We start from the raw sequence: 52,270 nt of genomic DNA, 5'->3' as shown, positions 1-52,270 counted from the left end.
GTAAAGATCCCCATAGTTCTGGAGAAGTATCACGGGTGAAAACAGTGGAAACTATTTCATAACCAGTAATAGCAATTTCCATATTATTGGCTTTGTTACCTAAAGGAAATTGCTGTATCAAATTACTAAACGCAACTACAGCGAAAGATTTTTTTACGTCTGGTTCTGCTTCCTCTAATGTATTTGTTGCCCAAACCTGTAATAATTGGGCAAAAGCCAAATTCAGTTTATCTGTATTCGCTTCCAGCAAGGGGTAAACTACCTGGGGATTACCTTGACTTTCTGCGGTTGCTTGTAATACTTTTGATAAAAATTGTAAATAGGTATTAATATCTGCTTCATTAATCTGATTGATCTGGGTATTCCCATGGGAATGATTGGGGGGTTGACGCTGTGGGGAAAATAACCCCATAAACCAGTTAATAACAAATCTAATTAGTGACATAGAAGTTTTGGGCTGGGTTAGGGTAGCATTTAGATGGTGCTTCAATAGTAGATGATGCTTCAATGGTATTTTGCATCAATTTTGACAATTTTATCCTGAAAATCATTAAATCCTGGACATCCTGATTCTGACAAAAAATCATCAGTCGGTGCGTCAGATGCGATTATTTAGTGATCATGAATAGATTTTCAATTCTGACGCACCCTACAAAATCCCTATCCTGTAAATCCTCAAATCCTGGACATCCTGATTCTGACAAAAAATCATCAGTCGGTGCGTCAGATGCGATTATTTAGTGATCATGAATAGATTTTCAATATCTGACGCACCCTACAAACTTAAATCCTGGAAATCCTGATTCAGACAATTATTCCCAAAAATCAACATTTAACATTGCTTCAATATCACAACTAAACGGCCACATATCAGGAAATTCAACATGAGGATAACCATTGCGGACAATTTTCAGAGCATCTGCATAAGCTTCATCAAATACTTGGCTAAAATAAGGTTTGAGACTAGGTGAATTTTTGAGTAACTTTCTGATTCCAATCCTTTGTTTAATGATTGATTCTACCCACCCACGATAACAATCAGGGATATGCACATAATTCCGCTTGAGAATATGTTCTAAAAGTTCTGCTAACCGATTTTCAAGTTCACGTTTATCTGAGCGCCCCAAGTCCTCTATCTCTTCTATCAAATTATCAATATCTAGTCCTTCTATATCTCTATTTCGTAATTTGTGGACAATATCTTCAATCCAGAGTAAATAGTCTTGCTCATACAAAGATACTGCAATTGGTGTCCGTGTCATTGCTGTAAATCCTGTAAATGTCCTAATTCCATTTTAAGTGAAATCATTTGTAATGTTAGACAATCAACCTGTAAACTAGCAAAATCAACACAATTTAAGCTGTTTTAACATTTTGCTTATTCAAAGCATATTCGCTGAGTGTAGCATATAGTGATAAATCAAATCCTGTTAATCCTCAAATCCTGTTAATCCTGATTCAGACAATTACATCCTGAAAATCATCACCTGAAATCCAGGGAATAAATTCCCTGTCTCAAAGCCAAAGTCGGTTCAAACCGACTAGAATCTAATCTAATTTACCGAGGGAATACTTAACAATTACATCCTGAAAATCCTCAAATCCTGGACATCCTGATTCAGACAATTGCTAGTTTATAATTATTCCAAGTGTAACTTTTCCATTTACCAAGGAGGAATAAGCGATGAAGGGATGGGAAAATTTAGATGCAATAGAAAGACAACCTGATAAAGTCAGTGGTGCATGGGTATTTATCGGAACAAGAGTTCCCGTTGCTGCATTATTTGAAAATCTGCGCGATGGTGCAACAGTAGATGAATTTTTGGAATGGTTTCCACCTGTTCAAAGATCGCAAGTTGAAGCTGTACTTAATTATGAGCTTGAAAAATTAGCTGCTTAGATATAATTAGATATGAAAATTCTTTTTGATCAGGGAACTCCTGTGCCACTACGAAAATATTTAATAGACCATTCTGTAACAACAGCTTATGAAGAAGGATGGTCTAATTTATTAAATGGAGATTTATTAAAAGCTGCTGAATCTCAAGGATATCGAATACTCATAACAACAGATCAAAATTTGCGTTATCAACAGAATTTGAGCGATCGCCAAATTGCAATTGTGGTTTTACTGTCGACTTCATGTCCAAAAATTAGGACACAACTTGATAAAATTTGCTCTATTATCAATACAACTGAATTTGGTGATTATCAAGAAATTTCTATCATCTAAAAATCCTCATCCTGTAAATCCTCAAATCCTGGACATCCTGATTCAGACAATTAAAAAGTCAAGTTTATTGATAAAATGATGACTTTACCACCACCATTACAAACAGAGTTCAACGATAAACTAGAACAACATGAAAAGGAGTTAAATATGCCTTTCCTAAGCACTATTGAAGAAATGGCAGAAGAACGAGGTGAAGCAAAAGGTGAAATCAAAGGTGCTAGAAAAACCTGCCGAAACAATATTATCAAAATTCTCGCTAATAGATTTGATTCTGTTCCAGAATTGATGAGTGATTCTCTCAAGAAAATTGATGATATGACGATTCTAGAAAATCTCCTGTTAGCAAGTATTAGTGTTCATTCATTGGCGGAATTGCAAAAGTTAATTGATGCGGAATTACAGCAAAATCAATAATATTATCTTCCCTGATTTCTTCTATGATGAGGAAGTCAGGGATTTATCATCCGCTTAACTAAACTTAGAGGATGTTTGAAAAGTGGTATCCCGTAATTTTCATCACATTCTTACCTCCCTTTCCCCTTGTAAAGGGGGTAAACAATAAAAATCCAGTTCCCTCCCCTTTACAAGGCTATCGTGTACACACAAGTTAAATTACCCCCCTTAATCCCCCCGATGCTTTGGAGGGAAACCGGAAAAATTAGTTCCCTCCCCAAAGCATCGGGGAGGGTTAGGGAGGGGTAAAATATTTGATACAGCAATCATGACTTTTCAAACACCATCTTACAGCACTTCTTGATGTTATGAGGTACAGTTTTTTATCGCCAAACCCGTAGGGGCGCAGGGCCTGCGCCCTCCATTCTATTTCATGAGAACGAGAATTGCTGTAATATTATTAGGCGATCGCTTACCTATAAAATCAAATATCATCAGGATAGATACTCAAAATCACCAATATAAGTAGGTGAACACAGTAAAACCAAACTGTGTAAAGAAATGTAAAATCGCCCAAACCCTCTTCACTCTTGCCTCTTGCCTCTTGCCTCTTGCCTTGCCATAACGACAATTTTCAACGCTCACCTACTTATCTATTTTGAACTGGGAACAGGAAAATGATTTGTGTTTTAAATTTAAACTCTAGCTATTGTAACAATCTCTAACTGATCTTGATATTTACCTCTGCGAGTTTCATAACTAACAGCACAGGGTTCACCCTCTAAAAATAGCAATTGCACCACACCTTCATTAGCATAAATACGACAGTCAGCGCTGGAAGAATTAGAAAATTCCAAAGTAAGATGTCCTCTCCATGCCGCTTCAGCAGGTGTTAAATTAGCTATTATGCCACATCTTGCATAAGTAGATTTACCAATGCAAATTACTGTAATATTGGCTGGAACTTCCAGCTTTTCCAGAGCCACACCTAAACCATAAGAATGAGCAGGTAAGATAAAATAGCTACCACTTTCATCTGTATGTAATTGGGTAGACTCTAGATTTTGGGGATTAAAGTTCTTAGGATCAATAACAGTACCGGGAATGTGGCGAAAAATGCGAAATTCAGAGCCAGAAAGCCGGATATCATAGCCGTAAGAAGAAAGTCCGTAACTAATTACAGGTTGCGGAAGCTGAGATGAATCAGGTTGCAATTTACGAATTAAACTCGATTCAAAAGGCGAAATCATGCCTTTTTGAGCCATTTCGGTAATCCAGATGTCGTTTTTAATCACAGGTTCTCAGATAATTCAACCAAGTTACTAGGATATCTTAATACTTAAGGTTGATGACTGCGACGAATTTCTGTAATTTGGTCTGCTACATCTAAAAGAGACTTTGGCATCTGAGAACCTGTGAGGATAATATCAACATGAGGAGGACGGTGAGAAAGAAACTCTAAAACCTCAGTTTCTGGAATTAAACCGAAATTAATCGCTAAACTCAACTCATCTAATACCAGTAAAGAATACTTACCTTCATTAACTACCTTTTGGGTATGTTGCCAAAGTTGTTGCAAAGCCTGACTTTCCGCTGCGTCCAAATCGGAATTATCAATATAACGGGGTAAATCACAGCGAATCCAATCTAAATGTTGTCCCATTTGGGTGGGTCGTTCATGTCCTTGGCGAATCCCACCTTTGAGGAATTGGACTATTAATACTGGTGTACCTTGTCCAGCAATTCTCAGTGCTTGTGCCATCACGCTGGTAAAAAAGCTACGCTGGGAATTAGTAAAAACTTGTATCAGTCCTTCTACGGAATATGGTACGCTGAGGGTTGAATTTAGACCTGGGGTTTCTAGTTGGGCAACCATAAGGCAAAGTTTAAAAACTCACTATAAATTTAATGACTTACATTTAAAGGTAAATCTTTGCTGATAGTAAAACATATAGTTATCATACAGCAGTATTTGCAAGTAAAACAGCCTTGATATTTGGCTTTAACTTTCGCACTGATTTGGAGATATTTTTTCTACAAATGATTTAGGATTGCCATAACAAAAGATACTTCAACAATAGTGAATTTTATATATGAGGATTACGTTGTGATGAGATTGGTAGTTTTGGGAGGTTCAGGGGCAGGGAAAAGCACTCAAGCACCAAGGCTGGGGAAGTTTTTTAATGTTCCTTTGGTTTCTACTGGTGAAACTTTACGAGAAGCGATATATGGAAACAGTCAGGATAATACCTATGGTGAGTTAAATAATTTAGTTATCGAAGCGAAACCTTATTTGGAACAGGGAGAATTAGTTCCAGATGAAATGATGATTGAATTTATTAAAGTCCGTCTTAAGCAGCCTGATGTAAATAATGGTTGGATTTTAGAGGGTTATCCACGCACTGCTTTTCAATGTGAAGAATTGGATTTTTTGTTGGAAGATTTAGGACAAAATCTCGATTGGGCAATTTACCTACAAGTTTCCTCAGCAGTTATGGTTAGTCGTTCTGTGGGGCGGTTACTTCCTGATGATCAACTGGAAATTGTCCAGCGTCGGGTAGAGTTATTTTACGATTCCTACGGAGCGCTTCGCTATCGCACTATCCCCATTTTAGAATACTACGATCACCGTCATCGCCTATTAACTATTAATGGCGATCAGTCCCCAGAACAAGTACAGCAAAATATTTTGACTTTATTAGGGTGATTGGTAATAGTTTTCTTGACTTTTAAATTCTTTTTTTCCCTATTCCCCAGTCATGCTGGGGTAATCTAAAGGCTGTAGGCAAAAATTTTGAGGTAATTTCAATGACTTGGCAACGTCCTGACGGCAGAACCCCTGGTGAACTCCGTCCCCATAGTTTTTATCCTAATTTCACTCGGTTTGCACCTGGTTCTGTTTTAGCGAAATCTGGTGATACTCAGGTTCTGTGTACGGTTAGTGTGACTGAAGGAGTGCCTAAATTTTTGACTGGTAGTGGGAAGGGTTGGTTAACTGCTGAATATAGAATGTTGCCTTCTGCTACCCAGAAACGCCAGGAACGGGAATTGATGAAACTGTCGGGCAGAACCCAGGAAATTCAACGTTTAATTGGGCGGAGTTTAAGGGCTGCGGTGGATTTTGAGGTGTTGGGAGAACGAACGCTGACTGTGGATACAGATGTGCTGCAAGCTGACGCAGGAACGAGGACAATGGCAATTACTGGGGGTTTTGTGGCTTTGGCTCATGCTATTTCTCAATTATTGCAGCAGGGGGTTTTAGTGCGATCGCCTTTATGTGGACAAATAGCAGCAGTTTCTGTAGGCTTGTTGCAGGGTGAACCATTTTTGGATCTTAACTATGTTGAAGATGTAGCCGCAGATGTGGATTTTAACGTAGTTATGAATCATCAAATGGACATTATTGAAGTTCAGGGAACAGCAGAATCGGGAAGTTTTAGTCGTCAGCAGTTAAATCAAATGCTAGATTTTTCTGAACGAGGTATACAGGAATTATTAACTGCTCAAAGAAATGCTATTAGTGATTGGAATACTCTATTTGTAGCAACTTAAATTTTCATAATTCCCTAGTAAAAAAATTTAATTAGTGGCCGTAAACTTGCAACCAAAAAGAAATTTAGAACAATCTTGGATAATTCGCTATTTGTCAGTATTCCTGTTGTTCGGTCAAATTTTACTGCATTTCCTGCGCGGAAAAACCTACTATCGCAAGATATTAGAACATACAGTGACAACAGGACCAGCTTCCCTCCCTCCGGTATTATTAGTCAACGGTTTTGCGGGGATGATTTTCACGATTCAAACCGCTAGAGAATTGGTCCGATTCGGGGCTGTAGATACCGTTGGCGGTGCATTTGCTTTAGCATTTTGTCGAGAACTAGCACCAATTTTAACTGCTAGTATTATCGCCGGACAAGTTGGTTCAGCTTTTGCAGCGGAATTAGGAGCAATGCGGGTGACAGAGCAAATTGACGCTTTATATATGCTCAGAACAGACCCTGTTGATTATCTTGTCTTACCCAGAGTCATTGCTTGCTGTTTAATGATGCCTGTAATGATGATTTTTGCTGTAGTTACAGGTGTTATGGGTGGTGCTTTTGCGGCTATGCAGTTTTATCAGGTTAGTCCTGAAACATTTTTAGAATCAGTGAGAAATTTTTTATTACCATCAGATATTTTAATTATTTTACTGAAGGGGTGGATTTTTGGGGCTATAGTATCGGTTAATGGTTGTAGTTGGGGACTGACAACTCAAGGAGGCGCAAAGGAAGTGGGAGAATCAGCTACAACTGCTGTGGTAACTACTTGGGTGGCGATTTTTATTATGGATTTTGTGTTGGCGTTGCTACTGTTTGAGAAACCCTTGCTTTGACACTCCCCGGTCTAAAGACATAAGTAGTTGTGGGATTTGTTCACCTATCACCTATTTGTAGGATGATGATATTAGCATTTGTATGGTGTTGTTGCCGTCGTCAATAGGAAAATAGCGTGTCAATTCAAGAACATAAAATTACGGTAGATTCTCTAGAATGGTTTTATCGAGAAGCTGAACCGATTGGGAGAACTGATTTAATCCCTGTGTTATTTTTACATGGGATAGTTGCTCAAAGTTATAGTTGGAGAAATATTATACCTAGTTTAGCAGCACAGGGAAATAAAGCGATCGCACCTGACTGGATTGGTTGTGGATTTTCCGGTACACCAGAAAAACAGGATTTTGCTTATACTCCCGACGCATTTATCACAGCTTTAGAAGGATTTATTCAAGCTTTAGAATTAGAAAAGTTTTCCCTAGTTGTCCAAGGTTTTTTAGGTTCAGTTGGCTTACAATACGCCCTCCGTCATCCTGAAAAAGTTGCTAATATTGCTATTTTAAATACCCCCATTTCTACAGCAGCAAAATTGCCTTGGAAAATCAAACAAATGGGTTTACCCTTTGCGGGTGATATGATTACCCAAGATCCTTTATTAGTTGATAGAACCCTAGAAGGTGGAAGTCGTTACCGCATTGAAGATGAAGATTTAGATGTTTATAGAAAACCCTTTTTGAAAAGTTCTGCCCCTGGAAGAAGTCTCCTAGCAACAATTCGCAATTTCCAACTAGAAAAAGCCATGCTAGAAATAGAAAATGGGTTTAAAGAATGGCAACAACCTATTTTAGTTCAATGGGGAATAATTGATCCTTGGTTATCTGTAGATATGGCGGAAACTTTTGTAAAATCTGTACCCAATGGGGAAATAATCAAACTTAATAATGTGGGACATTATGCCCAAGAACATTATCATGAAGTGATTTTACAAGATTTGCTCCCATTTTTCCGTCGTTCCCAATCGAATTAAATATCAACCAGTATTTCTTGTTCTCTGCTATTCTTCTTTTGTTTAAGTATTTTTAAGAAGAAGGATAGTAAAGTCAATATATTAGAGGATGTTTTAAAAATGGTATCCCGTAATTTTCATCACATTTTACCCCCCAATGCTTTGGGGGGAAACCAGAAAATCCCTAACCCTCCCCTTGCAAAGGGGAGGGTTAGGGAGGGGTAAAACATTTGATACAGCAATCATGAGTTTTCAAACAACCTCTTATTGTCTGAGTTTTTGATTTGCACAATCAAAATTTTGCTTACTTATTTAAAATGATGATTGAACAACATAAAAATCAACAACATACCATTTTTCACGGTGATGTGGTCAACATTTTATTAAATCATATTCCTGCCGAATCAGTAGATTTAATTTTTATTGATCCTCCTTATAATATAGGTAAGAAATTTGGTAACTTCCATGATAAATGGGAATCAGAAACAGAATATATAAATTGGTCATATCAATGGCTCGATGAATCTATTCGCATTCTTAAACCAAATGGTACAATTTATGTAATGACAAGTACCCAAGCAATGCCTTATTTTGATATTTATTTGAGACAAAAATTAACTATTCTCAGTCGGATAATGTGGCATTATGATAGTTCTGGGGTTCAAGCTACAAAATACTTCGGTTCAATGTATGAACCTATTCTTCATTGTGTCAAAGATAAAAACAATTATATTTTTAATGCAGATGATATTAAAGTTGAAGCAAAAACAGGCGCACAACGGAAATTAATTGATTACAGAAAATCAGTTCCTACCCCCTATAATACAGAAAAAGTACCTGGTAATGCTTGGTATTTTCCCCGTGTGAGATATCGCATGGAAGAATACGAAAATCATCCTTCACAAAAACCAGAGTCATTACTAGAAAGAATCATTTTAGCAAGTAGTCATAAAGGAAGTTTAATCCTTGATCCCTTTGCTGGAACTTTTACAACTGCTGCTGTAGCTAAACGTTTAGGTAGGAAATCTATCAGTATTGAACTGCAAGAAGAATATCTAAAAGTTGGATTGAGAAGGGTTTTAGAAATGGAAGAATATCAAGGAGAAAAACTCTTACCACCACAGAAAAACCATAATATCAAAAATAAAAATGGAAAAAAAGTAGATTTAGATTTTATCCAAGGGAGTATCTTTGATGAAAATACTACAGCATGATTTTACGCAAACAATAATTAATATTCTTAATAAATACTTTCCTAGATATGGAGATATTATTTTAAGGAATAGTCAATTATTACAGTATATTAATATTAAAACTAAAGCTGCAAATCGTGGTTCAAAATCAAGATCCAGCTTTGCTAATCATTATGCTATATATGTTTTGATTGAAGATTATTTACAAAAGGAATTTCATCTTAAAAATGGCTATGAAGATTATGAAGGCGCACAATATATAAATTTATTAATGCGACAAAGAGAGTTACCTTTTGGAAATAAACTTCAAAATCATGCTCTGAATCATCGTTTAAATGAAGAATTTAAAAAATATTTTCACACCTCAGATTATTTACCAATAATAAGAGATTCAACAACAAATAGATATTGGATTAATGAAAATCTTTTAAAAATTGAAATTGGTGAGCAAGTAATTAATATTTCTGAATCCATCAAAGATATTATTGATGCTTATATTCAAGCAAGAATGAATTCATTCAATGAATTTATGATTTATTGTCAAAAGATGATAGAAATTCAAAATCATTCATCTGAAGCAGCAATTGAATTCATGAGAAGTTTATTAAAACCAAATATAGATGCTAGAGTATTTGAGATTGTTAGTTATGCGATTTTAAAACATTATTATGCAGAACAAAAAATATATTGGGGTTGGTCGCAACATGAATTAAATATTGATCATTTAATTTTGTATAAAACTGGACGCACAAATGCAAATGATGGTGGGATAGATTTTGTCATGAAGCCTCTGGGAAGGTTTTTTCAAGTTACAGAAACCTTAGATACGGGAAAATATTTTTTAGATATTGATAAGGTACAAAAATATCCAGTTACTTTTGTAATCAAAACCGAGGAAGAAGTCGAATATTTACTCAATAAGATTGAGGAACAAGCAAAGACAAGATATCAAATCAAAGCTATTATTAAAAAGTATATGGAATGTATAGAGGAAGTGATAAATATTCCAGAACTAATACTTCGTTTTAATAAAGTTTTAGAATTTCAAAGGGGTATTCAAGTAATTGAAGAAATAGTTTTACAAAGTCGAGTTGAGTTTAATATGGAAGAAGAAGCTGTTGGGGATGAAGTATGATGATGCTAAATATACGGTTCACACTTCTTAACCTATCCACATCCTTGCTGCGAAATCATCTTAACCTGATAATGAGAGTAGATGCAATCATCTGTAAATTGATAAAGGTAGGTTACAATTCATGGCGTATTCTTGGTTTAAAGCATTTCATATTATTGGCTTTGTGGTTTGGTTTGCGGGGTTATTCTACCTAGTGCGGTTGTTTATCTACCATGTTGAAGCTAACCTTGAACCAGAACCAGCAAGAACGATACTGAAGAACCAGTATCAAATCATGGAAAAGCGTCTTTACGACATTATTACCACTCCGGGACTGTTTGTGACAGTAGCAATGGCTATTGGTATTTTATCTACCAACATGGAACTGTTAAAAGAACCCTGGCTACATTACAAGTTAGGATTTGTAGCGGTTTTAATTGGCTATCATGTTTACTGCGCTAAATTAATGAAGCAGTTAGCAGCGGATGAATGTAGATGGACTGGTCAAAGTTTACGCGCCTTAAACGAAGCACCGACGCTTTTATTAGTCGTAATTGTGATGTTGGCGACATTTAAGAATAACTTACCTACAGACCTCACCGCTTGGTTAATTTTTGGTTTGGTGATTTTCATGGCTGTGAGTATTCAACTCTACGCCAAAATCCGCAGACGCAATCAGGAAAAACTGACAGGACAATTAAAAGAGGAGTCAGGAGTAAAAGCTTTTTAACTAAGGAATGTGAATTAAATAAGGTGCAAAAGTAGGGTGTGTTAGCGACAGCGTAACGCACCATTCCAGGTTACATCAGAATTGCAGGTTATTAAATTTGCGTTCCTAAGTAGGTGGACGTGAAATAACCAAAATGTGTAACGATATGTAAATTCACCTCGATGGGTTATTGTCGTTGAGTTTTAGCCATTTCAAAAAACGAAATATATTTTGATTTTCCTCCGCCCACCTACTTATCGGTAGGGGTTTAGCACTGCTCATAGGTGTCAACTTAAGTTAGAAATGGCTTATCTGTTTGTTTTCACACCCGCCCAGAAATGAATTTCCGGGCTAATAGCTAAAGTTTACTAAAGTAAACTGAAGGTTTAGACAATTATTAGTCATCTTTAGATGACTTTCGCTATTAGACTGGGAATTAATTCCCAGATGGGCTATGGGTTTTACGTTAAGTTGACACCATTAAGCACTGCTAAAACCCTACATAGGGTTTGCTGATAGGGAAGCATGGTGTAGTCTATAGAAATTGTCTGTGAGGACAAAGAAATCTTAACTGGGAACAGTTTCAGCCATCTGGATATCCTCAATTTTCCAAATCCGACAAAGACAAATGCACCTATGTTGAGACACCATAAGCCAAAACCTTGCAAGACAGAGAGTATGGTGTCAGCTATACTCCTGTATTTTGTTAAACTGTAACTGGTTGACGAACTTCTACTGCTGCTCCTGTTAAACTAAAAGCACGAACTTCGGTAATTTTAACTTTGACGATTTGCCCTTTGAGGCGATTAATATCACCACTAAAGAATGTGAGACGATTTCCCCCAGTTCTTCCCATAACCTGGTTTGTGTCTTTGGTATTTTGAGCTTCTACTAATACTTCTTCAATCCGACCAAAGTAACGTTGCGATCGCTCTGCTGCTTTGATATTAACTAAATGGTTCAATCTTTGCAAGCGATCGCTTTTAACTTCCTCACTCAGTTGATGATCCCACAAAGCCGCAGGTGTGCCAGGACGAGGTGAATAAGCCGCAGTATTCACTAAATCAAACCCGATATCTGCCACCAATTGCAAAGTATTTTCAAACTGTGCTTCTGTCTCACCAGGAAAACCCACAATCGCATCAGCACTAATTGACGCATCCGGCATATACTCTCTAATAGTATCAATAATCCGGCGATATTTTTCCTGAGTATAGCCCCGTGACATAGCTTTTAAAAGCTCATTATCCCCCGACTGAAAAGGAATGTGAAAATGTTCGCAGACTTTGGGCAAATCTGCACAGGCTTTAATTAATCTTTCCGTAAAATAACGGGGGTGGCTGGTAGCAAATCTTATGCGTTCAATACCCGGTACATCATGGACATAATAAAGTAAATCTGTCAATGTGTGCAGGTGACGACCTTCGGCGGTAGAACCAGGTAAATCCCGTCCGTAAGCATCAATATTTTGACCCAGGAGAGTAATTTCTTTATATCCTTGTTTTGCTAACTGTTCAATTTCCGCCCGAACCGCTTCTGGTGTCCGAGACTGTTCCACACCGCGCACATTAGGAACAACGCAATAAGTACAACGTTCGTTACAACCATAAATAATATTTACCCAAGCAGTTACCTGACTATCCCGACGCGGCTGGGTGATATCTTCAAAAATATGAACTTCTTCCGTAGCGACAACTTGATTACCAGCAAAAACCGACTCTAGCAAATCTTTAAGACGGTTAGCGTGTTGGGGTCCCATCACCAAATCCAATTCTGGCACACGACGCAGCAAAGCTTCACCTTCTTGTTGGGCAACACAACCAGCAACAATCAAAGTTAAATCAGGTTGTTCCTGCTTCCGTTTGGCTTGTCTACCTAAATAAGAATATACTTTTTGTTCCGCATTATCCCGAATGGTACAGGTATTGTAAAGAATTACATCTGCTTGGTTTGGGTCATCTGACCATTCAAAGCCCATGTCTTCTAAGATACCAGCCATGCGTTCAGAGTCTGCCTTATTCATTTGGCAACCGAAGGTGATAATGTGGTAATGGCGGTTAGTGGTCATGGGAAATTACGCTTAGTTAGTAATGTATATCAAGTCTGTTTTCTATTCTATATAGGAATTTTATCTTATTTGGGTGACATTTTCAGGAGTGTGCGGTTGTTAATCCACTTAGACATCTTCAGAAATTACAGAAATATGCGTTTTCCAGAACTCTTGTAGAGACGTTCCATGGAACGTCTCTACATTCTTTTTCATCAGATGTCTAATGTATGCGGTTTGTAGTGGATAATGGAAATCTGTCGCTCAATACTTGGGGGAAAGACATCGCTAAAAGTGCTGGGTATTTAGTATAGTATATTTTCTAGTTGCGATCGCGCTCTAATTGATCAATGACTCTTTGTAAATACCAATCATCTGACATTCCCGGATAATGATATTCTTGTTGTTGAATCAAGCCTTTGGCGATTTCCCATTGTCCCCCCACTAACCGCAACAGTCGCTGACGTAAAACTTCATATTTTTGATTATTAATTACGGGTTGGGACATTTGAATTTTTTGTAACCTATTTAATACCTGTTGATAATTTTCCCAGTCTTCTTGTTCACAATAAATACTCGCTGCTTTTTGATAATCGGCTACAGCATTTTGTATTTCTTCTAACAATGTATAGGCAAGACCACGATTATAGTAAGCTGGAGCGTAATCATGATTTATGTGCAGTGCTTGATTATAATCTTGAATTGCATTCAAACAATTACCCATTTCTCGATAAATATTACCTCTAGCAACATAAACTAAAGGATCTTCAGGCTGCATTTTTAAGGCTTGGTTTAAATCCGATAATGCACCCTGATAATCACCAATTTGGCAACGGGCTTTTCCTCGGTTACGATAAACAATGGCATCTTGAAAATCCAGTTTTAGTGCTTGATTAAAGTCAGTAATTGCTTCTCGATAATTACCAAGTTTACACTGAACTACGCCGCGACAGCAATAGGCTTGAGCATCTTTAGGATCAACTTTTAATACCCAGTTTAAATCAGCAATAGCTTCTCTAGTTTCTCCCTGTTCTGCCTTTGTTAATAATTGCTGAAAATATTGATTGGTAGAGGTAATAGATACAGTTACAGACTTATTTATTTGTTGTTCTGGCTTTTGAGGTGGTTGTAATTGTTTAATTTTTTGCAAACAACTTTGACATTTTTCCTTATCTTTTTGTTCTAGATATAATTCGGCTGCTTTCTTGAAATTAGCGATCGCATCTTGAATATGTCCCTGTTTACGTCGGACAATCCCCCGTAAATCATAAGCAGCAGCATCATCAGAATCCAGCCAAATTGCCCTTTCTACATCCTCCAAAGCACCAGGAAGATTTTTTAATGCCAATCTAGCTAAAGCCCGAAAATAACAGGCTTCTCGACTATATTCATCCAGTTTTATAGCTTCAGTATAATCATAAACAGCTTGCAGAATTGCCCCTGAATCATAATATGCTAGACCCCGTTGAATATATGCTTTACTAAACCCAGGATTTTGTTGGATAGCAGCGGTAAATTCTCCTATCGCACCAGTATAATCTTGTTGTTTAGCTTTTTCTAATCCCTGTTTATAAAATTCGTCATTCATCCTGCTCATCCTTTAATCCTGGATATCCCGATTCTAACAGGTTTGGATTTTATCGCTTGTAGGGTGCGTCAGACCCGATAATTTCGCAAAAAGACAGATTTCCTGTATCTGACGCACCTAACTCAACAAGTGATTCCCCACGCCGAAAACGACGCAATTTCATTTATTTATATTATTTATATTACAGCGATTTCCAATCATATAAGGTACATCTTAGCCCCCTCATCGCAAGCGATGAGGGGGTTGGGGGTGGGGTTCTTGTTCTGCGTTTGATGACAATTTGCTGTATTTATATTATTTATCGAACAGAATTCAGGAGTCACCGAGTCAGAATTCAGAATGAATTCTGTGCGAGTGGCGGATGAATAACTGGGTTTAAGACCACCACCAAATCGTAGATTTGGTGGTCTTTAATCAGTCGCAGGTTTGAATCCTCGACTGATTGATTCTGACTCCTGGCTACTGACTCCTGACTCCTTCTTCAAATTATTTATCTTATTTATATAGCTGTTATCGGTTGGAGGCAATACAATTTAGGGCGCAGACCCTGCGCCCCTACAGGTTTTGTGATTAAAAGTCAGACATTATACTAGGATAATTGATCACAAATACATCCCTACTTCCCAATCCTGGAACTTGGGGTTTTATCGGCGTAGTAAAATGAAAAAATTGATCTTCATTCACCGAAATTATTTCTCCAGGTTGCAAAATCTTGTTAAAAACTGGCTTTTCTTTTTTAGCAGAATATAAATGAGTTTCTCCACCTTGAACATTGTCTCTTCCTGCGGAAAAAATGCCAATAAAATCACTACCATCTTTGTGAATGCCTTCCGGTGCAGGATTTCCTAAATTAGTGGGTGAACAGGTAGTTCTAATTTGATGAACATCAACTTCTGCTGACGAATACAATTTACAAGAATCACAAAATGCCAAAACCAGTTTCTTGAAAATATCCAATTCTATCAGGGCATCATCTAATTCTGCAAACTCCCTTTTCACTCCTCCCAATAAAGGATTATATTCTCTACTTTGTAATAGATATCCATGAGGTAGTTTAACCAATTTATCTCCAGAAACTTGAAATCTGGATAATCTGCGGGAACGATATTCACCCTTAACATAAGGATCAATTGGTAAATTCTCAAAAAATGGTTGAAAACCTGCTGTATTAATCGAGTTTACTTTTCTCAGAGTGAACAGAAAAGCATATTCTAATTCTGTATAGAGTGAGACTGTTTGCATAGGATATTTTTCCTTGCATTGGTAAATGCTACCATATTTATCTAAATGGTAAGCTGTGATATCTATTATATTTAATTCCTCTAAAAATATCGTAAATTTGACTACAAAAGTTACTGATTTATGATCTAAATTAGACTTTTTCGGTAAGATCCCCGACTTCTTTTGTTTATTATCAGAACTTACGCAACTGGCACATTAGTAGGGTGCGTCAGATATCAACAGTCTGTTCATTTGCAAGATTTATGCAGTCTGACGCACCCTACAACAGATTTTTAGTGTGACTGTTCATGGTATAATAAGATCCCCGACTTCTTTAGTTTATTATGTCCACAAACCATAAATTGATCTCAGAAGTCGAGGATCTGTTCTAAATCAATGCTCTACTTATTTTTGACTAATGATTGATTGGCTCTATAACTACCCCACACTCTATCCTGGCATTTTACTGAAACGCTACAAGCGGTTTTTTGCTGATATTCAACTAGATTCTGGAGAGGTAGTAACAGCACATTGTCCGAATACGGGACCAATGACGGGAGTTTCTACCATTGGTAGTGCTGTACAAGTTTCTAAAAGCGATAATCCTAACCGTAAGTTAGGTTATACATTAGAGTTAATTCAAGTTAATGATAATCAAAAAGCTTGGGTGGGTGTAAATACGGCTTTACCTAATCGGGTGATTAAATTAGCTTTAGAAAAACATTTATTCCCAGAGTTGGGTGAATACGAACAGGTGAAGGGTGAAGTTGTTTATGGAAAAGATCGCAAAAGTCGGATAGATTTTTATTTGACGGGTAGTGCTGAACAACGCCCAATTTATTTAGAAGTAAAAAATACAACTTGGTGTCAGGGAACTTTAGCCTTATTTCCCGATACAGAAACCACCAGAGGACAAAAGCATTTACGGGAATTAATGGAAGTTTTACCCGCAAGTCGGTCGGTAATGCTGTATTTTATTAATCGAGGTGATTGTGTAGAGTTTGCACCTGGAGATACAACAGATCCCGTATATGGTCAGTTGTTGCGGGAAGCGATTAAGCTGGGTTTAGAAGTTCTCCCATGTCGCTTTGATATATCTCCTGAAGGTATTCGTTATTTGGGTTTAGCAAAACTGAAAATTTAATCCACATTTTGTTACTTGACAGGATACTCACACACTGGTAAAGTAAAAAGTTAAATTTGAACCTTGAAAATTAAATAAGCAACTAAATATATCAGGCTTGTTTCCTGTCAGGGGTCAGTTATGCTCATTGAGCAGTAACCGAACAATAGAAAAATACCCGAAAGCCTGATAATTGTGTTTTGAACTTCGGTCGTTTACCCAGTCAGAGTTTCAGCTTTTGAGATCGGTTTTGATTGTCAATAATCTTCGGTTTGTTGATAATTAACCGTTGACATTACCTCTTCCCCGCAAGGGGATGGAAACGCTTGCATTCTTGTACCAGTTAAAGATGATGACGATGATAGTTGACATTACCTCTTCCCCGCAAGGGGATGGAAACTTGACTATTTTTAGCTAAAAGCAAGTTGTAAACAAACTAAAAGATATATGATACTTACAATAACCATAGAAAAATTCCAATTCATACCTACAACTCCACCTAAAAACATTACAACAGCAACCGCTAACGGTGCAAACAAGAATAATACTATACCCAATTTAATTAAAGTCATCATTCAATGTCTATTTCCAAAAATTGTATTGTGTAATTTCATATCTATCTTACTATTATTAATAAGTAAATTTTCATTTTCAAAAGTTGTGCTATTCCTAGATTTTGTTGACATTACCTTTTCCCCGCAAGGGGATGGAAACATCATAATAGCAGGAAACTTCATGTAAGCAGCGTAATCAGAAGTTGACATTACCTCTTCCCCTCACGGGGATGGAAACCAAAAGCGTGATTTTCAATGATTATTCTTTTAATGGGCGTTTCTGGTGCTGGTAAAACCACCATTGGTAAACTCTTAGCAGAAACACTAAACTGGGAATTTAGCGACGCTGACAACTTCCACACAGCAACAAACATCGAAAAAATGCGGCTGGGTATCCCTCTCAATGATGCTGATAGAAAGCTTTGGTTAGAAGATTTACAAACAGCCATCAAAAATTGGCTACAAGAAAATAAAAATGTAGTTTTGGCTTGTTCAGCACTCAAAACTACTTATCGTCAAATGCTGATAATTGATAGCTGCATTCAGCTAGTTTACCTGAAAGGGTCTTTTGATGTGATTGAAAACAGGCTAAAAGCACGACAAAATCACTTTATGACCGAAAAGCTCCTCAAAAGTCAGTTTCATGACCTTGAAGAGCCAGATAATTGTATTTGTGTTGATGTTTTTGAACCACCAGAAGTGATTCTCAAGAAGATTATAACTGCTTTGGCAATTTAGGCGAGTTGATGGGATGATTACCATAGTATATGTTTTCCGTTTTGATAAGTCATGTCAGATCCGTTTCCCATCATTGAAGTTCCCCTAGATGCCTCTCAGGATATTGAGGATTTGGGTACAAAAGAAAAATTTTGGTTTCGTCATCCATCTTTAGGTTGTTGTCTATTCAAGAAAGCTAGACTAAATACTGGAGAAGATTGGGCTGAGAAAATTGCTGCCCAATTGTGTAAATTACTTGGATTGCCCCATGCTGAACAGGAATTAGCTATATATAAGGGAGAAAAAGGTACTGTTTCACCCTCATTTTTACAAGGACAATGGAAAAACGGTACTCTCATTACTGGTAGGGAAATTCTCACTCAAAGATTACCTGACTATCCACAACATCCAAAAGATCATTCCCAACACACAATTGATAATGTCTTCAGTGCTATTGAGGCTACTTCGCTTAATTTGCCCATAGAATGGATACCACCAGAAGGAATTCATACAGCCATTGATACTTTTATTGGATACTTGCTTTTAGATACATGGATAGGTAATAGTGATCGACACCATGACAACTGGGCATTTATAAGTGTTAAACATCAAATTTACTTATCACCAACTTATGATCATGGTTCTAGCCTTGGCAGAAATGAGTCTGACTTCAAACGAAAACAAAGATTAACCACAAAAGATCAGGGTTTTACTGTTGAAGCCTATGCCAAAAAATGCTATTCTGTATTTTATTCTCCAGTTGATAATACACAACGCCTCAGAAACTTTGATGTTTTTTGTGAAGTGAAAAGTCGTTATCCAAATACTACAAAAATTTGGCTTGATAGATTGGCAAAGATTAGCAGTAATGATATTTTAAAAATTATGATGTGTATTCCAGATGATCGAATATCACCGACAGCCATCGAATTTGTACAAAAAATCCTGGAATTAAATCAAAATGAATTGCTAAATTTACAGTGAATTTGTTATCTATGAAAACTCTTTTTTTGGCTTGGCAAGATCCAACAAGTCGCCGTTGGTTTCCTGTAGGAAGATTAACATTTGATGGAAAAATGTATACTTTTGCATATACCCAAGGAGCTAAAGAAGCTCAAGATAAATATGATTTTAATTTAGTATATTCGTTTCCAGATTTGAACAAAGTTTACACATCAACTGAGTTATTTCCATTGTTTTATAACCGAGTGATGCAAAGTTCTCGACCAGACTACAAAGATTATATTAAATGGCTCAACATTCCTGAAAATGAAGATGATCCAATTGCTATTCTTTCTCGTTCTGGAGGACGTAAGGTAACAGATCATTATGAAGTTTTTCCCTGTCCAGAACCAGATGAAAATGGTTTATACTATATCCATTTTTTTGCTCATGGTTTGCGACATCTTCCCCCATCTGCAACCGAAAGAATTAATCAATTACAAAATCAAGAAATTTTGTATTTAGCAAATGAATTTCAAAATCCCTATGATGATCGTGCATTACTTTTATGTACAGAAGATCATTATATTGTTGGTTATTGTCCTCGGTATATTGTAGATGATGTTTTTAAACTAAATAATCATAAAAAACCGATAAAAGTACGAGTTGAGCGTGTCAACCCAGTTTCAGCACCACGTCAGTTACGATTACTGTGCAATATAACAGCGGAATGGGATGATGATTTTCATCCATTTTCTAGTCAGGAATATCAGCTAATTATCACTGATATTCCCGTTAAAGTTGCTATTGGTTAAAGTTGATGGGAAGCGAGAAAAGCATCAACTTCTGCCGCAGTGGGTTGGGAAGCGATCGCACCTGGTTTAATAGTAGTTAATGCTCCCACAGCACTGGCATAGGTGACAATCCTTTTGGCTGTATCTGCATCTTTGAGGCTGTGAATCCCCATTTGTTGCAATTGATGGATAAACCCAGCCAAGAAACTATCTCCAGCACCAGTTGTATCTACCACAGACATGGAAAACGCCGGCATTTTACCTTCATTTTCCCCTAAACAATAGGCACAACCATGTTCACCGTCTGTCACCAAAACCCCTTCCAAAGAATTAAGCCTATAAGTAATTGCCCCTGGGTCTGTAGTATTAAATAACCATTGAGCTTCTTCTTTGGTTAATTTGAGAAAATCAAATCGCTTTAGCAATGACAGAATTTTAGTCTTAGCTGTATTTTCATCTTGCCAAAATACTGGTCGCCAATTGACATCGAGAATAATTTTTAGGTCATATTGTTCTGCTAACTCTAAAGCCCGCAAAACCGCTTTTTCACTTTCAGGATAGGCTAGTTCTAAAGTTCCTACTACCAAAAAGTCGGCTTCATTAAAGAGCGCAGTTGGTAACTTTGCAGCTTCTAGGCGAGTATCAGCAAATTCTGAAGTATCATATTTACCAAAACCAGCAAAAGTGCGATCGCCTGCCAAATCCCTAACTACATATACTTGTCTCGTTGGCGCTGTAGAATAACGTTGCACACCAGTTGTATCTACACCAACATCTTCTAATAATTTTATCAGTGTACTCCCTGCTTCGTCCTCACCCACAGCACCCATAAAACCGGCTGAAGTTCCCAACTTTACCAAAGCACAAGCTACATTCGCCGGCGCACCTCCGGGATAGGGAGTCCATGATTTCACTTCTTCTAGCTTAAGTCCCAATTGATCAGCTAAACAGTCAAGTAAGACTTCACCAAGACATAAAATAGAGGGATTACTCATTTCACTTTTGATTTTCGATGGGGCATAATCTAAATCTAGTTTGACACTATCGCAGTATGCACTTGAATAAAGCTTTTTTATTTATCCTAGTTAAAATCAATACCTATTATTTGTAACAAGTAGGACTACAAACCTAAAATTAAAAGAAAATCTTGACATTAGTATTATTAGCAACATTTAAAACTATCTACCTCGGAAAGAATCTTCTAGAATGAGAAATAAGATTTGAGTACATATACCAAGGGAGGAATAGTAAGTCATGGCTACTAGTGAGTCTGGGACCCGTGTTAGTCTGTCAGACAGAGAACTGCAAATTATAGACTTAGTGGCTACCGGCTTAACTAACCAAGAAATTGCAGTCAAACTGGAAATTAGTAAACGCACAGTTGATAACCACATTAGCAACATTCTCACCAAGACGAAAACTGATAACCGTGTGGCTTTGGTACGTTGGGCTTTACAATGGGGTAAAGTTTGTTTGAATGATGTTAATTGCTGTCCTCTTTCTCCCCGGAATGATGAAAGTATCTCTTAGTCAAGAAGCTGATTAATCTAGCTTTTTTGCTATTTTATAGATTGCTGATTGAGAGTGGAGGTAGTTGATTTACGCTGTTGTGTACTACTTTGCATATTGAAAAATCAAGGTTAAAGCACAGGTATCTAAAGGCGTAAATCAATTATCCCACAAATATACTTTTAATGATCGTTGCAGGTAATATCACATTATGTACAAACAATTGATTAAACCAATTATCTTTGTCATTACCAGCATGGTGACAATATTGCCACAGGTCAGTATTGCTGCACCAAAGGGTTTTCAATCCCCTAGTGGTAATATGTTTTGTGAGCTAATGCCAGGAGAAATAAACAGTTTAAGATGTGAAATCAATTCTTCACTGAAACCCAAACCGCCTCAACCTTATCCTGGATATTGCGGGTTTGATTGGGGAAGGGGTTTTTTGTTACCTGCTGATGCTAGACCAGAAATTTTGTGTATTAGTGATACTGTCGCTGATAAGAATAAAACTGTTTTAGCTTATGGACAGACTTGGAACAATGGCGGTTTTAAGTGTGTTTCCCAAAAAACTGGTTTAACTTGTACCAATAAAAATGGCATTGGCTTTTTTCTCAGTCGGGAAAAATGGCGTGTCTTCGGACTTTCTCAATCTTAGTTAAGCCAGCCAGCCAGGGAATGAATTCCCTGTCTAAAAGCTAAAGTCGGTTAAAACCGACTATTTCAGTATAAATAGGGTTTGCTGAATAAAGCTAAAACCGTTTATTAATAAAGGTTTTACAGATTTTTATCTCAAAAAAAGTACAAGGTTTTGGCTGATGGTGTCTCAAAATAGGTGCATTTTTCCTTGTCGGATTTGGAAAATTGAGGATATCCATATATACTAAACACGGGTGAGATTTAAACTTTTGCCAAATGACAAAGAACCCAGATGTGTAGGGGTAAAGCAAGAGCTTTATTGGTGTCAACTTAACGTAAAACATCTATCCCGCAAAGAACTCAAGTCGTCTCGTTCCCAGTCTCTGACTGGGAATGAATTCTAGAAGGCTCTGCCTTCAATAATATTAGAGGCAGAGCCTCATCAACTGCATTCCTAGTCAGAGACTAGGAACGAGATGTGGTAGGGATTTGAGCTTAAGTTGACACCAATGAAGCTCTTGCTTTACCCCTACGTTTAGAATCAAACAATCAAGCCGTTTTGAGTATAAAGGGGTTAAAATAAAATAGAGAAAGAGCGATCGCCTACAATCACCCTTTATAAGTAGTCGGACAAAATTAAATTCACTCGTTGAGAGAGGGAACAGGGAACACTTCGACAAGCTCAGTGCATCGCAGGGAACAGGGAACAGAAAAATCAATTGTGTAATTAATTCTGTCCCATTACTTATAATAGGGCTGGCTACCTACTCAAATCCCATCGCCGCCGCCACAGCCTTAATATCAGCATCAATGCCCTGTTTGAATTGAGCATGACTGTGTTTAATAGCCGTATCTGGATCTTTTAACCCATTACCAGTTAAGACACAAACAACCGTTGCACCACTAGGAACTTCGTCTTTTACTTGTAACAAACCAGCCACAGAAGCCGCACTAGCCGGTTCACAGAAAATCCCTTCCGATGATGCTAAAAGTCGGTAAGCGTCGAGAATTTCCTCATCAGTCACAGACCGGAATCTTCCTTGACTGGCTGTTTGCGCTGCAATGGCTTTATCCCAACTGGCGGGATTCCCAATTCTAATGGCTGTGGCTATAGTTTCAGGATGTGCCACCCGTTGACCATTGACCAAAGGTGCAGCACCAGCGGCTTGAAAACCCATCATTTTCGGTAGGCGATCGCATTTACCATCTTGATGATATTGACAAAAACCCATCCAATATGCTGTAATATTGCCCGCATTCCCCACCGGAATACATAACCAATCGGGAGCATCACCCAAAGCATCAACAACCTCAAAAGCTCCGGTTTTTTGTCCTTCTAAGCGGTAGGGGTTGACAGAATTTACCAAAGTAATAGGATAACTATCTGCCACTTCCCGGACAATTTCCAGAGCGCGGTCAAAATTGCCTTTAATAGCTAACACCTCTGCGCCATACAGTAGCGCCTGTGCCAACTTACCTAAAGCCACATAGCCATCGGGAATCAGCACAAAGGGTTTCATTCCTCCTCGTCTAGCATAGGCAGCGGCAGCGGCAGAAGTATTACCAGTGCTGGCACAAATCACAGCCTTAGCACCTGCTTCTGCTGCTTTAGAAATTGCCATTGTCATCCCCCGGTCTTTGAAGCTACCAGTGGGATTAAGTCCATCATATTTAACATACACCTTCACCTGTCTGCCAATACGTTCGGCGATCGCTGGCACGGGAATCAAAGGTGTGTTACCCTCCAGCAAAGTCACCACAGGGGTTTTTTCACTGACAGGCAAGTATTGACGATAGGCTTCTATCAGCCCTGGCCACGGTTGGCAATGAGATTTAGCAGCAGACAGGCTCAAAGTCACAGGATTAAAAATTTCTTAATTAAGGATTTACGATTGGGAATGCTTTTGAATAAGTATCCCACTTTTCAAGTCTATATGTTAGTTGCGGAACACCGTAATAATGAAAAAATATTCAAGGCGGTTTTAACCGCCCGTGTCGCTTCCCTCTCAGGGCTAAAGCCACGCTTGTTTCCCACTTACCGGATAAGTAGTGAGACAGAATTAATTACACAATGTCATTGCGTAAGCGTTGCGTGGCGTTAGCCATATGGAACGAAGTGAAATCAAGCAATCGCAAGGGTTGTGATTGCTTCCCTTCGCTCGCAATGACTGTAAATATTTTTGTTCAATTACTTATCTTTATGATAAAAACTATATAATGTCTTAACGAAGATTAAGATAAGTATATTATACTATTTTTAGATGGTGTGAGTTAAATTTCTAATGCCAACAACTATGTCTACTATGTCATCCAGTGTTTCCGAATGTGAATCCCACGCTAACTTAGTCGAGAAGTTAACGAAGGCGTACTATCAAGGCGATCAGCAAGTTAAGTTTATTAACTTACAAGCAGAGGTAGATTCCCTTTTAGAGCAATTACAAAATCTCAAAAGCGAACAAATCGAAGCTCCTAGCGACGAAGCATAAATTAGGATCTGTGATAACTATTCAAATCGCTGATTAGTTTGTGACCAACGTTCCAAACTATATCCCTGCCTATTTTCTACCAGTAACGCTAGAGATTGATCATCGGTAAGTTGAGCGATCGCTATTAGCGTTTGCTGGTTTGCACGGGCAAAATCACTATAAATGACATTACTATCTGCCGAAAAGATGAGAGTCCGGGGACGTTTTTGATTATCTGTCGGTTTTGAAGTATTACCATCGAACTGATTTAAAGAGGCTATAGCAGGATCAGAAATAGTTAGCACAATCTCCTGATGTTGATCATTCGTCAAATCAGCCAATTGAACTGGCCAATCAGCCATTTTTTCGCGCATTTCCTGAAAATCAGGAATCACACCAGCAGTTAAATCACCCGACTGTTGTAATTTTCGCCATAGAACTGGCAGCATGGACTCCACTAACTTAGGTTGTTGTTGATATAAATCCTTCACAGTTACCGGAGACGTTTCTACCCATGTTAACGCATCCACAGTCAGAGCCAAAGGTCGAGGCTGGAAAGAATTAACCTTGCGTTCAGGCAACGCAGAACCCAACATTAACAACCGTAAACTCTGTCCCCTCACTTGTACAGCCTGAATATTCGTCGTAGTAACCTCCTGTTCTCCATTAGGTTTCCAGACAATAACTTGCATACTGGGGTCAGAACTAATCCCCAGAAGTTTGCGCCAAAATTTTCGAGGTTGATTTTGCAGTTGGTCAAAATTAGCAAACGGATAACTTAACCAACTCGTACCATCATAAAAGGCACTAACTTCTACCTGATACCAAACTTGATTATTAGTAATTTTCAAATCAGTTTGCAGAGATATTGGCAACCAATCCCCCTGATTAATGCGACTAACTTGTTTTACAGTGCCAATAATTCGACTTTTATAGGCATTGATTTTATCATCATCAAGTTGAGTTAAAATACCTTGAATATAGTTAAGTGTTTCCGCATTAATATTCGGTTGTGCTTGCAACCAAGCATTAGCTCTTTCTTCTCCCCGTTGCACCTTAAAAATTAACGCTACCCAAGCTAAAACCGCGCGACGATTAGGATTAAGTCGCAACGCTACCGCAGCCCGATTCCAAATTCTCCCCTTATCAGTTTGTAATAAATTAGTAATTTCTTGACCATTATCAGGTGAATTTTCCAATACCTGCAAAGCCTTTTCCCAACGACCATCAATAATATCTGCTGTAACTTGTTGGTGAGGACTTGCCCAATTTTTATCAGCCTGCATTCTTGTAAATTCCGAATGTAAGCGGATGACATCTATTTGCGCCCGTGCTGCCGCTGAAAAAGGCTGTTTACGCTGTTTTACTAAAGATTTCAACCATGTAAAAGCAGGAGTCCAAAGTCCATTTCTGGCTAATAGCAAAGACTGTTGAAAAGCAAATTCATTAACGGCAGGTTTTTGGAAATTAATTGCTTCCAGATAAATAGAATTAGCCACTAACTGACTCGGTTTAACTTGATAAACTTGCAAATTTGGTTCTATATTTACCGTTTGATCAATAATTAAATCTTTTGAATCATTACCCGTTATCTCTTGCCATTTAGGTAACTGCCCATTGCGGGTTTTCCAAGATAACATTTTTTGTAAGCTTTTGAGAGTAGGATTGTAATAGACAACTTGACCATAGGTAATATTATTATCGTTATTTTTGTATTCACCCCGCAAATAAAACCAAAATCCTGGAAACAGGTGAGGATCTGTAAAAGCTTTCACCTTAGTTAGAGGTAAATGTATTTTTGTTTCTTGATTGTCTGATTCAGAAATAACCACACCTGAAGAGGATTCTATAAAACCTTTCGATAGACCAATAACAGGTAATTTAGTAATTAAATAGTAGTATTTTTTTGACTGAAATTTATATTCCAAATCCTGGGAAAGTTTATAGATCCTCAGTTCTACCAATTCTTGACAATTAGACTGACAATGCTTGCGTTTTTGGAAAATTGGTAATAAAAAAGATTCCTCTGATTGACCATCTAAAGGCATGATTTCGCCAGATAGAAGTTGTTTTTGACTTAAACCGAGTTCAATAGCTGTAACTGTTTCCGGTAATTCTCGTTTACCTGTAGATATTTTTGCCCATTTTGGTAAAAAATCATTCACCCAGCTAACCTGGGCAGGATTTAAAATAAATAGCACACTCATCCAACCAACACCAATAATTACACCAGCACTGCTTAACAACAGACCCAGCACCAACGTAGACGATAACCAACTACGCCGTTGATAACGTTTGGGTAGTTTTTTAACATTCTTCTTCGTTACACCTTGAGGAGGCTGATTCAGTCCAGCAGCTTTTGGTATGCGTTTGCGGGGTTTATTGATCATCTGACGATTACTAGCACTGGTAATTTGATGTTGTTCAAAATCATCCATGATAAATTTTGACAAACTTAGTGCAATTTCGCCAGTGTACTAGTACATCATGGCGTAAATAAAGCAACTATTTTAAGCCTTGTAATCAATATTTCTTCCCTCCGTGTCCTCTGTGCCTCTGTGGTTCGTTTATATTGTAGGTTAGGTTGACGCAAATAAACCCAACAAAATATTTGATAATTTTGATAATGTTGGGTTGCGCTGTCGCTTAACCCAACCTACTGACTTATACCATAAATAATAACCAATACAAACAAAAAAACCCCCTTGGGGGGGATTGTAGGTTATTCGAGTGGAGTGAACAACTAAGTAATAAATACCTAGAGTAAATAGAGTAATCCGAACAAAATAATCCAAATTACGTCTACAAAGTGCCAGTAAATTTCCGCTGCTTCAATGCCGAAGCGGTTTTCATTGCTGTAGTGTCCGGGAGTACGCGATCGCCACAAAACTGCTAAAATCGCTAAAACACCGATGGTAACGTGCAAGCCGTGAAAGCCAGTCAAAACATAAAACGTACTAGCGAATAAATTGGTAGTCAGACCAAACTCCAAATGAGTATATTCATAAACCTGACCCGCCAAAAAAATCGCCCCCATAGCTGCGGTAATTGCCAACCAAAGCCGCATTCCTTTCGTATCATTCTTTTTAATAGCCGTATCAGCATTGTGCATCACAAAACTACTAGCTATCAAAATAGAAGTATTCACAGTCGGTAACAATAGTTCTAAATCTGGGGTTCCTGCCGGTGGCCAGACAGGAATAGTAGAACGAAAAACAAGGTATGCACCAAACAAACCCATAAAAATCATCCCCTCAGCCACCAAAAACATAAATAGACCAGTCAAACGATGATCTGGATGTGCTTCATGATGAGAAATCACCGCATGGTGATCTAGTTCAGTTGTCGCCGTGTCAATAATTTGACCTTGCATAAATTGGTAATTGGTAATGGGTTCAAGGCAGGGCTATTTCATTTTCATCTAGTAGTCTGTCAAATTTATTTTGACGGGTTTTTGGTAGTGCGGCATCTTGCCCGCGTGAGCGAGACGCTCACACTACAGTCCATCATTTTTATCTTGACAGACTACTAGCCCGCCTCAGAATGAATTCTGAGTCTAATAGCGAAAGTCGTCTAAAGACGACTAAAATAAATTTCTAGTCCGTTTCAACGGACTTTAGTTATTAGCCCGGAACTTCAGTTCAGGGCGGGTTATGTCAATCCCTTAAAGTGCTGATTCAGTTTGGGGAGTTAACACAGGTTCAGTTTCAATTCTTTCCTCACTCACCCCATAATCGTAGGGACCAGTAGTCAAAACCGGGAGAGTTTCAAAATTCTCAATACTAGGAGGAGAAGAAGTCATCCATTCCAAAGTCAGCGCTTGCCAAGGATTATTGCCCGCTTTTTCCCCATAGAACCAACACCAAACCGCATTGATGATAAATGGTAACGTTGAAACCGCCAATATATAAGATCCGTAGGTACAGATTTGATTCAAAGTCGTGAACTTAGGATCATATTCCGCAATGCGGCGGTTCATACCCATTAATCCCAGTTTGTGCATGGGTAAGAAAGTCATATTTAAACCAACCATGGTGAGGGCAAAATGCACCTGACCCCAAAATTCGTTTAGTTTCCGTCCCGTCATTTTTGGGAACCAGTGGTAAATAGCCGCAAAAATTCCTAACACACTCCCACCAAACAAAACATAGTGGAGATGTGCCACCACAAAGTAAGTATCGTGAACGTGAATATCAAAAGGAACTGCTGCCAACATTACCCCGCTAATGCCACCAATCACAAAAGTTGCTAAAAAGCCGATAGCAAACAACATGGGACTGTTGAGGCGGATTTTACCACCCCAAATAGTAGCTAACCAACCGAAAATTTTAATACCAGTGGGGACAGCGATGATCATGGTAGTGATCATGAAAAACATCCGCAACCAACCGGGAACACCACTGGTAAACATATGGTGCGCCCAGACGATTAACCCTAAAAAGCTGATAGCTAGGGATGAAAAAGCGATCGCTTTATAGCCAAAAATCGGTTTGCGGGCATGAATTGGCAGAATTTCCGAAATTGCCCCAAAGAAAGGCAAAATCATAATGTAAACTGCCGGATGAGAATAGAACCAGAACATATGCTGGTAAACAACAGGATCTCCCCCACCAGTCGGGTTAAAAAACGTTGTTCCTGCCAGCAAATCAAAACCCAGCAAAATCAAAGCCGCAGCTAATACTGGTGTAGATACCAACACCAAAGCCGAAGTTGCAATCATCGCCCAACAAAACAAGGGCATTTGAAAGATGCCCATACTAGGAACACGCATCTTCCAAAGGGTGACGAGAAAATTAATCGCCCCCAAAATCGAAGAAGTTCCCAATAGCAACACACTCATAATCCAAATCCCCTCACCCACCTGGCCTGTTACCAAACTCAGAGGTGGGTAAGAAGTCCAACCAGCATCCGGGGCATCACCTACAGCCAAACTAGCAACCAGTAATATACCTGCTGGGGGAACCATCCAAAAAGCTACCGCATTCAGGCGCGGAAATGCCATATCTCTCGCCCCAATCATCAGTGGGATCAAATAGTTAGCAAATCCTGCTCCTGTTGGCACAATCCACAAGAAAATCATGATTGTGGCGTGGAGTGTAAACAGGCTGTTGTAGACTTCAGGCGTGACAAAATCCACTTCTGGAGTCCGTAATTCTGTCCGCACCAAATCAGCCATTACGCCGCCAATGCAGTAAAAAACAAACGATGTTACCAGATATTGAATCCCAATCACCTTATGGTCTGTACTAAAACCGAAAAAGTCTCGCCAATGCCTTTCTCCATGTTCTTCAGCATGGTTAGGGACATTAGCAATTTCTTCTAACTGTGCTTGTGTCATATTTTAAAAAGGAGTCAGGAGTCAGGAGTCAGGAGTCAGGAGTCAGAAGGAAGAGAGGAAAGGAGTTTAGGAGTTCAGGAGTCAGAAAGAATTTTATCCCCCTGCCCCCTGCCCCCTGCCCCCTGCTCCCTGCTCCCTGCTCCCTGCCCCTTGCCCCCTGCCTCCTGCATGAATGTATAACTTAAAGGTTCAAAATCTCTTTTTGTAACTGCTGCAACTCAAGTAATTCCCAAACTACTTAATTTGATGCAGAATTTCTGAGTGAATGCCCATATCCTTGATGTAAGGAGAGAGAAATTCATCGGCAGTCATGGACATAGAATTCACAGCTACCGCTTGATTAGGGATATCTTTACCAGCAATTAGCTGTTCTTGCATCCAACTATCAAAAGCTTCCTGTGTCTCCACAACTACTTGGCTTTTCATCACCCCGTGATATGGACCACACAATTCAGCACAAATTAGGTCATAATCGCCCGCTTTTCTGGGTGTAAATCGCAAATGGGTTTGTCTACCAGGAATAGCATCTTGTTTCACCCGGAATTCAGGAATCCAAAAAGCGTGGATGACATCGTTAGCTGTCATGTTGATTTCCACAGTTTTGCCAATGGGTAAATGCAGTTCACCCGTTGTTACGTCCGTGTCTGGATAGTTGAATAACCAAGCATATTGGAGTCCAGTGACGTTAATGGTCAATTCTGGCGGGTTTTTAACTTCATCAGAATTTGTCTTTAACTGTGATACTTGTACAGTCGCAGCCATTGCCGTTCCCGGCATATTCATGGCATCTTCCATCATCGGGGCAGCATGAGCCGAATGGGGATCAAAGCCACCCATGTTGTTATACACATCAAAACTGTAGAGAGAAATACCGACAACGATAATTGCGGGGATCGCTGTCCACAGTATCTCTAGAGGTACATTACCTTCAATGGCTGGTCCATCTTCATTGTCTCCAGCCCGACGACGATATCTAATAACAGCGTAAATTAAAACACCTTCAACAATCAAAAATATGCCTGTAGAAACAGTCATCATGGTGTTGAATAGACCATCTACCAAAGGGGCTTCGTCGGAGGCCGCTACAGGTAACAGACCGTGATTTTGACCGTACCAGAGACTGGCAAGTGTGAGGACAATGCCAATGAGTAATGTCCAGATTGCATTTGGAATTTTCACGGCTGATTTGGTGATTAATTGACTATTTTATCTCAATACCTTTGATTCGTAGGTTGGGTTAAGCGACAGCGCAACCCAACAAAGCAAAAAATGGTAAAGGCATTTTTATCTGTAAGTTACTTCACTTTTTAAAGTAACTCTACTTACTAAGGTAGTGCAGGGAATGAGATATAGTGTCCGTTGGTCTGAAATCTTTATTAATTTTTTCGATTAAGAACACAATTTTGAGTACAAGGGAGATAAGTTGTCTTGCCCAGGTTAGATGACAATTAGGCAAAAATTTTCAGAAATTTCCATTAATTCCCATTGATTAATTATTTCCATCTGCAAAACAGCACGAAATCTTACAGCGAAAACTAGCTAAAGTGATCCAAAGTGTAAGGGAAAGCTGATTTCTACATTTTGACCGATAGGTTAGGGTGAGTAGAGGTTGGTACTAAATCAAAATAGAAAATTTTCAACTTCCAGCACAAGCGGTCCGAAGGTATTGTTAATGAATGAATTTGTCCTAGAACAACAAAATAAAGCGGCAATAGTAGCACAACAGCCCCAGGAGATGATTCGTCGCTTGGTGTGGAAAATATGCGTAGCCACCTTGATTTTGATGGCTATAGGCAGCGCTACCCGCGTCATGAATGCTGGACTTGCTTGCCCTGACTGGCCTTTGTGCTATGGGGAATTAGTTCCAGCTAAACAAATGAATCTCCAAGTGTTTTTGGAGTGGTTTCATCGCCTTGATGCAGCTTTAATTGGCTTTAGTGCGATCGCCCTTTGTGGTTTATCCTGGTGGCATCGTCAATATTTACCCAAGTGGCTACCTTGGGCATCCACATTTGCCCTGTTTTTAATCGTCTTCCAGGGGATTTTGGGAGGACTGACTGTAACTGAATTATTGCGGTTTGATATCGTTACCGCCCATTTAGGAACAGCACTACTATTTTTCACCACTTTGTTAATTATCGGTACAAGTTTGATCCCCTATCAAGGCACGGGAACAGTAGGAAAGTTGCCCTGGGTGGGTTTAACTGCTGCTGTTTGTGTCTACTTGCAAAGTTTACTGGGTGCTTTAGTAGGTTCGCGTTGGGCTTTACACCAATGTTTGGCAGGAGATCAACTTTGTGATGTCATGTACAGCCATATTTTTGGCTTAGTACCGCCAACTATAGCTACTTTAGCAGTTGTTTTCATTTCTTGGCGGACACCAGCACTGCACCCGACTTTGCGAAAACTGGCAAATATGGCTGGTGGTTTGTTGATTTTACAACTCCTCTTGGGTGTGGCTACCTTCCGCCTACATTTACAAGTTGAACCTCTCACTGTTTCTCACCAAGCTATCGGTGCGACTTTACTGGGGACTTTGGTAGTATTTACAGTTTTATCATTACGGGATGGTTTACTTCCTCAGTCACCAAACTTACAGCAGATTCCAGATCAATAAAGTACAGAATCTAAATTCAAACCCAGTTTTACTCGTGACTCGGTGACTCCTGCTGTAACTCATGGCGTAAATCCATAAAATCTCATTTCTCTGTCCTCACAGCCAGCGGTTTGCTGACCAGTTCTTGAAAAATAAGGAAAAAGACCCAACATGATTGAGACTAATGTCTCTCGTCGTCAACACGACACATTTCTCCAAGTCATTCAAAGTTACTACCAGCTAACCAAACCCCGGATTATTCCCCTGCTGTTAATTACTACTGCTGGGAGTATGTGGATAGCCGCCAAAGGTGAGGTAGATCCCTGGTTGTTAATTATCACGATGATTGGTGGGACTTTAGCAGCAGCCAGCGCCCAAACTATTAACTGTATCTATGACCGAGATATAGATTATGATATGGAACGCACGCGCCACCGTCCTATGCCGTCTGGGAAGATACAACCCCGGGATGCTTTAATTTTTGCGATCGCCCTAGCTGTACTTTCTTTTACCCTCCTCACGGTATGCGCCAATCTTCTAGCAGCATTTTTAGCCTTCTCTGGCATCATCTTTTATGTTTTAGTCTATACTCACTGGCTCAAACGTCATAGCACTCAAAATATCGTCATTGGTGGTGCAGCAGGGGCAATTCCCGCTCTAGTCGGTTGGGCAGCAGTCACAGATACTTTAAGCTGGGCAGCTTGGCTAATTTTTGCCATTGTCTTTTTGTGGACTCCTCCACATTTCTGGGCTTTGGCGCTCATGATTCGTGATGATTACGCCAAGGTAGGCATCCCCATGTTACCTGTAGTCGTAGGCGATGAAGCCACCGTCAGGCAAATTTGGTTTTATACGGTAATTACTGTCACAGCGACTATTTTACTGTTTTATCCCTTACACGCCAGTGGCATTGTCTATGCTGTTATTGCCTTGACTTTAGGGGGAGTATTTGTCCATAAATCTTGGCGGTTGTTGCAAAATCCCCAAGATAAAACCATCGCCCGCGAGTTATTTTTGTATTCCATTTCCTACATGATGCTGTTGTGTTTGGCAATGGTGGTAGATAGTTTACCCATTACTCATCATTTAGTGAGTACAGTGCTTCATCAAATGCGCTTGTAGTCATGCTCAGGACATAGATACCAGATCCCCGACTTCTTCGAGAAGTCGGGGATCTATTAATTAAGGGTATTGACGATAATTCTTTGGCATTACGCGGTGGTAGTTTTGGTAGTGAGGATGATCCAAAATAAATTTAGTATCCGAGTTTTTGATTGACAACATTGCGTAAAGGCAAACCGGAAAGATATCGATTTAAGTTATCTAAAAACAAGGCCACCAAACGCGATCGCAATTGTGAAGATGTTCCTGCACAGTGGGGGGTAACAAAAACATTGGGTAAAGACCAAAAAGGACTTGCCAGTGGCAAGGGTTCCCCCACAAAAGTATCTAATGCAGCACCCCCGATCCAACCTTCAGTTAACGCTTTTAACAAAGCGGGTTCATCAACAACTGCCCCTCTAGCGACATTAATTAGGTAAGCCTGGGAATCCATCGCGCGCAACGCTAATTCATCAATCATACCTTGAGTGTCTGACGTTAAAGGAATTGCAATCACGAGATAATCAGCCAAAGGTAGCAGAGAACGCCATTGATCTAAACCCACTATCTGATCAAATGCTGGTAAGGGTTGGGGATGACGGCGAATTCCTAACACTTTCATCCCGAAAGCTTTCGCTCTCTGGGCAATTTCGCGCCCAACCTGACCCGTACCAATAATTAACAAGGTTTTGTCTAGCAACTCCTGCAATTCTAATCCTTTAACCCAAGTTTTTTGATGTTGTAAGGTTTGTAATGCTACGATTTGTTTAGTATGGTAGAGCATAAAAGTTAAAACAAATTCAGCCACAGCAATAGCATTAACCCCCGCACTATTGGTCAGAATCAGATTCCGTTCCAAAAAAGTTGGAGTCAGAAGATGATTAACTCCCGCACTAACGGTATGATGCCAGCGTAGTTTCGGAGCATCTGCTAATACCTTATAGAGAGTCGTTTTTTTGAGATAATACCAATTCATATAAACTTCTGCATCTTGGGGATTATCGTCAAAATTTCCGTCACTATCAACATGAACTGTCACTACATCAGACGGTAAATGAGGTTCAATCTCAGCCGCTAATTCTACAGGCAAAATAATTTTTAACAACATAGTGATTTTTTACTGGAGTAAGGATAGATCGTCCTGTGATTTACTTTCAGTCCTCTTCTTTTAAACTTTTTGCAACGAAACCTTAAATAGTAACAGAGGATTTCACATATACAATTGGCTCTTAGGTACTTGTTATGCCATGTTTGAAGAAAATTTCTCAGTGGATAAGAGGTTTAGTTTTTGAAGGTTTTCATGGTTTTTCAGCAAAGACTAAGTAGGTAAAGAGAAAAATTTAAAGGTATGTGACGAAATGTAAATTCAATGAATGCTTTGCAAATAGGTTGTTTCACGGTTTTTACAAAACTAAACATATATCGTTTTTATTATGTTTACCTACTTATTTAAAGAGAAAAAAATAGCCCGTCATGACAAAACCAACCACACTAACACAGATCCTCACCAGAGAAGGGTTAAAGTAACCGGAATAATAAGCTCCGCCGTAGCCACCGATAACAGTTCCTACCATCATCAAAAATGCTTGTGGCCAAGCAACAAGATCAGCAAAGATGAAAGTAATAACGGCAAAACTATCAATGCAACCCATTAGTAATATCTTCAAGGCATTCATCTGATTAATATCTTTTATCCCTAATATTTTAAGTTTTGCCAAGATTAAAAAACTCATTCCTCCCCCATAAAATCCGCCATAAATGGCAATTAAAAACTGAATCAATAGAAATTTCAACAGCCGATTCCCAGGTTTTTCACCGATCTCTCGTAAATCCAACTCCTGGGGAGTTATGATTGAATTACTCAAGGTAAATAGGACTGTTGCTAAAAGTAAAAGCCAAGGAACAAGATAGTCGAAGGAAGTATTAGGAATGACAATCAACAACATTGCACCAAGCATCCCACCGACAAGGCTAATGCTGCCCAAAAGTAAAGAGATTCGTCCCTCATCTGACAAACGTTGACGATAGACGTAAATACCAGCAATATACCCTGGTAGGGATACCACTGTAGTTGTAGCATTAGCACTTATAGGGGAGACACCAGTCATCAGCAGAGTCGGGAAGAAAATTAAACCACTACCACCAGCGACGGAGTTTAGCACCCCTCCTAATATAGATACAAACAAAAGAAAACAGTTCTGTTGCAAAGAATCTCCTTAACCCAACAAAAAATCAGTATCTTGACGTACAATCATCTGGTATAGAGGTTGAAAACTCAACCAACCTGACTGATGGCTTCCTACTTGGCTACTGGCCAGACTAGCGGTTTCTGGGTCTATTAAAATAGGTTTACCGACCGACTCTGCCATTAACTGTGACTGACAACAAATTTCCATTCTGATAAACCACCAAGCCGCTTCATCGACTGAGTGACCGACAGTTAGTAGTCCATGATTGCGTAAAATAACCGCTTTGTGGTCTGAGAGGGCATGAGCAATTCTTTTTCCTTCTTCTACCTTCAGAACTACTCCAGTATAGTCATTAAACACACTGTGATCCTCATAAAAAGCACAGGCATCTTGGGTAATGGGATCAAGGAGACGGCCCAGACTAGACCAAGTTTTGCCATAAATTGAATGGGCATGAGCAACTGCAATAACATCAGGACGGGCGGCATGAATTTGGGAATGAATAGCAAAAGCCGCCTGATTTATGGGGTGGTTGCCTTCAAGGATCTCACCTTGATCATTGACCATAATTAGTTCACTAGCCCGAATGAGACTAAAATGGACTGCCAAGGGATTGACCCAAAAGCAATCTAAATGTTCTGGATCGCGGACGGTGATATGCCCTGCTATGCCGTGATCAAAGCCAAACCGCGCAAAAAGACGAAATGCTGCGGCTAACCGTTCTCGGCGATGCTGACGTTCCTCTGCAAACGAGGTAAATGTCGGGGGTTGAAATATGGATGGGGATTTTTCGTTCGTTAGCATAGTTTTTTCCGATATTCAAGATAGTTACCCTTGATTGAGAGAAGCTTTCCAGCAGGAAAAAGCCCCTAGAATGACAGCAATGATCAATAAAATTGCAGCCCAATGAAAAGTTGTTTGCACCCCGATAATTAATGATTCAATAGGGGCAGTTGTCAGATCAATTTGCATTGAAAAATTAGATTGCCTTAAAGTTAAACTAGAAAATAGGGTTCCCATGGTTGATAGACCTATAGTTTGTCCTAAGTTCCGCGATAAAGATAACAAACTAGAAGTAATTCCTAATCGTTCTTGAGTCATCGCTCCCATGACAGCGCTGATATTAGATGATATAAATATTCCGGTTCCTAATCCATAGGGTGCAATTCGTAAAATGTAGCCTAATATCGTTAAATCTTCGTTGAAGGTGCTAATAGCCAAGCAACCGCCCGCTATGAATAATAGCCCAATCAAACGGATGGTAGAAGATTTAAAATGGTCACAAAGGATTCCAGAAATAGGAGAAATCAATCCCCCCAAAATGGGCGACGTTGCTAATAAACACCCCATCTCAAAACTAGAATATTGTTTCACAAATTGTAGGAAGAAAGGAATAATAAACATAATACCAGCAATAAAAGAATAGACGATGACACTGAGTAATAAGCCTAAACTTAATTGAAGGTCTTGGAAAATTTTTAAATCTAACATCGGTTCTGATACAGAATATTCTACAACTAAAAAGCTCATAAAACCGATAGCTGCAAAGGCTAACCAAGTTAAGGTAATTTTGCTGCTAAATCCCTCTGTTTGCACAAAAGTCATGCTTAACGAAAAGCAGACTAAGGTTATTGCCATAATCAGCATCCCGAATAGATCGAATTTTTGTTGCCTTTTACTGTTAGGAAAGGAAGGAAAAAATAGCACAACAATTGCCGTTGTAATAATCCCAATGGGCAAGTTGATCAAAAATATTAATTGCCAACCCGCTAAACTAATTAGCAGTTCTCCAACCGTCGGTCCAAGGGCAACCCCTACTAAGTGAATTCCACTAATAATTCCTAGAGCCCGTTGACGTTCTTCACTGGGAAAAACTTCTGCAATAATTGCTAATCCAAGAACGGAAATCAAGACAGCACCGAGTCCCTGAATGGCTCGAAAACCGATCAAATAATTAACCTCACAGACAAGTCCGCACATCAAAGAACTTATGGAAAACAGTATCACACCACCCAGGTATAGCCACTTTTTATCCCACATATCCCCCAATCTTCCCGCACCCAAAACCATAGCAGTAATGGTTAATAAATAACTTAAAACAACCCATCGGATTAAGGCAGAATTGGTATGGAAAACTTCAACCAATTGAGGAAGAGTAATATTGACAATATATACATCCAGAGCAAACATAAATGTACCAAGGCTAATACCTAACATCGTTAACCATTTTTGGACTGCTGGTTGTTGCAGTTTTTCGGGAATAAGATTGATGGATTTAATAGCCTTGAATTTTAGCAATTATTTTGCTCCTAGTGGGATAATTTTAGATAGTTCGTTATGAAAAATATGGCTTGTTTACTCCGCCAAAATATGGATTTTTTTATTTAATTATACCAGGACGGATTGAAAATGAACTTGAGTTAACCATTTTTGATATTTAGGGATTTTTCCCATCGTAATATCTAAATAATATTTTTGTAAACTTTTCCCAATCTCGATACTATTAAATATCAAGTTATCAATCTGTTTAATCGGGACAATTCCTATGGCAGTTCCAGTAAAGAATGCTTCATCAAAATTACCAATTGATGAATAAGAAATATGTTCCTCTTTAACGTTATATCCTAAATCAGATGCAAATTGTAACACTGAATCTCTGGTCATTCCTGGTAATATATTTTCCAGGGGAGGAGTATATAGTGTATGTTCTTTTATCAAGAAAATATTGCTCCCTACTCCTTCGGCAATATTACCATCATTATCAAGAAAGAATGCGTCATTAAATCCTTTTTTTCGGGCTTTTTCCCTTTCATAAGTAAAGATTTGATATTGCCCTGACCCTTTGACATCAACGATCATATTTCTCCTATCTTTCCTTAGTTCAGCTACAGCTATTTTAATCCCATCGGCAAAATTGAGGGGAAAATCAACAGCTAAAATCGCTAAATGAATATTATCTTTTGAAAGGGTTAATCCTGGAAAGGTATCTCCAAAATATACGATAGGTCTAATATAAGTTTCTCGAAGTTGATTGTAAGTCAATACATCTTGACAAGCTTGTTCAATTTCCTGGGGCGTAAATTTATCTTCTATCTGATAAAAGAGCTTGCTAGTCGAATGATACAATCTTTGAATGTGGTCAGTTAATCTAAAAATGAATGAACCTTCAGCATATTTTCTAGTTCTTATGCCTTCAAAAGCACCAAAACCATAGTGAAGACCCTGTGATAAAAGTGGCACAGAAATCTCATTATAAGTTTTGGTTATTTTTCCATCAAACCAAACTAAGTTACTCATGTTTTTAAGTTAAATTAACAATTTCATGGTGGTCTTTAAAATTCATTAAACTAATAATTTTGTTGTTGAGTCATTTTGACACCTCAAACTCGATTTTGATAGCCAAATTCAGTGACTAAATTACGAATTGAGTCTTGATTAATTACAGGTAAAATTAGGGATTGACGACTCAACCATCTATTTTCATTGGCCGGAACTGAACACATAATTGGTTGCATTTCCCCAACACTTTTTTTCAGACTATTATCTTCTTTGATGCCGATAAAGTCTAAAAGTTTACCTAACATTTTTTCTCGCTTCTGGGAAGATTCGATAATATCTTCAAATTGAACCCTCAAAATATTAGACTGTTGCTCTTGTTCTAAACTTTCTAAAATTGCTTCATGTGTACTAGACCATTGTAAACCACAAATATATTCTAAGGGTTGATTAATTACCGTTTTCCATTGAGGAGGAAGTTCATAACTCCACCAATTTTTTCCCCAAGGAAAGACATCAGAATATCCAGGAATGTTTAAATTAGCAATTCCTTCTAAATTATGAGAGAAAAATCCTTGATGATGCCAGCCATCATAAATACCATTAATACTAGTAGCAGGAAACCGAGTCAGATGAATAATTTTAAACTCGGCATTAGGAAACAGTTGCTTAAGTAAAGGAAGGCGAAAAGCATCAATTGAAGCCTTTAATAACCAAGGTTTATTACTAATTTCCTCTGGAGTAGGACAACGACGAGGTTTAATAACGACAAAAGGGGGTTCTTCAATACAAAAATGTGAATTAGGTGGTGCTACTGAAATATTAGTGTTGGGGAAAGATGCTTTTAATAAAGAGGGTTTAAGGTCATAATAAAAGGGATTAAATTCTGGCGAAAAAATTGATAATGATTCTAAAATATTTATCACTAGAGAGGATAAATTTCCAGTCAGATTTTCTAGAAAATATCTGTTACATCCTTCTCTAATATGCCAAAAATACTCCTGGGCTGATAAACCTAATTGTGGCCATTGCATCGGTAGCCTTAAAGCCATAGTTGTGATGAATTCTTCCAAATCTTTTGGGGTTAAAATTTCTCTGGGAGTACCCACGCCGACATCAGATAAAAAATCCCTGGAAAAATTGTTAAGCTGTTCTTGACTTACCTCGATATTTTCTAGGCAATCAGATTGAAAGTTCTCAAAAGGAAAACTGTAACCATTGAGTTTGTAATAAGGTGTATGCTCTCCATTAAGAGAAAGTAATTGTTCAGTCTGACTCAGGAGATGAAATAGGAGACTACTTCCGCTACGGGGTGAAGATAAAATCACCACAACTTTACTCACATCTTTCAGACTTTGCTGATACCAAAGGGGGTTATTAATGCATTGAAATATTTCTTCTCTAGTAGCTTTGGCGTAATCGATATATTGACGATTTTTATTTAATTTTCCTTCACTATAAACCCAACTAGTATTTAAACCTGTAGTCCCCGTGGTCATTTTTCCACAATGTTCAGTTTTTTCCATGCTTTTTGTTCCTTAATAAATAGTAAGAAAAATGTACCACGCATTAGCTTGTTCAGACTGAGATAAAATCCTAATTTCATCTCAGTCTCTTGTTGCTTTTTGACTAATTGATAGCTATATTGGATTGACAATAGCTTTTGTTATATGTCAATAATTGCTAACAAGAAATTAAACGATTAATGATGATTTATTTATTGTAATTCACGTCGCTGTCTACCCGTCGAAAAAATACACCTGCGCCTGGTTTTCCTTCTACCTCTGGTTCATGGAATATGTGTCCATCAAATATTGAGCTATATTTACCCTCTTTAATTACAGAATCAGGTAGCTTAATTAGAGGTCGATAGAGATGATGTTCTTGTCCTTCACGAATAATTGGCTCATTGAAGACTGCGTTGTAAGAACAGTGCATTAAAGTTCGAGGTCTATCAGACCTATTCGGGTCGGAACCATGTAACGTATTGGAATGGAAAAACATAGCATCCCCTGGTTCCATTTCACAATAATCAATCCCCAATTTTTCTAACGCTTTTTCGATACGAAATGGGTCAGGACAATGAGTATCTTTAGTATCTCCAATCCGAACGCGATGAATACGACCCAAATTATGGGAACCAGGCACCATTTTTACACAACCATTGCCTTTATCACTCTTATCAATCGCAATAGTACAAGTTACATGATAGGGAAACAAACAACCATCTTCATACCAAGTCGCATAATCTTGATGAAAATGTAGTTGTCCATCATTGGTCAATTTTCTGACGATTTTTGAGTGCCAATGATAGCATTCCATTCCTCCTAAAAGAGTTTCTACTGCATCTATCATTCGAGCAGTCCGTGGCATTACGCCTAAGAGTGTATCACCTAATTCAGACCAGAGTGTTACCTTAAAATATCCCCCTGCTTTGTCATTAACAGTCGTTTGCGCTCCGTTAATACTGGGGTCAGCTTCACAAGCTTTCCGAATTGGTTCAATTTCTTCTCGGTCAAAGAAATTACGAATAATCACATATCCCTTTTTGTGATATTCATTAATTTGTTCCGCATTTAAGGGGCGGGTTGTACAGATTTTTGCCATATTTGGGTTAATTTGAGTCTTCATTTCTTGTCTATTGTTACTAAAAATCATCAGTAAATATATTCTATGTGATACTACCAAAAGATTGAGCTGTATCCAGTAAATATTAAATATCGTAACAAAACTTTACATACTTAGATAAACCTAGCCTACAGGGGGTAAAGTCGAGATAGCTGCAATTTGGGACACATTGTAAATAAATGTTGCAGAAACTTTACTACATCAGCCCTCTCTTCATACTCTTTTTTTGAGCAAGGTATTGATTAAGATTTAGAATTCAAACCCATAAAAATGCAACAATCAGGTGTGACTGTTTGGTTTACTGGTTTAAGTGGAGCGGGTAAAACTACCATTTGTAGAGATGTAGAGCAAAAGCTTCTGGAACAGGGCGATAAAGTTGAAGTTCTTGATGGCGATATTGTCCGCCAGAACTTAACGAAGGGTTTAAGTTTCAGCAAGAAAGATAGAGACGAAAATATTCGTCGCATAGGCTTTGTTGCCCAATTATTGACTCGCAATGGTGTAATTGTTTTGGTTGCAGCCATTTCTCCCTACCGAGATATCCGTAATGAAGTTCGGCAGAAAATTGGTAATTTCATTGAGGTTTATGTCAATACTCCGTTAGATGTTTGTGAGCAACGAGATGTCAAGGGTTTATATAAAAAAGCTAGATCAGGGGAAATTAAAAACTTCACAGGAGTTAATGATCCCTATGAACCACCAATTGACCCAGAAGTTGAATGCAAAACAGATCATGAAAATCTAGATGAGAGTGTAAGCAAAGTTCTAAAGGCAATCCTTGAAGTTCGTAACAATTACCGAAGAGCCAAAATTATTGTCAATAATCATGCTTAAATAAGTATTAGCTCTGGAGAGGGTGAGTTTTTTGTATCTTACCGTCTATTACAAGATTTCCGTTCACTATCATCTTGAGGATATTGCCAAGAATATTTTTATCTTCAATCACTTCATATACCAGGGGAAACGCATCTCAATAATGACCCAAACATTTGCATTAACGTCTACTTATTGACAATAATTTAAACCATCACGATGACTCTGAAAAAATCAATCAAACGATAAATACCGATTCTTTCGTTTATACACAAAAATGGTGTTCTGTCAATAAAATTTAGATGCGTTTCCCCTGCTTCATATACTAAACGATGTTGAATATTAATCCGTCGTGAATACGCACCTTCTAAATCTCCTACTAACTTTTCATAAGGTGGAGGATTTTGAAACGGATTGACCTGAATAATATCAAGTAAACTTTGCGCTTTATCTTTTAAATTACTTGCAGCTAATTTTTTAGCATCTTTCTGAGCTTGTTTAGTATAAACTAATTTCCAATTTACCACTCTAATTCCGCATCACATTCTGCAATTGGTGTTGCTAATCCTTCTTTAATTGATTCCCGCATCCCTGGAATAGAAAGAAGATAAGACTTCAGTACCTGTCATTTGAAAATCTGTTGGTAATATGACCGTTTGATGAGTACCGTCACTGCTAAGTTTGGCTGTATTCATGATTATTTCCTCTCATTAATGCCTAACGCACTACTCTAACTTCAACCCCCACATTAATATAAGTAGGTTAGCCTTGAAAATCGTCGTTATGGCAAGGCAAGAGGCACTCATGCAAGAGGCAAGAGTGAAGAGGGTTTGGGCGATTTTACTTTTCTTTACACAGATTGGTTTTATTGTGTTCACCTACTTACTTCATGGAATTCCTGTTCCCGCGAAGTTTTAAGAATAGAGCAGCCGTTTCAACTGCTTTCTCTGGATTGAATTTAAAACGTATAGACATAAGTTCCACCAGAGTCCACTACAATAGTATTATTGTACTATTTGTTTGGAAATAAATAGGGCTTGCTAAATAAAGCTAAAACCATTTATTAATAAGGGTTTCGCGGATTGTTATCACAAAAAAGTGCAAGGTTTTGGCTGATAGTGTCTCAAAATCGGTGCATTTTCCTGGGTCGGATTTGGAAAATTGAGGATATCCAGATAGTTGAAACTGTTCCCTGTTCCCTGTTCCCTGCCCTCACAGACAACTTATTCAGCAAACCCTAAATAAACACTCCCGGTTCGCTCATTTTTTTTGGAGTTCGAGAAATTGCCAAAAAAATAGAAAATCTAGGTTTCGTAATGGTTTTAGCGATTTCCCGAAATTTAGCTTGAACTACCCTCGGTGCTAAAAACTCTATTTTTATGCGAACTGCTTGCAGCAGCGCTTCGCTATCGCCTACGTCATAGTACATTTGAATTATAGGCTAAAACCCCTATTAAATCGTTCAGGTTTTTTCTAACTCAATTTAAAATAGGCGAACCGGGAGTAAACAGTATTAGAGCTTATCCATTTTACATAAATTCCGTGTATGTTACATAATTCTCACAAATAATTTTTGATATAACTACCGCTTTGACAATTTACAACAAAACTTGAAAAAATTAGCTCTACTATTAACCACATTTATGAAGATAAAATAGATTTTTTGTCCTGATTTTATATCAAAATATATTCTATTAAAACTTTTATCTATATAAAAAACTTATGATTAAGTCAATTAATTTGACATTGCCACACACTTTATGATATCTAGGTTTATTTGGGACTACTAACAAAAATCGCAACATCAATGGTCTATTGTTTGGATTTAGTCCCCAAAATGCTGGTAATATCACTCTCCTCAGTACACAAACCCCAGGAAAAGTAATTAATAGCTACTCATTAACCGATCAACCTGTGTCATCGTAATTGGATATCTACTATTGTTGATATAGATATCCAAAATTTTAGCCTGTGCTAAAATCAGCATACCGGCACGACGCAGGTGATGGGAAAAATGCCATGTTTGAACGCTTCACAGAAAAAGCCATTAAGGTAATCATGCTGGCCCAAGAAGAGGCCCGCCGTTTAGGTCACAACTTTGTCGGAACTGAGCAGATCCTCTTGGGTCTGATTGGCGAAGGCACAGGAGTAGCCGCCAAGGTGCTGAAATCAATGGGAGTTAATCTCAAAGATGCTCGCATTGAAGTTGAAAAAATCATAGGACGGGGTTCAGGCTTTGTCGCCGTGGAAATTCCGTTTACGCCACGAGCAAAACGGGTTTTAGAACTATCCTTGGAAGAAGCACGCCAATTGGGGCATAACTACATTGGTACCGAGCATCTGCTGTTGGGACTGATCCGCGAAGGGGAAGGTGTCGCAGCCAGGGTGCTAGAAAACCTCGGTGTAGATTTGACCAAGGTGAGAACCCAAGTGATTCGGATGTTGGGAGAAACGGCGGAAGTTACGCCGGGTGGCCCCTCTGGTCGCACTAAAACCCCAACTCTCGATGAGTTTGGATCGAATCTGACCCAAATGGCCATAGATAACAAGCTTGATCCTGTGGTGGGACGCGCCAAGGAAATTGAGCGAGTTATTCAAATTTTGGGTCGCCGGACGAAAAACAATCCCGTGTTGATTGGTGAACCAGGTGTTGGTAAAACCGCGATCGCTGAAGGTTTAGCTTCACGTATCGCTAGTAAGGATATCCCCGATATCTTAGAAGATAAGCGTGTAGTCACTCTCGATATTGGTTTGCTAGTAGCAGGAACTAAATATCGCGGTGAATTTGAAGAACGTCTCAAAAAAATTATGGATGAAATCCGCTCTGCGGGTAATGTCATCCTGGTAATTGACGAAGTTCACACCTTAATTGGTGCAGGTGCAGCCGAAGGGGCGATTGATGCAGCGAATATCCTCAAGCCAGCCTTGGCGCGGGGTGAGTTGCAATGTATCGGTGCGACTACTTTGGATGAGTACCGCAAGCACATTGAACGGGATGCAGCGTTGGAAAGACGCTTCCAGCCTGTAATGGTGGGTGAACCTTCTGTTGATGAAACAATAGAAATTTTATATGGTTTGCGCGATCGCTATGAAGCACACCACAAGCTGAAGATATCCGATGAAGCATTGGTAGCGGCGGCGAAATTGTCTGATCGTTATATTAGCGATCGCTTTTTGCCAGATAAAGCCATTGACTTGATGGATGAAGCGGGTTCACGGGTGCGCTTGATTAACTCCCAACTGCCCCCAGCAGCCAAGGAATTAGACAAGGAACTACGGCAAATCTTAAAAGAAAAAGATGATGCAGTCCGTTCCCAGGACTTTGATCGGGCGGGAGAATTGCGCGATCGGGAAATGGAAATCAAAGCCGAAATCCGCACCATTGCTCAAACCAAGAGTAACGGTGCTAGTGGTGACGGCGTTGAACCTGTAGTTACAGAAGAAGACATTGCTCACATTGTCGCTTCTTGGACAGGTGTACCGGTGAACAAACTTACCGAATCTGAGTCCGAGAAGTTGCTGCACATGGAGGACACCTTACATCAGCGCCTCATCGGTCAAGAAGACGCTGTTAAGGCTGTTTCCAGAGCCATCCGTCGCGCTCGTGTTGGGTTAAAAAATCCGAATCGGCCGATCGCTAGTTTTGTCTTCTCCGGTCCAACTGGGGTAGGTAAAACTGAATTGGCGAAATCCTTGGCTTCCTACTTCTTCGGTTCGGAAGAAGCCATGATTCGCTTAGATATGTCCGAATACATGGAGCGCCACACCGTCAGTAAATTGATCGGTTCACCTCCAGGTTATGTCGGTTACAACGAAGGTGGTCAGTTAACAGAAGCTGTCCGTCGTCGTCCTTACACTGTGGTGCTATTCGACGAAATCGAAAAAGCCCACCCCGATGTCTTCAATATGCTCTTACAAATTTTGGAAGATGGGCGTTTAACTGACGCGAAAGGTCGCACGGTGGACTTTAAGAACACCTTGCTGATTTTGACTTCCAACATCGGTTCTAAGGTAATTGAAAAAGGCGGTAGCGGTATTGGTTTCGATTTTGCTGAAGATGCTAACGAATCTCAATACAACCGGATTCGTTCTTTGGTGAATGAGGAACTGAAGAATTACTTCCGTCCTGAGTTCCTGAACCGGTTAGATGAAATTATCGTCTTCCGTCAATTGAATAAGCTGGAAGTTACCCAAATTGCCGAAATCATGCTCAAGGAAGTGTTTGGTAGGTTGACGGAAAAAGGCATTGTCTTAGAAGTCACAGACCGCTTCAAGGATCGCTTGATCACTGAGGGTTACAGTCCTAGCTACGGTGCAAGGCCATTACGTCGGGCAATTATGCGCTTATTGGAAGATAGTTTGGCGGAAGAAATTCTGTCTGGACGCATCAAAGACGGCGATACTGCTCTTGTTGATGTTGATGAAAATGGCATTGTCCAAGTTAGTTCTCAGCAAACACGGGAGTTATTACCCCAAGGTGTTGAGTCTTAGTTAGGTTTTTTAATTGTTAATTGCACGGTGGAGGACTTTGGTTCTCTACCGTTTTTTTTGTTTTTTTCTCACGCAGAGGCGCAGAGTCGCAGAGAGGAGAAGGGAAAAGATCAAAGTCCAGAATAAACTGAGTAATGATATAGTCTGAGATTTGTATAATAAATTTTCGCGTTTTCAGATCAAGATTTATAATATAGATGTACTACACTGCTTCTCAAGGATAATTATGCCTATCCAGTTTCGGTTTCACCCAGAAAAAGCTGTAGAAGCCGCAGCTATACTTATGAAGCTGCATGGTAAGCCTATCAAATATTTAGGTTTGCTAAAAATGCTCTATATAGCTGATCGTATTGCGTTAGAAAGAATAGAACAGCCAATTACAGGTGATCATTATGTATCAATGAAATATGGTCCTGTTCTTAGTGGTGTTTATGATCTAATTAAACGCAAACCTGTTGATGATGCTCTACCTCTGTGGTCTGAGTACATTTCTCCTGGTGATAAGAACTTTCTTGTTTACTTAGTCAAAGATCCAGGAAATGATGAACTATGCGAAGAAGAGGAAGAGATTCTTCAAGAGGTATATCAAAGCTTTGGACATCTTGATCCATTTCATGTTGCTGAATGGACTCATGATTTACCAGAGTGGAAAGATCCTCATGGTTCTGCTATTCCCATTTCAGTAGAAGATATTCTGAAAAATGTTGGTAAAAGTGAGGAAGAAATTCAGGAAATTAGACAAATAGCACTGAGGGAAGCATATTTAGATGAGGTGCTAAGTGTCTAGTATTTCTATAAACATAGGAGATGTATTTTTAATTGATACACCTCCTAATGGACAACATTTTTACGTCGCAATTGCAAAAACTTCTAATAATAAATATTTATTTGTTAATTTAACAGACAAGAAAAATAACTCTGAAAGAGTTTGTGTTTTAGTACCAGACCGAGTTTACCAAGTTTTATTAAAAAGGAATCTATTATAGCTTACTATTTTGCTCGTGAAATGGATGCAAATGATCTTGCTATTTGTATAACTTCTGGTAGTCCTATACCCAAAGATTGTTTATCTGCTGATATTGTATCACAAATTCAACAGGGAGGATTGATTTCTAAGAAGTTGAAGAATAAATATAAAACTGCATTGAAGAATTTCTTAGGAATTGGTTAAATTAAACTTAGTAATGGGAAAGGTTTACTTGAAAATCAAGAATAATTGGTAATTGATCAAAATGAGGTAAGGTGAATTATGAGTAATACAAAATCTGTGCGTCGTCGTCAACCAGGGAGAATTTTTCCAGAATTTACAATACCACTGGAAGAATTACCTAGAAGAGAAGCAGAAAGAAATGCGCGTGGAGAAAAAGCGCATGTTGTTTTTAATCGAGTTCGTCCTGAATTAATAAATGATCATTACAATTGGTTTATGGTAATTGAACACCAATAGTGGTGATTATTTTATTGATGTTGATGACAGTATTACTGAAAAAAAGCGCGAAAAAAATATCCTACAGGTTGGTTAGTGACTTTTAGAATTAATGAAACTGGTGTTTGTGGCAGAATATGATATACTGGTAACGGCTAATGATAATTAACCTGGAACTAGATTATTAATAACATAAGGAATAACTAATATGATTGCAAATAGTGAATTAATTTTAGGCGAAACTTTTACTTTTCTAGATAATTTAGATACAAATCATGAATCAGCATCAGACGAAGAAATTAATGAAAAATATAAAAAGGGTGAAATTAGAATTGTTACGGAACAAGCTCGTTATCCGTTAGATAGTATACCGAAAATGCTTGAGAGTAAAAAATATATTCTTGATCCTGAATATCAACGTAGAAAAAGATGGGATAACGTTCGTAAATCTAGGTTGATAGAATCATTCATTATGAATGTACCAATCCCACCTATCTTTTTATATGAAATAGAATATTCTCTCTATGAAGTAATGGATGGACAACAAAGATTAACTGCTATTGATGATTTTTATCAAGGTAATTTTCAACTGGAAGGACTACAGTATTGGAGAGAACTAAATGGTAGAAAATATGAAACCTTACCAGAGCAAGTGAGAAGAGGTATAGATAGACGCTATTTATCATCTGTTGTTTTATTACAAGAAACAGCTAAAAGTCAAGAAGAAGCTGAAGAACTTAAACGAATAGTTTTTGAAAGACTCAACAGTGGTGGAGAAAAGTTAACTCACCAAGAAACAAGAAATGCGTTACAAAATGGAAAATTTAACCAATTATGTATAAAACTTTCTCAAAATGAATATTTCCGGAAAATGTGGAATTTCCCTTTAGAATGTGAAGGAGAAGAAAAATTACTAGAAAATGAATCTTATAAAAAGATGGAAGATGTAGAATTAGTCTTACGCTTCTTTGCTTATCGTCATATAGATAAATTAAAATCTACAGGAGTTGATAAATTTTTAGATGAATATTTAAAACAAGCAAATAGCTATTCTGATCAAACAATGAAAAACCTGGAAAGTCTATTTAATGAGACTATTGACATAATTTATCATATATTAGGAAATCAAGCTTTTATTCCACCAAAAGGAGAGCGGAATAGAAAAATTCCTTTAAAAATAGTTTATGACTCAATGATGCAAGTGTTTGCTAAAAAAATTTCCTTCAAGAATCAATTACTAAAACATAAGAACGCGATAAAGAATGAGATGTATTCTGATGAAAAAATGTTACGTGTAGAAGAAGAAAATAATCGTTTTCTTTTTGAGGGTAGGTATGCTACCAAAAAAGCCTTGGAAACAAGAATTGAATATTTTGATAACTTTCTACAAAAGTATATTAAATAAACTTTGGTAGAAATTATGAATATAGAATCATTAGAAAACTTTAAAAGAGAACTCAATCAAATTAGAGAATATTTGAAACATATTCAATATGTAAATGATGTAGCTGCTTATCATATTCAAGATAATGATAATGAGCAAATCAAAAATTTACTTAATACTCTAAATAGTCACTATAGGGGTTTTAGAACAGATAAGCGAATATTTGAATATAAAGCATCTATTATCTCACTATATGGACTGCTAGAAAAATATGTAGAAATATGGATTAAAGAGTATCTTGATTTTCTATCGACTGTCATACCTGAATATACACAAATAAGTAGGTAAACATAATAAAAACGATATATGTTTAGTTTTGTAAAAACCGTGAAACAACCTATTTGCAAAGCATTCATTGAATTTACATTTCGTCACATACCTTTAAATTTTTCTCTTTACCTACTTACACGAAAAAATCAGAGACAATCATTTTGAACTTTCTTTAAAATTAATAAATACTATTACCAGTAGGGAAAGTGCCAAATATCAGCATCTTACAAAAGAGGAAGTGCTAAAGAAACTTAATAATTGTATAGTCAATCCTACCAAATACCAAATTAATACAGATGCTTTTGTTCTTTTGTCAGGTAATTTAAAACATAACAAAATTGTAGAGTTATTCAACAAGTTAAATTTGGATTTGAATGAGGAATTGTTAAAAAATGAAGAACTTAAAAATGAAATTGGTTTAAACCAAAATACTATTTCTAGAATAGAAAAGGATATTTTGTATAATAAAATAAATGATTTGGTTGAAAGAAGAAACCAAATTGCTCACGGTTCAGAAGAAGTAGATGATATCCTCAGCATATCTGAATTAGAACCTTATATTCAATTTTTAGAGAAATATTGTCAAGCTATTTTTCAGACATTATTTGAACAAGTTATTAAAGAAGAATCCAGACATACTTTTCAGAAAGTAGAAAATGTAATTAAAATTTTTGGCAATAAAGTATTGGCGTTTGAGCTTGAAAATTATACGATAAAAGTTGGAGATATGTTAATTATCCAAGCAAAAGAAGGTAGGTTTTATAAAAAACCTATTTTAACAATTCAATTAGATAATACCGAATATCCTGAACTTATAGTTACAGAAAAAACAAAGATTGCTGCAAGTGTAGATTATAAAATAAAAGATAATCACACATTTTACATAGTGAAAAAATAATGAAATCGCTCTTAGTTAGATTATGGTAGAGAAGTGCGATTGTGCGGAACTCAGTACCAGAAGGCGATAGCGAAGCGCTCCGCAGGAATCGCTGAGATAAGGTCAGTGAAAAAACAAGTTTCAGGTTATAGAATATAGAATTAGTCCAGATGGTAGTAATATTCCACTTTACTATGGGGAGATAAAAATAAATGCAGACAACCAATACCACGTCATCCCCCGCACCAGATATAGTGAAGAATAACTGGGAATTTACAGAAGTATGGATAGATCCGATGTTATCACCGACCTATATTCTGTTATTGCTTTGCGACAGTGAAGGAAATTGTCGAATTTATGATCCAAAACAGGGTGATAAGGTTGTATTTTCTAGTAATAATTATGAAGCAGCTAAGTTATGGTTACTAGAAGATGAGTATGAACCAGTTGAGGGTAGGCTTCTAGCTGCGGAATTAGTGTGAGTTAGTTATTTTTTGTTTCACGCAGAGGCGCAGAGGCGCAAAGATGCAAAGAGGAGAAGGAGTGATATATTCGTTATAATGAGTTTTATTGAGGAGTAAGGGTCATTCCTACATCTGAGCAAAAAACGCAGTTATTTATTCTGTGTTGTTGGTTAACTAAACTATATTTACCCATAAACTTGGTTCGAGTTGATAAACGTACAGGTAATGTATTTATTCTCGCAGGTGAAGAGAATATGATAGAAATATATCCTAATGGTAAATGGAGGTATGTGGTATGAGTCAGCCTAACTTCCAAGGTATGAGTACAAAAGAATTACGTGCTTATGTTTTATCTCATCGAGATGACCAAGAGGCATTCTACATTTATGTAGATAAGTTAAATGCTGAAGCAAATTGGGTAGAAATGCCACCATCAGAATCTGTTGATGATTTGATGAATTTTCCTGAGTTTTTGCAGCGTTTTAGTAATGGTAAAAGATTAATTGAAAGTGAAGAATAACTATTATGATTTTTACTGATGTGGTAGAAGCAATAAAAGGGTTTTCAATTGAAGAAAAGTTACAAATTCAATTGTTATTGCAGCAATATTTAAGAGAAGAACGCCGCGAGGAAATTTATCAAAATTTGCAAAATGCGAAGCGAGAAGAAGAAAATGGTGAACTCACATTTTCTGCCAATATTGATGAATTCAAACAACAGTTTCTCAGCCGTCGTGAACTTATAAAGTTACCTATAGAGGAACGAAAAAAGATTTTAGCGTCACAATCTGATTTAAT

General features: G+C 38.1%; 55 protein-coding genes and 2 pseudogenes. 32 read left to right on the top strand and 25 right to left on the bottom strand.

All coding sequences use genetic code 11. The features are described 5' to 3' along the window. Window positions 1-445, bottom strand: a pseudogene (locus FJR37_RS09960) (hypothetical protein); the annotation flags it as partial. A 367-nt stretch (window positions 446-812) separates the two neighbouring features. Continuing rightward, the gene (locus FJR37_RS09955) at window positions 813-1,262 is read right to left on the bottom strand and encodes a DUF29 domain-containing protein (RefSeq protein WP_168465917.1); all 450 of its coding nucleotides are present in this window, start codon (window positions 1,260-1,262) and stop codon (window positions 813-815) included. Between the two features lie 422 nt (window positions 1,263-1,684). Here FJR37_RS09955 and FJR37_RS09950 point away from each other — a divergent pair, with 422 nt between their 5' ends. The 3 genes from FJR37_RS09950 (at window position 1,685) to FJR37_RS09940 (ending at window position 2,647) form a co-directional block, all read left to right on the top strand. After that, entirely contained in the window at window positions 1,685-1,900 is a 216-nt protein-coding gene (locus FJR37_RS09950; RefSeq protein WP_168465916.1) for a DUF433 domain-containing protein, read from the top strand. Between the two features lie 12 nt (window positions 1,901-1,912). Next, on the top strand, window positions 1,913-2,233 hold the full coding sequence (locus FJR37_RS09945) for a hypothetical protein (protein ID WP_168465915.1): 321 nt from the start codon (window positions 1,913-1,915) through the stop codon (window positions 2,231-2,233). Window positions 2,234-2,308: 75 nt separating this feature from the next. Continuing rightward, the gene (locus FJR37_RS09940; protein ID WP_168465914.1) at window positions 2,309-2,647 is read left to right on the top strand and encodes a hypothetical protein; all 339 of its coding nucleotides are present in this window, start codon (window positions 2,309-2,311) and stop codon (window positions 2,645-2,647) included. A 674-nt stretch (window positions 2,648-3,321) separates the two neighbouring features. On the opposite strand, the gene dcd is transcribed toward FJR37_RS09940, so the two are convergent. Both dcd and FJR37_RS09930 read right to left on the bottom strand, forming a co-directional pair. Then, window positions 3,322-3,891 carry a dCTP deaminase gene (dcd, locus tag FJR37_RS09935; protein WP_035083368.1) on the bottom strand — a complete coding sequence of 190 codons (570 nt, stop codon included), beginning with the start codon at window positions 3,889-3,891 and terminating at the stop codon, window positions 3,322-3,324. A 74-nt stretch (window positions 3,892-3,965) separates the two neighbouring features. Then, complete coding sequence (locus tag FJR37_RS09930; protein ID WP_168465913.1) at window positions 3,966-4,502, bottom strand: P-loop NTPase family protein; 537 nt, start codon at window positions 4,500-4,502, stop codon at window positions 3,966-3,968. Between the two features lie 234 nt (window positions 4,503-4,736). Between FJR37_RS09930 and FJR37_RS09925 the strand changes: the two genes are divergently transcribed. From FJR37_RS09925 to hemJ, 7 genes are all read left to right on the top strand, one after another. Then, window positions 4,737-5,333 carry a nucleoside monophosphate kinase gene (locus FJR37_RS09925; protein ID WP_168465931.1) on the top strand — a complete coding sequence of 199 codons (597 nt, stop codon included), beginning with the start codon at window positions 4,737-4,739 and terminating at the stop codon, window positions 5,331-5,333. A gap of 101 nt (window positions 5,334-5,434) precedes the next feature. Continuing rightward, a complete protein-coding gene (gene rph / locus FJR37_RS09920) occupies window positions 5,435-6,178 on the top strand; it encodes a ribonuclease PH (protein WP_168465912.1) in 744 nt (247 codons plus the stop codon). A gap of 34 nt (window positions 6,179-6,212) precedes the next feature. After that, window positions 6,213-6,998: an MlaE family lipid ABC transporter permease subunit gene (locus FJR37_RS09915; protein ID WP_234413243.1), complete on the top strand. Its 786-nt coding sequence runs from the start codon at window positions 6,213-6,215 to the stop codon at window positions 6,996-6,998. 116 nt (window positions 6,999-7,114) lie between these two features. Further along, window positions 7,115-7,966, top strand: a complete 852-nt coding sequence (locus tag FJR37_RS09910) for an alpha/beta fold hydrolase (RefSeq protein WP_168465911.1) — start codon at window positions 7,115-7,117, stop codon at window positions 7,964-7,966. A gap of 296 nt (window positions 7,967-8,262) precedes the next feature. Then, window positions 8,263-9,159, top strand: a complete 897-nt coding sequence (gene yhdJ, locus FJR37_RS09905; RefSeq protein WP_254434556.1) for an adenine-specific DNA-methyltransferase — start codon at window positions 8,263-8,265, stop codon at window positions 9,157-9,159. Continuing rightward, window positions 9,140-10,273, top strand: a complete 1,134-nt coding sequence (locus tag FJR37_RS09900; RefSeq protein ID WP_168465910.1) for a restriction endonuclease — start codon at window positions 9,140-9,142, stop codon at window positions 10,271-10,273. Before yhdJ ends, FJR37_RS09900 begins: the two co-directional genes overlap by 20 nt. A gap of 121 nt (window positions 10,274-10,394) precedes the next feature. Continuing rightward, complete coding sequence (hemJ, locus tag FJR37_RS09895) at window positions 10,395-10,982, top strand: protoporphyrinogen oxidase HemJ (protein ID WP_168465909.1); 588 nt, start codon at window positions 10,395-10,397, stop codon at window positions 10,980-10,982. 685 nt (window positions 10,983-11,667) lie between these two features. On the opposite strand, the gene miaB is transcribed toward hemJ, so the two are convergent. The 3 genes from miaB to FJR37_RS09880 form a co-directional block, all read right to left on the bottom strand. After that, a complete protein-coding gene (miaB, locus tag FJR37_RS09890) occupies window positions 11,668-13,029 on the bottom strand; it encodes a tRNA (N6-isopentenyl adenosine(37)-C2)-methylthiotransferase MiaB (protein ID WP_168465908.1) in 1,362 nt (453 codons plus the stop codon). Window positions 13,030-13,330: 301 nt separating this feature from the next. Next, on the bottom strand, window positions 13,331-14,596 hold the full coding sequence (locus tag FJR37_RS09885; protein ID WP_168465907.1) for a tetratricopeptide repeat protein: 1,266 nt from the start codon (window positions 14,594-14,596) through the stop codon (window positions 13,331-13,333). 570 nt (window positions 14,597-15,166) lie between these two features. Further along, a complete protein-coding gene (locus tag FJR37_RS09880; RefSeq protein WP_039200408.1) occupies window positions 15,167-15,838 on the bottom strand; it encodes a 2OG-Fe dioxygenase family protein in 672 nt (223 codons plus the stop codon). A gap of 397 nt (window positions 15,839-16,235) precedes the next feature. Between FJR37_RS09880 and sfsA the strand changes: the two genes are divergently transcribed. Next, entirely contained in the window at window positions 16,236-16,961 is a 726-nt protein-coding gene (gene sfsA, locus FJR37_RS09875; RefSeq protein WP_039200409.1) for a DNA/RNA nuclease SfsA, read from the top strand. 389 nt (window positions 16,962-17,350) lie between these two features. Here sfsA and FJR37_RS09870 read toward each other — a convergent pair whose 3' ends face one another. Continuing rightward, window positions 17,351-17,515, bottom strand: a complete 165-nt coding sequence (locus FJR37_RS09870; protein ID WP_160289924.1) for a hypothetical protein — start codon at window positions 17,513-17,515, stop codon at window positions 17,351-17,353. A gap of 234 nt (window positions 17,516-17,749) precedes the next feature. Here FJR37_RS09870 and FJR37_RS09865 point away from each other — a divergent pair, with 234 nt between their 5' ends. The 3 genes from FJR37_RS09865 to FJR37_RS09855 are packed head-to-tail and all read left to right on the top strand — an operon-like array spanning window position 17,750 to window position 19,968. Next, window positions 17,750-18,232 carry a gluconokinase gene (locus tag FJR37_RS09865; protein WP_039200411.1) on the top strand — a complete coding sequence of 161 codons (483 nt, stop codon included), beginning with the start codon at window positions 17,750-17,752 and terminating at the stop codon, window positions 18,230-18,232. Between the two features lie 51 nt (window positions 18,233-18,283). Next, window positions 18,284-19,195, top strand: coding sequence for a HipA-like protein (locus FJR37_RS09860; RefSeq protein ID WP_039200412.1), 912 nt, complete (start codon window positions 18,284-18,286; stop codon window positions 19,193-19,195). 11 nt (window positions 19,196-19,206) lie between these two features. Beyond that, window positions 19,207-19,968, top strand: a complete 762-nt coding sequence (locus tag FJR37_RS09855; RefSeq protein ID WP_174763410.1) for an HIRAN domain-containing protein — start codon at window positions 19,207-19,209, stop codon at window positions 19,966-19,968. Here FJR37_RS09855 and FJR37_RS09850 read toward each other — a convergent pair. After that, on the bottom strand, window positions 19,965-20,942 hold the full coding sequence (locus FJR37_RS09850; protein WP_168465906.1) for a carbohydrate kinase: 978 nt from the start codon (window positions 20,940-20,942) through the stop codon (window positions 19,965-19,967). The genes FJR37_RS09855 and FJR37_RS09850 overlap by 4 nt on opposite strands. 259 nt (window positions 20,943-21,201) lie before the next feature. Here FJR37_RS09850 and FJR37_RS09845 point away from each other — a divergent pair, with 259 nt between their 5' ends. Together FJR37_RS09845 and FJR37_RS09840 are read left to right on the top strand one after the other, a co-directional pair. Continuing rightward, entirely contained in the window at window positions 21,202-21,477 is a 276-nt protein-coding gene (locus FJR37_RS09845; protein ID WP_039200413.1) for a LuxR C-terminal-related transcriptional regulator, read from the top strand. 190 nt (window positions 21,478-21,667) lie between these two features. After that, the gene (locus tag FJR37_RS09840) at window positions 21,668-22,114 is read left to right on the top strand and encodes a DUF6636 domain-containing protein (protein WP_174763409.1); all 447 of its coding nucleotides are present in this window, start codon (window positions 21,668-21,670) and stop codon (window positions 22,112-22,114) included. A gap of 745 nt (window positions 22,115-22,859) precedes the next feature. Here FJR37_RS09840 and thrC read toward each other — a convergent pair. After that, window positions 22,860-23,954, bottom strand: a complete 1,095-nt coding sequence (gene thrC / locus FJR37_RS09835) for a threonine synthase (RefSeq protein WP_039200414.1) — start codon at window positions 23,952-23,954, stop codon at window positions 22,860-22,862. A 423-nt stretch (window positions 23,955-24,377) separates the two neighbouring features. Here thrC and FJR37_RS09830 point away from each other — a divergent pair, with 423 nt between their 5' ends. After that, window positions 24,378-24,581, top strand: coding sequence for a hypothetical protein (locus FJR37_RS09830; RefSeq protein WP_080683959.1), 204 nt, complete (start codon window positions 24,378-24,380; stop codon window positions 24,579-24,581). Window positions 24,582-24,598: 17 nt separating this feature from the next. Here the strand turns inward: FJR37_RS09830 and FJR37_RS09825 are convergent, their stop codons facing one another. From FJR37_RS09825 to FJR37_RS09810, 4 genes are all read right to left on the bottom strand, one after another. Then, window positions 24,599-26,998, bottom strand: coding sequence for a hypothetical protein (locus tag FJR37_RS09825; RefSeq protein WP_254434555.1), 2,400 nt, complete (start codon window positions 26,996-26,998; stop codon window positions 24,599-24,601). A gap of 320 nt (window positions 26,999-27,318) precedes the next feature. Next, window positions 27,319-27,933 (bottom strand): heme-copper oxidase subunit III, encoded by a 615-nt coding sequence (locus FJR37_RS09820; RefSeq protein ID WP_039200415.1) that lies wholly within the window; start codon window positions 27,931-27,933, stop codon window positions 27,319-27,321. Between the two features lie 291 nt (window positions 27,934-28,224). After that, a complete protein-coding gene (gene ctaD / locus FJR37_RS09815) occupies window positions 28,225-29,898 on the bottom strand; it encodes a cytochrome c oxidase subunit I (protein ID WP_168465905.1) in 1,674 nt (557 codons plus the stop codon). A 234-nt stretch (window positions 29,899-30,132) separates the two neighbouring features. After that, the gene (locus FJR37_RS09810; protein ID WP_039200416.1) at window positions 30,133-31,077 is read right to left on the bottom strand and encodes a cytochrome c oxidase subunit II; all 945 of its coding nucleotides are present in this window, start codon (window positions 31,075-31,077) and stop codon (window positions 30,133-30,135) included. Between the two features lie 493 nt (window positions 31,078-31,570). Here FJR37_RS09810 and FJR37_RS09805 point away from each other — a divergent pair, with 493 nt between their 5' ends. Both FJR37_RS09805 and FJR37_RS09800 read left to right on the top strand, forming a co-directional pair. Next, a complete protein-coding gene (locus tag FJR37_RS09805) occupies window positions 31,571-32,515 on the top strand; it encodes a heme A synthase (protein WP_168465904.1) in 945 nt (314 codons plus the stop codon). 150 nt (window positions 32,516-32,665) lie between these two features. After that, on the top strand, window positions 32,666-33,616 hold the full coding sequence (locus FJR37_RS09800) for a heme o synthase (RefSeq protein WP_168465903.1): 951 nt from the start codon (window positions 32,666-32,668) through the stop codon (window positions 33,614-33,616). 133 nt (window positions 33,617-33,749) lie between these two features. Here FJR37_RS09800 and FJR37_RS09795 read toward each other — a convergent pair whose 3' ends face one another. From FJR37_RS09795 to FJR37_RS09765, 7 genes are all read right to left on the bottom strand, one after another. After that, window positions 33,750-34,703 (bottom strand): D-2-hydroxyacid dehydrogenase, encoded by a 954-nt coding sequence (locus FJR37_RS09795; protein ID WP_039200419.1) that lies wholly within the window; start codon window positions 34,701-34,703, stop codon window positions 33,750-33,752. Between the two features lie 337 nt (window positions 34,704-35,040). Continuing rightward, complete coding sequence (locus FJR37_RS09790) at window positions 35,041-35,781, bottom strand: sulfite exporter TauE/SafE family protein (RefSeq protein ID WP_254434554.1); 741 nt, start codon at window positions 35,779-35,781, stop codon at window positions 35,041-35,043. A 30-nt stretch (window positions 35,782-35,811) separates the two neighbouring features. Continuing rightward, a complete protein-coding gene (locus tag FJR37_RS09785) occupies window positions 35,812-36,588 on the bottom strand; it encodes a class II aldolase/adducin family protein (RefSeq protein ID WP_039200421.1) in 777 nt (258 codons plus the stop codon). Window positions 36,589-36,612: 24 nt separating this feature from the next. Next, window positions 36,613-38,082, bottom strand: coding sequence for an MFS transporter (locus tag FJR37_RS09780; protein ID WP_039200422.1), 1,470 nt, complete (start codon window positions 38,080-38,082; stop codon window positions 36,613-36,615). 90 nt (window positions 38,083-38,172) lie between these two features. After that, the gene (gene ilvE / locus FJR37_RS09775) at window positions 38,173-39,081 is read right to left on the bottom strand and encodes a branched-chain-amino-acid transaminase (protein WP_039200423.1); all 909 of its coding nucleotides are present in this window, start codon (window positions 39,079-39,081) and stop codon (window positions 38,173-38,175) included. Between the two features lie 83 nt (window positions 39,082-39,164). Then, window positions 39,165-40,586: a sulfotransferase gene (locus tag FJR37_RS09770; RefSeq protein ID WP_168465901.1), complete on the bottom strand. Its 1,422-nt coding sequence runs from the start codon at window positions 40,584-40,586 to the stop codon at window positions 39,165-39,167. A gap of 187 nt (window positions 40,587-40,773) precedes the next feature. After that, on the bottom strand, window positions 40,774-41,691 hold the full coding sequence (locus FJR37_RS09765; protein ID WP_039200443.1) for a phytanoyl-CoA dioxygenase family protein: 918 nt from the start codon (window positions 41,689-41,691) through the stop codon (window positions 40,774-40,776). A 267-nt stretch (window positions 41,692-41,958) separates the two neighbouring features. Between FJR37_RS09765 and cysC the strand changes: the two genes are divergently transcribed. Continuing rightward, window positions 41,959-42,522, top strand: coding sequence for an adenylyl-sulfate kinase (gene cysC / locus FJR37_RS09760; RefSeq protein WP_039200427.1), 564 nt, complete (start codon window positions 41,959-41,961; stop codon window positions 42,520-42,522). Window positions 42,523-42,707: 185 nt separating this feature from the next. Here cysC and FJR37_RS26940 read toward each other — a convergent pair whose 3' ends face one another. From FJR37_RS26940 to FJR37_RS09740, 4 genes and pseudogenes are all read right to left on the bottom strand, one after another. Beyond that, window positions 42,708-43,028 carry a Txe/YoeB family addiction module toxin gene (locus FJR37_RS26940; protein WP_235334850.1) on the bottom strand — a complete coding sequence of 107 codons (321 nt, stop codon included), beginning with the start codon at window positions 43,026-43,028 and terminating at the stop codon, window positions 42,708-42,710. Next, window positions 43,022-43,111, bottom strand: a pseudogene (locus FJR37_RS27685) (type II toxin-antitoxin system prevent-host-death family antitoxin); the annotation flags it as partial. The gene FJR37_RS26940 and the pseudogene FJR37_RS27685, both read right to left, overlap by 7 nt. Then, window positions 43,074-43,196: a hypothetical protein gene (locus FJR37_RS27425; RefSeq protein ID WP_256366873.1), complete on the bottom strand. Its 123-nt coding sequence runs from the start codon at window positions 43,194-43,196 to the stop codon at window positions 43,074-43,076. The pseudogene FJR37_RS27685 and the gene FJR37_RS27425, both read right to left, overlap by 38 nt. Before the next feature lie 542 nt (window positions 43,197-43,738). Beyond that, entirely contained in the window at window positions 43,739-43,930 is a 192-nt protein-coding gene (locus FJR37_RS09740; protein ID WP_039200428.1) for a hypothetical protein, read from the bottom strand. Between the two features lie 590 nt (window positions 43,931-44,520). On the opposite strand from FJR37_RS09740, the gene FJR37_RS09735 reads away from it, so the two are divergent. From FJR37_RS09735 to FJR37_RS09690, 12 genes are all read left to right on the top strand, one after another. Then, window positions 44,521-46,992, top strand: coding sequence for an ATP-dependent Clp protease ATP-binding subunit (locus FJR37_RS09735; protein ID WP_039200429.1), 2,472 nt, complete (start codon window positions 44,521-44,523; stop codon window positions 46,990-46,992). Window positions 46,993-47,218: 226 nt separating this feature from the next. Continuing rightward, the gene (locus FJR37_RS09730) at window positions 47,219-47,779 is read left to right on the top strand and encodes a Panacea domain-containing protein (protein WP_039200431.1); all 561 of its coding nucleotides are present in this window, start codon (window positions 47,219-47,221) and stop codon (window positions 47,777-47,779) included. A gap of 141 nt (window positions 47,780-47,920) precedes the next feature. Beyond that, a complete protein-coding gene (locus FJR37_RS26415) occupies window positions 47,921-48,163 on the top strand; it encodes a hypothetical protein (protein ID WP_217355229.1) in 243 nt (80 codons plus the stop codon). Window positions 48,164-48,241: 78 nt separating this feature from the next. After that, a complete protein-coding gene (locus tag FJR37_RS26935) occupies window positions 48,242-48,439 on the top strand; it encodes a hypothetical protein (RefSeq protein WP_228039300.1) in 198 nt (65 codons plus the stop codon). Window positions 48,440-48,626: 187 nt separating this feature from the next. Then, window positions 48,627-49,823, top strand: coding sequence for a DUF262 domain-containing protein (locus FJR37_RS09715; protein ID WP_168465900.1), 1,197 nt, complete (start codon window positions 48,627-48,629; stop codon window positions 49,821-49,823). A gap of 15 nt (window positions 49,824-49,838) precedes the next feature. Continuing rightward, window positions 49,839-50,150, top strand: coding sequence for a hypothetical protein (locus tag FJR37_RS09710; RefSeq protein ID WP_168465899.1), 312 nt, complete (start codon window positions 49,839-49,841; stop codon window positions 50,148-50,150). A 97-nt stretch (window positions 50,151-50,247) separates the two neighbouring features. Further along, window positions 50,248-51,030, top strand: coding sequence for an MAE_28990/MAE_18760 family HEPN-like nuclease (locus FJR37_RS09705; protein WP_168465926.1), 783 nt, complete (start codon window positions 50,248-50,250; stop codon window positions 51,028-51,030). 127 nt (window positions 51,031-51,157) lie between these two features. Further along, window positions 51,158-51,274, top strand: coding sequence for a hypothetical protein (locus tag FJR37_RS27680; RefSeq protein ID WP_371316526.1), 117 nt, complete (start codon window positions 51,158-51,160; stop codon window positions 51,272-51,274). Beyond that, window positions 51,222-51,491: a hypothetical protein gene (locus tag FJR37_RS09700; RefSeq protein ID WP_039200433.1), complete on the top strand. Its 270-nt coding sequence runs from the start codon at window positions 51,222-51,224 to the stop codon at window positions 51,489-51,491. The genes FJR37_RS27680 and FJR37_RS09700 overlap by 53 nt, the downstream gene beginning before the upstream one ends. Before the next feature lie 104 nt (window positions 51,492-51,595). Then, window positions 51,596-51,772: a hypothetical protein gene (locus tag FJR37_RS27675; RefSeq protein ID WP_371416113.1), complete on the top strand. Its 177-nt coding sequence runs from the start codon at window positions 51,596-51,598 to the stop codon at window positions 51,770-51,772. Further along, the gene (locus FJR37_RS09695; protein WP_039200448.1) at window positions 51,769-51,993 is read left to right on the top strand and encodes a hypothetical protein; all 225 of its coding nucleotides are present in this window, start codon (window positions 51,769-51,771) and stop codon (window positions 51,991-51,993) included. The genes FJR37_RS27675 and FJR37_RS09695 overlap by 4 nt, the downstream gene beginning before the upstream one ends. Before the next feature lie 5 nt (window positions 51,994-51,998). Next, a partial coding sequence (locus FJR37_RS09690) for a hypothetical protein (protein WP_254434553.1) occupies window positions 51,999-52,270 on the top strand: 272 nt, incomplete at its 3' end.

The sequence above is a fragment of the Aphanizomenon sp. UHCC 0183 genome, from assembly GCF_009712065.1.
In the GTDB taxonomy this organism is placed as follows: Bacteria; Cyanobacteriota; Cyanobacteriia; order Cyanobacteriales; family Nostocaceae; genus Dolichospermum; species Dolichospermum heterosporum.
This window is presented reverse-complemented; position numbering and strand designations above follow the sequence as displayed.

Excerpts from the sequence above, each read along its gene's own strand:
- FJR37_RS09955 (WP_168465917.1), bottom strand. The coding sequence starts at position 1,262 with ATGACACGGACACCAATTGCAGTATCTTTGTATGAGCAAGACTATTTA.
- FJR37_RS09950 (WP_168465916.1), top strand. The coding sequence starts at position 1,685 with ATGAAGGGATGGGAAAATTTAGATGCAATAGAAAGACAACCTGATAAA.
- FJR37_RS09945 (WP_168465915.1), top strand. The coding sequence starts at position 1,913 with ATGAAAATTCTTTTTGATCAGGGAACTCCTGTGCCACTACGAAAATAT.
- FJR37_RS09940 (WP_168465914.1), top strand. The coding sequence starts at position 2,309 with ATGATGACTTTACCACCACCATTACAAACAGAGTTCAACGATAAACTA.
- dcd (WP_035083368.1), bottom strand. The coding sequence starts at position 3,891 with ATGGCTCAAAAAGGCATGATTTCGCCTTTTGAATCGAGTTTAATTCGT.
- FJR37_RS09930 (WP_168465913.1), bottom strand. The coding sequence starts at position 4,502 with ATGGTTGCCCAACTAGAAACCCCAGGTCTAAATTCAACCCTCAGCGTA.
- FJR37_RS09925 (WP_168465931.1), top strand. The coding sequence starts at position 4,737 with ATGAGATTGGTAGTTTTGGGAGGTTCAGGGGCAGGGAAAAGCACTCAA.
- rph (WP_168465912.1), top strand. The coding sequence starts at position 5,435 with ATGACTTGGCAACGTCCTGACGGCAGAACCCCTGGTGAACTCCGTCCC.
- yhdJ (WP_254434556.1), top strand. The coding sequence starts at position 8,263 with ATGATGATTGAACAACATAAAAATCAACAACATACCATTTTTCACGGT.
- FJR37_RS09900 (WP_168465910.1), top strand. The coding sequence starts at position 9,140 with ATGAAAATACTACAGCATGATTTTACGCAAACAATAATTAATATTCTT.
- hemJ (WP_168465909.1), top strand. The coding sequence starts at position 10,395 with ATGGCGTATTCTTGGTTTAAAGCATTTCATATTATTGGCTTTGTGGTT.
- miaB (WP_168465908.1), bottom strand. The coding sequence starts at position 13,029 with ATGACCACTAACCGCCATTACCACATTATCACCTTCGGTTGCCAAATG.
- FJR37_RS09885 (WP_168465907.1), bottom strand. The coding sequence starts at position 14,596 with ATGAATGACGAATTTTATAAACAGGGATTAGAAAAAGCTAAACAACAA.
- FJR37_RS09880 (WP_039200408.1), bottom strand. The coding sequence starts at position 15,838 with ATGCAAACAGTCTCACTCTATACAGAATTAGAATATGCTTTTCTGTTC.
- sfsA (WP_039200409.1), top strand. The coding sequence starts at position 16,236 with ATGATTGATTGGCTCTATAACTACCCCACACTCTATCCTGGCATTTTA.
- FJR37_RS09870 (WP_160289924.1), bottom strand. The coding sequence starts at position 17,515 with ATGATGACTTTAATTAAATTGGGTATAGTATTATTCTTGTTTGCACCG.
- FJR37_RS09865 (WP_039200411.1), top strand. The coding sequence starts at position 17,750 with ATGATTATTCTTTTAATGGGCGTTTCTGGTGCTGGTAAAACCACCATT.
- FJR37_RS09860 (WP_039200412.1), top strand. The coding sequence starts at position 18,284 with ATGTCAGATCCGTTTCCCATCATTGAAGTTCCCCTAGATGCCTCTCAG.
- FJR37_RS09855 (WP_174763410.1), top strand. The coding sequence starts at position 19,207 with ATGAAAACTCTTTTTTTGGCTTGGCAAGATCCAACAAGTCGCCGTTGG.
- FJR37_RS09850 (WP_168465906.1), bottom strand. The coding sequence starts at position 20,942 with ATGAGTAATCCCTCTATTTTATGTCTTGGTGAAGTCTTACTTGACTGT.
- FJR37_RS09845 (WP_039200413.1), top strand. The coding sequence starts at position 21,202 with ATGGCTACTAGTGAGTCTGGGACCCGTGTTAGTCTGTCAGACAGAGAA.
- FJR37_RS09840 (WP_174763409.1), top strand. The coding sequence starts at position 21,668 with ATGTACAAACAATTGATTAAACCAATTATCTTTGTCATTACCAGCATG.
- FJR37_RS09830 (WP_080683959.1), top strand. The coding sequence starts at position 24,378 with ATGCCAACAACTATGTCTACTATGTCATCCAGTGTTTCCGAATGTGAA.
- FJR37_RS09825 (WP_254434555.1), bottom strand. The coding sequence starts at position 26,998 with ATGGATGATTTTGAACAACATCAAATTACCAGTGCTAGTAATCGTCAG.
- FJR37_RS09820 (WP_039200415.1), bottom strand. The coding sequence starts at position 27,933 with ATGCAAGGTCAAATTATTGACACGGCGACAACTGAACTAGATCACCAT.
- ctaD (WP_168465905.1), bottom strand. The coding sequence starts at position 29,898 with ATGACACAAGCACAGTTAGAAGAAATTGCTAATGTCCCTAACCATGCT.
- FJR37_RS09805 (WP_168465904.1), top strand. The coding sequence starts at position 31,571 with ATGAATGAATTTGTCCTAGAACAACAAAATAAAGCGGCAATAGTAGCA.
- FJR37_RS09800 (WP_168465903.1), top strand. The coding sequence starts at position 32,666 with ATGATTGAGACTAATGTCTCTCGTCGTCAACACGACACATTTCTCCAA.
- FJR37_RS09795 (WP_039200419.1), bottom strand. The coding sequence starts at position 34,703 with ATGTTGTTAAAAATTATTTTGCCTGTAGAATTAGCGGCTGAGATTGAA.
- FJR37_RS09785 (WP_039200421.1), bottom strand. The coding sequence starts at position 36,588 with ATGCTAACGAACGAAAAATCCCCATCCATATTTCAACCCCCGACATTT.
- ilvE (WP_039200423.1), bottom strand. The coding sequence starts at position 39,081 with ATGAGTAACTTAGTTTGGTTTGATGGAAAAATAACCAAAACTTATAAT.
- FJR37_RS09770 (WP_168465901.1), bottom strand. The coding sequence starts at position 40,586 with ATGGAAAAAACTGAACATTGTGGAAAAATGACCACGGGGACTACAGGT.
- FJR37_RS09765 (WP_039200443.1), bottom strand. The coding sequence starts at position 41,691 with ATGAAGACTCAAATTAACCCAAATATGGCAAAAATCTGTACAACCCGC.
- cysC (WP_039200427.1), top strand. The coding sequence starts at position 41,959 with ATGCAACAATCAGGTGTGACTGTTTGGTTTACTGGTTTAAGTGGAGCG.
- FJR37_RS27425 (WP_256366873.1), bottom strand. The coding sequence starts at position 43,196 with ATGAATACAGCCAAACTTAGCAGTGACGGTACTCATCAAACGGTCATA.
- FJR37_RS09740 (WP_039200428.1), bottom strand. The coding sequence starts at position 43,930 with ATGTACTATGACGTAGGCGATAGCGAAGCGCTGCTGCAAGCAGTTCGC.
- FJR37_RS09735 (WP_039200429.1), top strand. The coding sequence starts at position 44,521 with ATGTTTGAACGCTTCACAGAAAAAGCCATTAAGGTAATCATGCTGGCC.
- FJR37_RS09730 (WP_039200431.1), top strand. The coding sequence starts at position 47,219 with ATGCCTATCCAGTTTCGGTTTCACCCAGAAAAAGCTGTAGAAGCCGCA.
- FJR37_RS26935 (WP_228039300.1), top strand. The coding sequence starts at position 48,242 with ATGAGTAATACAAAATCTGTGCGTCGTCGTCAACCAGGGAGAATTTTT.
- FJR37_RS09715 (WP_168465900.1), top strand. The coding sequence starts at position 48,627 with ATGATTGCAAATAGTGAATTAATTTTAGGCGAAACTTTTACTTTTCTA.
- FJR37_RS09710 (WP_168465899.1), top strand. The coding sequence starts at position 49,839 with ATGAATATAGAATCATTAGAAAACTTTAAAAGAGAACTCAATCAAATT.
- FJR37_RS09700 (WP_039200433.1), top strand. The coding sequence starts at position 51,222 with ATGCAGACAACCAATACCACGTCATCCCCCGCACCAGATATAGTGAAG.
- FJR37_RS09695 (WP_039200448.1), top strand. The coding sequence starts at position 51,769 with ATGAGTCAGCCTAACTTCCAAGGTATGAGTACAAAAGAATTACGTGCT.